Source organism: Salmonella sp. SAL04196, from assembly GCF_046550835.1.
GTDB lineage: Bacteria > Pseudomonadota > Gammaproteobacteria > Enterobacterales > Enterobacteriaceae > Salmonella > Salmonella enterica.
On sequence record NZ_JBGDXE010000001.1, the window covers coordinates 454,731 to 512,008 of the forward strand.

A 57,278-nucleotide genomic window follows, 5' to 3' on the forward strand; every position below is an offset into this window, starting at 1 on the left:
CGGATTCCCGCGGCGTCTACCGTCTTTCTGATGCTTTATGGCTCGATAAAGTCCTGAAAAAACGCCAGGGTAGCGCGGTATCGTTGGGCGCTATTTTATTATGGATAGCAAACCGTCTTGATTTGCCGTTGGTGCCCGTTATCTTCCCAACGCAGTTGATTTTGCGTATTGAATCGCTGGAAGGGGCAATGTGGCTGATTAACCCGTTCAACGGTGAAACGCTTGATGAACATACTCTGGAAGTCTGGTTAAAAGGCAATATTAGTCCGGTCGCCGAGTTGTTTAACGAAGATTTGGACGAGGCGGATAACGCCGAAGTGATTCGTAAGCTACTGGATACGCTGAAATCCTCGCTGATGGAGGAACGGCAAATGGAGCTGGCGCTGCGCGTTAGCGAAGCATTGTTGCAATTTAACCCGGAAGATCCTTACGAAATCCGTGACCGCGGGTTGATCTACGCGCAGCTTGAGTGTGAACACGTTGCGCTGACTGATTTAAGCTACTTCGTTGAACAGTGTCCGGAAGACCCGATCAGCGAAATGATTCGTGCGCAGATCAACACCATTGCGCACAAGCAAATTGTTCTACATTAATTAACCGACATTTTACCTATAAGTGTAAGGCGATCCTATGAAACAAAAAGTGGTTAACATTGGCGACATTAAGGTGGCAAATGACCTGCCGTTTGTGCTGTTTGGCGGTATGAACGTGCTGGAGTCACGCGATCTGGCAATGCGCATTTGTGAGCACTACGTAACCGTTACCCAGAAGCTGGGTATTCCTTACGTGTTCAAGGCCTCTTTTGATAAAGCCAACCGTTCCTCTATTCACTCTTACCGTGGGCCGGGTCTGGAAGAAGGGATGAAAATCTTCCAGGAGCTCAAACAGACATTTGGCGTAAAAGTGATCACTGACGTCCATGAAGCCAGCCAGGCGCAGCCTGTTGCTGATGTGGTTGACGTGATTCAGCTCCCAGCGTTTCTGGCGCGCCAGACCGACCTGGTGGAAGCGATGGCGAAAACCGGCGCTGTGATTAACGTGAAAAAGCCGCAGTTCGTAAGCCCGGGTCAGATGGGCAATATCGTGGATAAGTTCCATGAGGGCGGTAACGATAAGGTGATTCTGTGCGACCGCGGCGCGAACTTCGGTTATGACAACCTGGTGGTAGATATGCTGGGCTTTAGCGTGATGAAAAAGGTCTCCGGCAACTCGCCGGTGATTTTCGACGTTACCCACGCGCTGCAATGCCGCGACCCATTTGGCGCCGCCTCTGGCGGTCGTCGTGGTCAGGTGACCGAGCTGGCGCGCGCCGGTATGGCTGTCGGTCTGGCGGGCCTGTTCCTGGAGTCGCATCCGGACCCGGCTAACGCGAAGTGCGACGGTCCTTCCGCGCTGCCGCTGGCGAAACTGGAGCAGTTCCTGACCCAGATAAAAGCGATTGATGATTTGGTGAAAAGCTTCGACGAGCTGGATACCGAGAACTGATTGCGGTTTTTAGCTTGTGTAGGCCGGATAAGATACTATCCGGCTTTTTTATATCAGGCAAAAATCGTCATCAGATAGGCGGCAAATAAAGCCAGATGCGCCGCGCCGTTTAGCACGTTGGTGCGTCCGGTAGAGAACGAAATATGGCACAGCACTAACGAGGCTACCATCACTACCATTTCCGGCGCGCCTAAACCAAACACCAGATCATTACCTGTCGCCCAGGCGATGAGCGTGACGACCGGCACGGTTAATGAAATCGTCGCCAACACCGATCCGAAGAACAGATTCATTGCCCGTTGAACCTGATTATTCAGTACCGCCTTCAGCGCGCCCAGTCCTTCCGGCGAGAGAATTAACAGCGCGACCAGGAAACCGGTAAAGGCGACCGGCGCGTTCATGCTGGTCAGCAACGCCTCCAGCGGGCTGGCATTCATTTTGGTAACGGCAATGACCGCAATTAAATGAATGAGTAACCAGACCGTATGCCAGCCGCTACTGTGCGCGGAGGGTTTACCGTGGTGTGGATTGTCATCATCGCCTTCATCTTCATGTTCATAGATAAATAAGCTCTGGTGCGTTTTGGTTTGAATCAACAAAAATACGCCGTACATCGCGGCAGAAATTAACGCGACCAATAATGCCTGACCGGTAGAGAAATTGGCTTGCGGCAATGCCATGGGAAAAACCAGCACAATAATCGCCAGCGGAAACAGCGCGATAAGATACTGCTTAATCCCGAATAAATTCATATATTGCGTTGCGAATTTACGCCCGCCCAACAACAACGAGAAACCGACCAGTCCCCCGGTGACAATCATAATAATAGAGTAGAGCGTATCACGCATAAGCGTTGGCGCAGCATCGCCGGTGGCCATCAGCGCTGAAATTAAACTCACCTCAAGAATAACGACGGACAGGCTTAAAATAAGCGATCCGTAGGGTTCGCCGAGTCGGTGCGCTAATACATCGGCATGACGGACCACGCTAAATGCGCTGCTTAAAATACCAATAAGTGCAAGGATATTGATGCCAATAACCACTGGTAGTGACTGGCTGCTTCCCCAAAGGAACAGCACTACCAGCGCAAGAACCGGGAAAATAAGCGAAGTCTCCTTATGGCGGGTTTTCACCGCCTCACAGGCATGTGTCATGAGGGTCTCCCTTGTGCAGGTGTTAATATTTTGGAAAGAGTAAAGAAGGTAAAAATAGCAGAAATTTGTATTTTTTTAGTGGTTTTTTACGTAGTTTTACGGCGTAGACGATTTTTTTCTTTCAAGGTCAGTAAAACAAGCATCTTGTTTTAACAGTGTTTAAATAACAAAAAGTTAATTTCCGTAAAAAGCAAAAATCCTCCTCGACTGGCGTAATAACGCATTGTTTACCACACTTAATGTTTTCCCTGAAGACGGAGGTGCGGATGCCGTATAAAGCCAAAAGTGATTTACCCGATAATGTGCGGAATGTTCTTCCAGCCCATGCCCAGGACATTTACAAAGAAGCGTTTAATAGCGCCTGGGAGCAATATAAAGATAAAGCCGATCGTCGTGATGACGCCAGTCGCGAGGAAACCGCACACAAAGTCGCCTGGGCGGCGGTTAAAAACGATTATGAAAAAGGCGAGGATGATAAATGGCATAAGAAAAAATAAACGCGGTATTACTCACGTGTTAGCCTGATTTTCTTGCCGGAAGTCTATCCTGACGCGGGAGCTTTTCCCGCGTACAGATTCAAAATGTCAGCACTTTGTCCGCTGCCAGCGTCCATTGCGCCAGCTCGACCAGCGTTCCGATTTCCACACCGTCAATCAGCGGCAGGGGAGTGATACCACGTCCGTCCGCACAGGTTTTGCATAATTTTACCGGTACGTTTTGCGCGGTCAGAATTTCCAGCATTTGCTGAATATTGTAGCCCTCGGCTGGTTTTTGACCGCGTAACCCTGCGGTTACGGCATCTGACATCAAAAACAGGCGTAAATTGAGATGGCTTTCCTGCTCGCGCAGCGCAATGGCCAGACGCAGGCTATTAAATAATGATTCGCTGCCGTAGGCGGCGCCGTTAGCGATAATGACGATATTTTGCATGGATAACCCTTCTCCTTGAGAAATTTTGTCGGCAATGGCGTTATGTTACCTCGGGAACCGGGTACCGCCAAATGCGTGGAGAAAATCCCGGGACGCTCTGCGGAAAAAATAAGGATATTCCTGGAAGCACGAGAAAAGGCTGCAAAACCTGTCCGGACACGTTATGGTTTACTCTGATGCCATTCCTCTTATCTTTTGTTGTAGAAGTTGCCGACACGTTGAGCCGTATTGTTTTTCGTTCATTCTCACTCTCGCTTCTCTTGCTGGCTGCCAGCGGTACGATCCGTGCGCAGGCGCAAGATCCTTTCACGCAAAACCGTCTGCCGGATTTAGGCATGATGCCGGAATCTCACGAAGGGGAAAAGCATTTTGCCGAGATGGCCAAAGCGTTTGGCGAAGCCAGCATGAAAAATAACGATCTGGATACCGGTGAACAGGCGCGGCAATTTGCTTTCGGACAGGTACGCGATGTGGTCAGCGAGCAGGTTAACCAGCAGCTTGAAAGCTGGCTATCAGCCTGGGGCAGCGCCAGCGTGGATATTAACGTCGATAACGAAGGTCATTTTAACGGCAGTCGCGGAAGCTGGTTTATCCCTTTACAGGATAAACAGCGCTATCTGACCTGGAGCCAGCTTGGTCTTACGCAACAGACTGATGGACTGGTAAGCAACATTGGCGTAGGACAGCGCTGGGCGCAGGATGGCTGGCTTCTTGGCTATAATACCTTTTACGATAATCTGCTGGATGAAAATTTGCAGCGCGCCGGCTTTGGCGCGGAGGCGTGGGGAGAATATTTACGTTTATCCGCCAACTATTATCAGCCTTTTGCCGACTGGCAGACGCATACGGCGACCTTAGAACAGCGAATGGCGCGCGGATATGATATCAACGCGCAAATGCGGCTGCCGTTTTACCAGCATATCAATACCAGCGTTAGTCTGGAGCAGTACTTTGGCGATAGCGTGGATCTGTTTGACTCCGGAACGGGGTATCACAATCCTGTCGCGTTAAAACTGGGTCTCAACTATACGCCAGTACCTTTGCTTACCGTGACCGCCCAGCACAAACAGGGCGAGAGCGGGGTCAGTCAGAATAACCTGGGACTGACGCTTAACTACCGCTTCGGCATGTCGCTCAAAAAGCAGCTTGCCGCCAGTGAAGTGGCGCAAAGCCAGTCATTACGCGGTAGCCGCTATGATACGCCGCAACGTAACTCGCTGCCGACAATGGAGTATCGGCAGCGTAAAACGCTAACGGTTTTTCTGGCGACGCCGCCCTGGGATCTTACGCCTGGTGAGACGGTTGCGTTAAAATTGCAGGTGCGCAGCGTGCACGGTATTCGTCATTTGAGCTGGCAGGGCGATACACAGGCATTAAGTTTGACGGCAGGAACGGACACCCGCAGTACCGAGGGCTGGACAATCATTATGCCGGCCTGGGATCACCGCGAAGGCGCGGCAAATCGCTGGCGTTTATCGGTGGTGGTTGAGGATGAAAAAGGTCAGCGTGTCTCTTCCAATGAGATCACGCTCGCGCTGACTGAACCGTTTATCACGATGCCGGACGATAATCCGCATTGGCAACCGTTCCAGGAGCAATAATTAAAAGATGCGTTCCTGATGCACCCAGACGGCGGCCTCCACGCGCGATTTCAGCTTCATTTTCTTGAGCATATGTTTCACGTGCACTTTGACCGTACTTTCGGTGATATCCAGACGCCGGGCAATCATCTTATTTGGCAATCCCTGCGCGATGAGCTTCAGAATATCGCGCTCACGCGGGGTGAGTTGCGTTACATCGCGATCGGTGGTAGCGCGGTTGGCCCGCAGGCTGGCCGCCAGTACCGGCGTTAACGCTTCACTTAATACCATTTCGCCGGCGGCGGCCTGTTGTAACGCTTTGAGCAAGTCCTCAGGCTCCATGTCTTTCAACAGATAACCATCCGCGCCGCGCTTTAGTGCCGTGACGACATCTTCTTCATGGTTGGATACGCTGAAAACGACAATACGTCCTGACAGCGCTTTTTCGCGTAATTTATCCAGCGTTTCGAGACCATTCATTCCCGGCATATTCAAATCAAGGAGGATCAGATCGGGATCGAGCGATTCCGCCAGGTCAATACCCTGCTCACCGTTGCTGGCTTCTCCGACCACGCTGATATCGGGCGCCATACTCACAAGCTGCTTTACACCCGTGCGTAGCATCGGATGGTCGTCAATTAACAGGATGGTTGCCGGTTCCTGATTATTCATGGGTATCTCCCTGGGTTTCTGTGAAGTTTGTTTCTGGAATAAAAGTAACAGTGACCTCTGTTCCGCCAGTCTCGCGTCGGCGTACCTGGCAATCGCCGCGCAAACTTTGCGCCCGATCGCGCATGATGATCATGCCGTAGTGATTACTGCGTTCGGCGTTTTCCGGGACGCCGCAGCCATTATCCTGCACTTTTAGTTTGACCTGTTTGCCACATTGCGTCACTGTCACCACCACATCGTCGGCATGAGAGTGTTTAAGGGCGTTGCTGAGGGCTTCCCTGGCAATTTGCAACAGGTGTATCGCCTGGTATGAAGGCACCAGGCGGGGGGGAAGCTGATAATCCAGTTTTACCGTAAAGCCAAACCGGGCGCTGAACTCCTGGCAGCTTGCTTCCAGCGCCGGACGTAGCCCGGGTTCCGTCAACTGTAACCGGAAAGTGGTTAACAGTTCGCGCAGTTGCGCCCAGGAGCAGTTTAGCTCATTGCGAATTTGGCTGAGTAACTCACGGCTGCTTTCCGGTAACACGTCGCCCTGCATTTGCAGGCAGCTCACCTGCATCTTCATACAAGAGAGCGACTGGGCAATAGAATCATGCAGTTCGCGGGCAATGGTGGCACGCTCTTCCATGACAATCAACTGCTGCTGGCGCTCCTGATGCCTGTCGAGCGCCAGAGTCGCGGTAAGCTGTTCAACCAGCGTGTCCACCAACTGTTGCTGATCGTGGCTGAAATGGCGTCCATAGGGCAGCGTCGCCAGCAAAATACCGTATTGGGTGTGAGAGTCGGTGAGCCGCCATTTTAAGGTGGTGCCGCCGTTAATCATCGGCAGGGCGCTACGTGGGCAAAGGTGGCAGCCTTTATCATCGCAACTGATGTCCGACTGACAGGTAAATTCCTGGTGATTATCTTCATCTTCCAGGTCATAGACCCGCAGCTCAATATCATGCAACTGGGTTAAATTTTGCAGGCCATTCAGTACCGGTGAAAGACGCTCACATAGCGGAGCCTGTGAATGCAGTCGGCGGTTGGCTTGCCACAAAAACGAGAGAATCTGGTTTTTATGTTCCAGACCGGCTGTTTTTTCCTGTACGCGCTGTTCCAGTACCGCATAACTTTCGGCCAGTTCTTCAGACATATTATTGAGCGCAGAACCCAACGCGGCCATCTCATTGCGTCCACTGATATTGGCACGTTGGGTAAAGTCGCGCTGACTGACGGCGCGCGCCATTGATAATAACTGTTTCCAGGGCTGCAAAAGGCGAACACGTAGCCAGATAATCGTAAATACCAGCAATAGCGCCATAAAGATCGCCATTACCCGGTGAACTAATACCACGCGTTCGATACGCAATTCAGTAGTATGGTCGAACGACGTCACCAGGCGATCCAGGCCCGCCACAAAGCGCGTGACATCTTCTGCGACCGCGTGCGCGTTTTGCGCGTGCTGTAGTCCTGGCGAGAGTTCGTTATGCCAGTAATCCTGCAACGCTTTAAGCTGCTTTTGCTGCCCGTCTCGCTCAGCGGCGCGGGTCAGTTCCGGGCTGAATGCCGTTTGCTCCATCTCATCCAGCAGCTTTTGATCTTTAGCATCCAGCGGGACAGCGGCCAGTAGTCGATAGCTTTGCATACGCAATGAGCCCGCTTTATTAATCGCATGAGCGCTACCCTGCACGCCCTGAACCAGCCAGCCGGAAACCGCCATCCCCGCCACGCCGATAGCGGTAGAGAGCATGACAATCAGCGCCAGTTGGTTAACCAGCGTAAGAGGAGAGAAACACCGTTTAAACATGTTACCTTCTTTCTTCGGGGTAATGTCGCCGAAAAAACGTAGCAAAAAAGAGGGGCGTCAATCGGCTGTGCCGCTATTCTCAACGATACAGCGGAGTATACCCATACCTATAACGAGTTACTCCTTAATTGCCGCCGTAGAGAGGTATCTGCGACGGGAAGGAGTAGACAGACACAGCATGGTGAAAAACCACAGCTTTTTTACCAAAATAGCCTACTCATTAAGGGTAATAACTATTTTTAGTCGCCGGTGATGACGACTTTTCCTTTGATTTATATCAACTTACCTTCGGCAGTAAACCCTAATGTGGCAGACATCAAATCAAGAATCAGAGGTGTCTATGAGTCACTCATCCGCCCCGGAAAGGGCAACTGGCGCTGTTATCACGGAATGGCGTCCGGAAGATCCGGCATTCTGGCAGCAGCGCGGCCATCGTGTCGCCAGCCGTAATCTGTGGATTTCTGTGCCGTGTTTACTGCTGGCGTTTTGCGTCTGGATGCTATTCAGCGCAGTGGCGGTGAACCTGCCGAAAGTGGGATTTAATTTTACGACCGATCAGCTCTTTATGTTGACTGCGCTGCCATCTGTTTCCGGCGCGCTGCTACGGGTGCCTTACTCCTTTATGGTGCCGCTATTTGGCGGACGTCGCTGGACAGCGTTCAGTACCGGTATCCTCATCGTGCCTTGCGTATGGTTAGGCTTTGCCGTTCAGGATACCAGTACGCCATTTAGCACTTTCATTATTATTTCCTTGCTGTGTGGTTTTGCCGGCGCGAACTTTGCCTCCAGTATGGCGAACATCAGCTTTTTCTTTCCTAAACAAAAGCAGGGCGGCGCGCTGGGTCTGAACGGCGGTCTGGGCAATATGGGCGTGAGCGTGATGCAGCTGGTTGCGCCGCTGGTGGTTTCGCTCTCTATCTTTGCCGCCTTTGGCAGCCACGGTGTAGAGCAGCCGGACGGTTCTCAGCTCTATCTGGCGAACGCGGCCTGGATTTGGGTGCCTTTCCTGGCCATTTTTACGCTGGCGGCGTGGTTCGGCATGAACGAACTGGCGACGTCTAAGGCCTCGCTAAAAGAGCAACTGCCGGTGCTCAAACGTGGTCATCTGTGGATCATGAGTCTGCTGTATCTGGCGACCTTCGGATCGTTTATCGGTTTCTCCGCGGGGTTCGCTATGCTGTCTAAAACGCAATTCCCGGATGTGCAGATCCTGCATTATGCGTTTTTCGGTCCGTTTATCGGCGCGCTGGCGCGTTCGGCAGGCGGCGCAATTTCTGACCGTCTGGGGGGGACTCGCGTCACGCTTATCAACTTTGTCCTGATGGCGATTTTCAGCGGTCTGCTGTTCCTGACATTACCTACTGGCGGCGTTGGCGGTAGCTTTATCGCATTCTACGGGGTATTTCTGGCGCTGTTCCTGACGGCGGGGTTGGGGAGTGGTTCTACCTTCCAGATGATCTCCGTTATCTTCCGTAAACTGACGATGGACCGGGTAAAAGCGGAAGGCGGGTCGGAAGAAAAAGCCATGCGTGAAGCGGCGACCGATACGGCGGCGGCGCTGGGCTTTATTTCCGCGATTGGCGCGATTGGCGGCTTTTTTATTCCGAAAGCATTTGGTTCATCTTTAGCATTAACCGGTTCGCCAGTCGGCGCGATGAAAGTCTTTCTTATTTTCTATATCGCCTGCGTCGTTATTACCTGGGCGGTATATGGACGTCATTCTAAAAATAAAAAATAACTTTTGATTATCCTTTGCGCGGCGTTAGACCGCGCTTTTTTTTACCCGCATTTAGTTACAACATACTTATAGTCAAGAAGAGAGGCGCGACAGGGCTAACCACGCACATTTTTATCGGTCATCCAGGGGGATACCCCTTAATACCCACTTGTTGAAAATTTAACATTCATGTCGTGCGTAAATTTAATTTTATGTAATTAAATCAGTAAGATATATAAATAAAACTCCTCCTCCAAAAGGAGTATGCAGGAGGTTTGCGCGCCATTTGCATCCCTGTCCGCCTTGATCGTTATCAATTCTCACGCCCATTCAGCGCGTTACCTTCGCCCTTAGTTAAGCAATGTCGATTTATCAGAGAGCCGTAAGGTTCCACACAGGAGAAACCCGATGAGTAAATTCCTGGACCGGTTTCGCTACTTCAAGCAGAAGGGCGAAACCTTTGCCGATGGGCACGGCCAGCTTCTCGAAACAAACCGGGACTGGGAGGACGGATACCGCCAACGTTGGCAGCATGACAAAATTGTGCGCTCAACCCATGGGGTGAACTGCACCGGTTCTTGTAGCTGGAAAATTTATGTCAAAAATGGTCTGGTGACCTGGGAAACACAGCAAACCGATTACCCGCGCACCCGTCCTGATATGCCAAACCATGAACCTCGCGGCTGCCCGCGCGGGGCAAGTTACTCCTGGTATCTCTACAGCGCTAACCGACTGAAATATCCGCTGATGCGCAAACGTCTGATGAAGATGTGGCGCGAGGCGAAAAAACTGCATCGCGATCCGGTAGAGGCATGGGCCTCCATCATTGAAGATGCCGATAAAGCCAAAAGCTTCAAACAGGCGCGTGGTCGTGGCGGCTTTGTTCGCTCCTCATGGCAGGAAGTGAACGAGCTGATCGCCGCTTCCAACGTATACACCGTGAAAACCTATGGTCCTGACCGCGTCGCGGGCTTCTCACCCATTCCGGCGATGTCGATGGTCTCCTACGCTTCCGGCGCACGTTATCTTTCGCTGATTGGCGGTACCTGCCTGAGCTTTTACGACTGGTACTGCGACCTGCCGCCAGCCTCCCCGCAAACCTGGGGGGAGCAGACCGACGTGCCGGAATCCGCTGACTGGTACAACTCCAGCTATATTATCGCCTGGGGCTCTAACGTGCCGCAAACCCGTACGCCGGATGCCCACTTCTTTACCGAAGTACGTTACAAAGGCACTAAAACCGTCGCGGTGACGCCGGACTATGCCGAAATCGCCAAACTGTGCGATCTGTGGCTGGCGCCGAAGCAGGGGACCGATGCGGCGATGGCGCTGGCGATGGGCCACGTCATGCTGCGCGAATTCCACCTCGACAACCCGCGCCAGTACTTCACCGATTATGTCCGTCGCTATACCGACATGCCAATGCTGGTGATGCTTGAAGAGCGTGATGGTTATTATGCCGCAGGTCGTATGCTGCGCGCTGCCGATCTCGTTGATTCGCTGGGGCAGGAAAATAACCCGGAATGGAAAACCGTCGCTATCAACAGCAACGGTGAAATGGTGGCGCCAAACGGTTCAATTGGTTTCCGCTGGGGTGAAAAAGGCAAATGGAACCTCGAACAGCGCGACGGGACTACCGGTGCAGAAACTGAATTGCAGCTCAGCTTGCTGGGCAGCCAGGATGAGATTGCTGACGTGGGCTTCCCATATTTCGGCGGCGAAGGTTCAGAGTACTTTAATCATGTGGCGCTGGATAACGTCCTGCTGCATAAACTGCCGGCAAAACGTCTGCAACTGGCCGATGGTTCTACCGCGCTGGTGACCACCGTTTACGATCTGACCATGGCGAACTATGGTCTGGAACGCGGCCTGAACGATGAAAACTGTGCCGCCAGTTATGACGATACCAAAGCGTATACGCCAGCATGGGCCGAGCAGATCACTGGCGTGCCGCGGGCGCAGATCATCCGTATCGCACGGGAGTTCGCCGATAACGCGGACAAAACGCACGGGCGTTCAATGATTATCGTTGGCGCCGGTCTGAACCACTGGTATCACCTCGATATGAACTATCGCGGGCTGATTAATATGTTGGTGTTCTGTGGTTGCGTTGGTCAGAGCGGCGGCGGCTGGGCGCACTACGTCGGCCAGGAAAAACTGCGTCCGCAGACCGGCTGGCAGCCGCTGGCGTTTGCCCTTGACTGGCAGCGTCCGGCGCGTCACATGAACAGCACCTCTTACTTCTATAACCACTCCAGCCAGTGGCGCTACGAGACGGTGACCGCCGAGGAATTACTGTCGCCGATGGCGGACAAATCCCGCTATAGCGGCCATCTGATTGACTTCAATGTGCGCGCCGAGCGTATGGGCTGGTTGCCGTCGGCACCGCAGTTAGGCACTAACCCGCTGTATATTGCGCGTGAAGCGGAAAAAGCCGGTATGACGCCGGTAGACTATACCGTCAAATCCCTGAAAGAGGGTTCGATTCGCTTTGCCGCCGAGCAGCCGGAAAACGGTAAAAACCACCCGCGTAACCTGTTCATCTGGCGTTCTAACCTGCTTGGGTCTTCCGGTAAAGGTCACGAGTATATGCTGAAATATCTGCTGGGTACTGAGCATGGTATTCAGGGGCTGGATCTGGGTAAACAGGGCGGTGTGAAGCCGGAAGAAGTGGAGTGGCGTGACAATGGCCTGGACGGCAAACTGGATCTGGTGGTGACGCTGGACTTCCGCCTGTCGAGCACCTGCCTGTACTCCGATATCGTACTGCCGACCGCCACCTGGTATGAAAAAGACGATATGAATACCTCGGATATGCATCCGTTTATTCATCCGCTGTCTGCCGCCGTAGATCCGGCCTGGGAATCGAAAAGCGACTGGGAAATCTACAAAGGCATTGCGAAGAAATTCTCCGAAGTCTGTGTAGGCCACCTGGGTAAAGAGACTGACGTCGTGACGCTGCCGATCCAGCACGATTCTGCCGCTGAACTGGCGCAGCCGCTGGACGTGAAAGACTGGAAAAAAGGCGAATGCGACCTGATTCCAGGGAAAACCGCGCCGCACATCATGACCGTTGAGCGTGATTATCCGGCCACCTATGAGCGATTTACCTCTATCGGCCCGCTGATGGAGAAAATCGGCAACGGCGGGAAAGGGATTGCCTGGAACACGCAGAGCGAAATGGACTTGCTGCGTAAGCTCAATTACACCAAAGCGGACGGTCCGGCGAAAGGCCAGCCGATGCTCAACACGGCGATTGACGCGGCAGAGATGATCCTGACGTTAGCGCCGGAAACCAACGGTCAGGTGGCGGTGAAAGCCTGGGCGGCGCTGAGCGAGTTTACCGGTCGCGACCATACGCATCTGGCAACCAATAAAGAAGAAGAGAAAATCCGCTTCCGCGATATTCAGGCCCAGCCGCGCAAAATTATCTCCAGCCCGACCTGGTCTGGTCTGGAAGATGAGCACGTTTCTTATAACGCCGGTTATACCAACGTTCACGAGTTGATTCCATGGCGTACGCTGTCCGGCCGCCAACAGTTGTATCAGGATCACCAGTGGATGCGCGACTTCGGCGAAAGTTTGCTGGTGTATCGTCCACCGATCGACACCCGCTCGGTGAAAGCGGTGATGGGGCGTAAATCCAACGGTAATCCGGAGAAGGCGCTCAACTTCCTGACGCCGCACCAGAAATGGGGTATCCACTCGACCTACAGCGATAACCTGTTGATGCTGACCTTGTCGCGTGGCGGCCCGATTGTATGGATGAGCGAAACCGACGCCAAAGAGCTGGGCATTGAAGATAACGACTGGATCGAAGTCTTCAACAGCAACGGCGCATTGACCGCACGCGCAGTGGTCAGCCAGCGTGTACCGGCGGGCATGACCATGATGTACCACGCGCAGGAACGTATCGTAAACCTGCCGGGGTCGGAAATTACCCAGCAGCGCGGCGGTATTCATAACTCGGTGACGCGCATTACGCCGAAACCGACCCATATGATCGGCGGCTATGCGCAGTTAGCCTACGGCTTTAACTACTACGGTACCGTCGGCTCCAACCGCGATGAGTTTGTGGTGGTACGTAAGATGAAGAACATTAACTGGTTGGATGGCGAAGGCAATGACCAGGTACAGGAGAGCGTAAAATGAAAATTCGTTCACAAGTCGGCATGGTGCTGAATCTCGATAAGTGCATCGGCTGTCATACCTGTTCAGTGACCTGTAAAAACGTCTGGACCAGTCGCGAAGGTATGGAATACGCGTGGTTCAACAACGTAGAAAGTAAGCCTGGCGTTGGTTTTCCGAATGACTGGGAAAATCAGGAAAAATGGAAAGGCGGCTGGATCCGCAAAATCAACGGCAAACTACAGCCGCGCATGGGCAACCGGGCGCTGCTGCTGGGTAAAATCTTCGCTAACCCGCATCTGCCGGGCATCGACGACTACTACGAGCCGTTTGATTACGACTACCAGAACCTGCATACCGCGCCGGAAAGCAAACATCAGCCGATCGCGCGTCCGCGCTCGCTGATTACCGGCCAGCGGATGGACAAAATTACCAGCGGGCCAAACTGGGAAGAGATTCTGGGCGGCGAGTTCGAAAAACGCGCCAAAGATCAGAATTTCGAAAACATGCAGAAGGCGATGTACGGCCAGTTCGAAAACACCTTCATGATGTACCTGCCGCGCCTGTGCGAGCACTGCCTCAATCCGGCGTGCGTGGCGACCTGCCCGAGCGGTGCTATCTACAAGCGTGAAGAAGATGGCATCGTGCTGATCGACCAGGACAAGTGCCGCGGCTGGCGGATGTGTATCACCGGTTGCCCGTACAAGAAAATTTACTTCAACTGGAAGAGCGGCAAGTCCGAGAAGTGCATCTTCTGCTACCCGCGTATCGAAGCCGGTCAGCCGACCGTTTGCTCGGAAACTTGCGTGGGGCGTATCCGCTACCTTGGCGTACTGTTGTATGACGCAGATGCCATTGAAAGCGCCGCCAGTACGGAAAACGAAAAAGATCTGTACCAGCGTCAACTGGACGTGTTCCTCGATCCGAACGATCCGGCTGTCATTGAACAGGCGCTGAAGGACGGCGTGCCGCAGAGCGTGATCGATGCGGCGCAGCAATCGCCAGTGTACAAAATGGCGATGGACTGGAAGCTGGCGCTGCCGCTGCATCCGGAATACCGCACGCTGCCGATGGTCTGGTACGTGCCGCCGCTGTCGCCGATTCAGTCTGCCGCCGACGCGGGTGAACTGGGCAGCAACGGTATTCTGCCGGATGTAGACAGTCTGCGTATCCCGGTGCAGTACCTGGCGAACCTGTTGACCGCTGGCGACACTCAGCCGGTACTGTTGGCGCTGAAACGGATGCTGGCGATGCGTCACTACAAACGTGCGGAAACCGTAGACGGTAAAGTGGATACCCGCGCGCTGGAAGAGGTGGGTTTAAGCGAAGCCCAGGCGCAGGAAATGTATCGTTACCTGGCAATTGCTAATTATGAAGATCGCTTTGTGGTGCCGAGCAGCCATCGTGAACTGGCGCGTGACGCATTCCCGGAGAAAAACGGTTGTGGCTTTACCTTCGGCGATGGTTGCCACGGGTCTGATACCAAATTCAATCTGTTCAACAGCCGCCGCATCGACGCTGTTGATGTGACCAGCAAAACGGAGCCGCACGCATGATTGAACTCGTCATTGTTTCGCGTCTGCTCGAGTACCCGGATGCTGCCCTGTGGCAGCATCAGCAGGAGTTGTTCGATGCGCTCGCGTCATCTGAGAACCTGGATAAAGAGGATGCCCAGACTCTGGGCGTTTTCCTGCGCGATTTAACCGCGCAGGATATGCTGGATGTACAGGCCGCCTACAGTGAACTGTTTGACCGTGGTCGCGCCACATCGCTGCTGCTGTTTGAACATGTACACGGGGAATCCCGCGATCGCGGTCAGGCGATGGTTGACCTGATGGCACAGTATGAACAGCACGGTTTGCAGCTCGACAGCCGCGAACTTCCCGATCATCTGCCGCTGTATCTGGAATACCTTGCGCAATTGCCGAAAAGCGAAGCGTTAGGGGGATTACAGGATATCGCGCCGATTCTGGCGCTGCTAAGCGCACGTTTGCAACAGCGTGACAGCCGTTATGCGGTGCTGTTCGATCTGCTGTTAAAACTGGCGAATACCGTTATCGACAGCGATAAAGTGGCTGAAAAAATTGCGAATGAAGCACGTGATGATACCCCACAGGCTCTGGATGCGGTCTGGGAAGAAGAGCAGGTGAAATTCTTCGCCGATCAGGGGTGTGGCGAGTCGGAGATCTCCGCTCACCAGCGTCGTTTTGCCGGTGCCGTGGCGCCGCAATATCTGAATATCACCACCGGAGGACAGCACTAATGCACTTCCTGAATATGTTCTTCTTTGATATCTACCCGTACATTGCCGGATCGGTATTTCTGATCGGTAGCTGGTTACGTTACGACTACGGCCAGTACACCTGGCGGGCGGCCTCCAGCCAGATGCTGGATCGCAAAGGAATGAACCTGGCGTCAAACCTGTTCCACATTGGGATTTTGGGTATTTTCGCCGGTCACTTCCTGGGCATGTTAACGCCGCACTGGATGTATGAAGCTTTTCTGCCGGTCGAGGTGAAACAGAAGATGGCGATGATTGCCGGCGGCGCCTGCGGCGTGCTGACTCTGGTTGGCGGTGTTTTACTGCTCAAGCGGCGTCTGTTTAGCCCACGTGTCCGCGCCACCACTACCGGCGCAGATATTTTGATTCTCTCGCTGCTGGTGATTCAGTGCGCGCTGGGCCTGCTGACCATTCCGTTTTCCGCCCAGCATATGGACGGGAGTGAAATGATGAAGCTGGTCGGGTGGGCGCAGTCAGTTGTGACCTTCCACGGTGGCGCATCCGCACATCTGGACGGTGTAGCCTTTATCTTCCGTATGCACCTGGTACTGGGGATGACGCTGTTCCTGTTATTCCCATTCTCGCGCCTGGTGCATATCTGGAGCGTGCCGGTCGAGTACCTGACCCGCAAATACCAGATTGTTCGTGCACGTCACTGATTTTCTCTCGATGCCCTAAACTCCGCTTCGGCGGAGTTTTTTTATGGCTGTTTGCCGGATGGCGGCATAAATGCCTTATCCGGCCTACGCAGGCGTCAACTCTCCTGTAGGCCTGATAAGCGCAGCGCATCAGGCATATTGCGGGCAAGTATTGAGGGCAGAATATAGGACATTAAGGTTTGATCTTGCTGAAGTGCGACTGGGAAGTGATGGTGGTGGGGGAAGGTTGACTCAGCGCTGCGCGCTTCGCCCTTCGGGTCGTTGCCTGCGGCAACGCTTTCTCGCTTTCGCTCGAATCGAACCTTAGTCGAAGCTTCTCATCCTTCCCCGTACGGAGAGATATGAGGCACTGTGCTTAACGGGGATAAGATACGCGACGAGAGTGATGGTGGTGGGGGAAGGATTCGAACCTTCGAAGTCGATGACGGCAGATTTACAGTCTGCTCCCTTTGGCCGCTCGGGAACCCCACCAGGGGTAATTCAAATTGTAGGTAAAGCTTGAAGATGGTGGTGGGGGAAGGATTATTCGTCGCTTCGCTCCTCACCCTACGGGCCGTTGCCGTTGGCAACGTTCTCTCGCTTTCGCTCAAGTCGAACCTTAATCGAAGGTTCTCACCCTTCCCCGACAAGTGCAAACTTCTGCATTGCTCATCAAGTTAACTACATCGCTGTAGTGAATAATGGTGGTGGGGGAAGGATTCGAACCTTCGAAGTCGATGACGGCAGATTTACAGTCTGCTCCCTTTGGCCGCTCGGGAACCCCACCACGGGGTAATGCTTAATACTGGCCTGCTTCCTTTCGGGAAGCGGGGCGCATCATATCAAATGACACGCCGCTGTAAAGCATTCCTTTGCCTGAAATGAACTGTTTGCGTACTTTTCATCCGTAACGGATTAAAGCTAATCAATTCATATTACTGACGATTAAAGAATAATCGTCCGATTGCCGTAAACAAAGACCCGCTGCGCCAGAACCTGATACAGCGCGCGGCTTAATACGTTTTTCTCAACGTCGCGCCCGGCACGCATCATATCTTCTGCGGTGTAAGTGTGATCGACGTGAATCACGTCTTGCATAATGATTGGGCCTTCATCCAGATTATCATTCACATAGTGCGCGGTAGCGCCGATGATTTTCACGCCGCGCTCATAGGCCTGATGATAAGGGCGCGCGCCGATAAATGCCGGCAGGAATGAGTGGTGGATATTGATAATTTTGTTCGGAAAGCGCGCCACAAAACCTGGCGTCAAAACACGCATATACTTGGCCAGCACCACATAGTCCGGTTGATGAGCATCAATGGCGTCCGCCATCTTCGTGTCATGCTCTTCACGCGTTAATCCCTCATGGCTGACCAGTTCGAAAGGAATCTCAAAACGTTCAACCAGCGAGCGTAACGTTTCATGGTTGCCAATGACCGCAGCGATTTCAACATCCAGCCCGCCATAGTTGGCTTTCATCAGCAGGTCGCCCAGACAATGCGCCTCTTTGGTAACCAGAATCACTACCCGACGGCGTCCGGCGGGATTGAGTTCACGAACAGAGCCTTCCGGTAAGGCGCTGTCCAGATCGGCCAGAAGAGTGGAATCATTGAAGATGCCTTCCAGCTCGGTCCGCATAAAAAAGCGTCCGGTGCGATGGTCCACAAATTCATTGTTTTGCACAATATTAAGCTCGTGCTTATAGCAAATGTTGGTAATCCGCGCGATAAGGCCTTTTTGATCGGGACAAATAGTACGCAGAACTTTACGTTGTAGTGATTGCATTGCCGGAAAAATCCTGTTGAGAGTGTTTGTTGTATCGATACTGTCAGGCATCACTGGCCGCAGCACTTTTTAAATTTTTTGCCTGAACCGCACGGGCAGGGATCATTTCGACCCAACTGCGGGCGGGTACCGTCAATATAATACCACTGACCGTTTTCTTTGATAAAACGAGAGCGTTCGATAATCGCCCCGGTTTTCCCTTGTTCGGAAAAGCGCGCGATAAAACTAACATACCCTGTATTTTCTGCTTCTGACCAGGTATGTTCAAAAATAGTCAGGCCGAGCCACCTGGTATTGGCAAATCCGGCGATGATATCATCACGAAACGCGGCCGCATTGCAGGTTGGATGCCAGCTCTTAATTAAGTAATCTGCGTCTTTCATCACAAAAGCGCAGTAACGAGAGCGCATGAGATGTGACGGATCGGGTGCTACTCGTTCTCCGGACACAATACGACCACAACATAGGCTATACTCGTCAGCGCTACCACAGGGACAAGGCTGAGACACAATAATCTCCCTGAATATAAAAAACGGCGTTGAACGCCAGGGTGGCATTATGTTAACTGAGCAGTGGCGATGTTGCTACGTCTTGAAGCCAGGGGAAGTCGTTAAGTACGATGAGAAAAATGAAAATAGGGCTGGCGCTGGGATCTGGCGCAGCGAGAGGATGGTCTCATATTGGGGTCATCAAAGCCCTCAAGCAAACAGGCATTGATATTGATATCGTTGCGGGATGCTCAATAGGTTCACTGGTCGGCGCCGCGTATGCCTGTAATAAATTATCGGCGCTTGAACAGTGGGTATGTTCATTCCGCTACTGGGATGTTTTACGCCTGATGGATGTATCCTGGGGCAGAGGAGGGTTGCTTCGCGGCGAACGCGTATTTAATCACTATCGGGATATTATGCCCGTCACGGATTTTGACCACTGTTCAAGACGTTTTGGCGCGGTCGCGACGAATCTTAGCACGGGACGAGAGCTATGGTTTACTGAAGGCGATCTACACCTTGCCGTACGCGCGTCGTGCAGTATGCCAGGGCTGATGTCTCCGGTTGAACATAACGGTTACTGGCTGGTAGATGGCGCAGTCGTTAATCCGGTACCTGTTTCGTTAACCAGGGCGCTGGGGGCTGATATCGTTATTGCGGTAGATCTGCAACATGATGCCCACCTCATGCAGCAAGATTTGCTCTCTGTAAATGTCGGGAATATAAATGAAGAGAGCGATGATGCGCTGCCCTGGCATAAGCGTTTAAAAGAACGTTTCAGTAGCCTGACTTCACGCCGTGGCGTGAGTTCGCCTGGGGCAATGGAAATCATGACAACCTCCATTCAGGTGTTGGAAAATCGTCTTAAACGTAACCGTATGGCTGGCGATCCGCCTGATATTCTCATTCAACCATTCTGTCCGCAAATCTCTACGCTGGATTTTCATCGCGCCCATGCCGCTATTGCGGCGGGTCAGTTAGCCGTAGAGAAAAAGATGGACGAACTTATACCCTTGGTGCGTACCGACGTTTAATGTACCTTTTACGATCACTTAAGCAAATTCTGACAGGCGCAAGCGGCAATACCATGCCACTATTGATTAAAGCCAGTCAGGGGAGAGAACATGACGCAGCCATTGGTCGGAAAACAGATTCTTATTGTTGAAGACGAGCCTGTATTTCGCTCGCTTCTGGATTCGTGGTTTTCCTCTTTGGGAGCGACAACGGCATTGGCAGGCGACGGGGTGGATGCCCTGGAGTTGATGGGGCGTTTTACCCCTGATCTCATGATATGTGATATCGCTATGCCGAGAATGAACGGTCTCAAACTGGTAGAAAACTTACGTAATCGCGGAGACCAGACGCCTATTCTGGTTATTTCCGCAACAGAAAATATGGCGGATATCGCCAAAGCGTTACGCCTTGGGGTTGAAGATGTCTTGCTGAAGCCGGTAAAAGATCTCAACCGCTTGCGGGAAACCGTATTCGCTTGCTTATACCCTAATATGTTTAACTCGCGGGTTGAAGAAGAAGAACGCCTGTTTCGTGACTGGGATGCAATGGTGAGTAATCCGACCGCCGCAGCGCAATTGTTGCAGGAATTGCAGCCCCCGGTACAGCAGGTGATTTCTCATTGCCGCATTAATTACCGGCAGCTCGTCTCCGCCGATCAGCCTGGACTGGTGCTGGATATTGCGCCGCTATCTGATAACGAACTGGCATTTTATTGCCTGGATGTCACCCGGGCGGGTGATAACGGCGTGTTAGCCGCATTGTTGCTGCGAGCGCTATTTAACGGCTTATTGCAGGATCAGCTCGGCCAACAAAAGCACCGTTTACCGGAGTTAGGCGCGCTATTAAAACAGGTAAATCATCTGCTCAGACAAGCCAATTTACCTGGGCAATTCCCACTATTTGTCGGCTACTATCACAGTGAGCTCAAAAATTTGATTCTCGTCTCCGCCGGATTGAACGCCACCTTAAATACGGGCGCTCATCAGGTTCAAATTAGCAGCGGCGTGCCGCTAGGAACATTGGGTAACGCCTACCTTAACCAATTAAGCCAGCGTTGCGACTCATGGCAGTGTCAAATATGGGGCGCAGGAGGGCGTCTGCGATTGATGTTGTCTGCGGAATGACCAAACGGAAGAGTGAGCGGAAATTGCTTTACCGGCCTTTCCCGACGAGTGTTACTATCTGCGGCAGATTTATAAGTATTTGTCTTAATTATACCAATATAAGTCCTTTTTGGACCTGAGGCTTGTTCTGGTACTGATATACTGGAACACGATACAGATTAATGAACACGTTCAATACATGAACAGTCCAGGAGAATTTTAAATGGCTGCCCTTAATTCGAAAGTCAAAAAAGCCGTTATCCCGGTCGCGGGATTGGGAACCAGGATGCTGCCAGCGACCAAAGCTATCCCGAAAGAGATGCTGCCGCTGGTTGATAAGCCATTAATTCAGTACGTCGTGAACGAATGTATCGCTGCTGGCATTACTGAAATCGTGCTTGTGACGCACTCGTCTAAAAACTCTATTGAAAACCACTTTGATACCAGTTTTGAGCTGGAAGCGATGCTGGAAAAACGCGTTAAGCGTCAGCTTCTGGAAGAGGTCCAGTCTATTTGCCCTCCGCATGTCACTATTATGCAGGTACGTCAAGGGCTGGCAAAAGGCCTGGGCCATGCCGTATTGTGCGCGCATCCCGTTGTCGGAAACGAACCTGTCGCTGTTATTCTGCCAGACGTTATTCTTGACGAATATGAGTCCGACCTGTCTCAGGATAACCTGGCTGAAATGATCCGCCGTTTCGACGAAACCGGCAATAGCCAGATTATGGTTGAGCCAGTAGAAGATGTGACTGCATACGGCGTGGTCGATTGTAAAGGCGTTGAGCTGGCACCGGGCGAAAGTGTGCCGATGGTTGGCGTGGTTGAAAAACCAAAAGCGGATGTCGCGCCGTCTAACCTTGCGATTGTCGGGCGTTATGTGTTGAGCGCGGATATCTGGGCGTTGCTGGCGAAAACCCCTCCGGGCGCCGGGGATGAAATTCAGTTGACCGATGCTATCGATATGCTGATCGAAAAAGAAACGGTTGAAGCCTACCACATGAAGGGTAAAAGCCATGACTGTGGTAATAAGTTAGGATATATGCAGGCATTCGTTGAATATGGCATCCGTCATAATTCGCTGGGTGCTGAATTTAAAGCCTGGCTTGAAGAAGAAATGGGTATTAAGAAGTAACGATACGTTATAAATTTTTTAACAGAAGCGCTGGTAAATCCGGCGCTTTTTTTATGCCTGGGGTTGTCAGCGGAGAACTCAGGCAAAAAAATCCCGCCAGCGGCGGGATTTTAAGCATCCAGGAAGTAAATTATTCCTTGATCAGGAAATCTTCCAGTTGCTTACCTTGTTCTTCCATTGCTTTTTTGATTACAGCCGGTGTACGACCCTGGCCAGTCCAGGTTTTAGTTTCACCGTTTTCGTCAACATAGCTATATTTAGCCGGACGAGCTGCGCGTTTAGCTTTGGTGCCGGATTTAGCGGCAGCCATGCTATTCAGCAGTTCATTCGGGTCAATGCCGTCGGCAATTAACATTTCACGATACTGTTGCAGTTTACGAGTGCGTTCTTCCACTTCAGCAGCAGCAGCGCTTTCTTCTTCACGACGCTCATTAACGACAACTTCTAATTTTTCCAGCATTTCTTCAAGCGTTTCCAGAGTACATTCTCTTGCCTGCGCACGAAGAGTACGGATGTTGTTCAGAATTTTAAGTGCTTCGCTCATTGTAGTAATCTCAAACTTATATTGGGGTGGTTTGTTGAGCTAATAATAGAGCGATAAATTCAGTTGTGCAATAGCCAGGAATGTAAGGAATTCAAAATTACGCTTTATTAAGCACACGTTTTAATTATCTCAACTTAAATTTTCCTTGAGGCGCCGCACAAAAAAGAGCTTATTGGCAGGGGGGATACTCACCGTTTGTCGCTAAAAATTTAGGAGTCAGGTCACATTTTATCATGATGAAATACGATCTCATTGCTGAGATATCAATCTCTTGTATTAGCTTTCCTTACAAGAAAACCCTATTACTTTGCACCGGGTATGAGTAACGGTAACAATAAGTACAAGGTTTTCATATTGGCGGGTGATGATAAGCATTGTTGATGAATTTTAACGGCATAATTTGTGAAGGAATGTGTATATACCCTTCATACTTCAAGTTGCTTATGTGTTGGCTACGCTCGCTCACCCCAGTCACATAGTTATCTATGCTCCTGGGGACTCACTCCCTTGCCGCCTTTAAGCAACTCGAATTATTTTGGGTATAGTGAGCGATGTTTGTACAATTCTTAATACTCACCGGAGCGCGAGCCGCGCCGTCGCGTCGGTAAATTATGGTACAATCCCGCCAATCTTTATTTCACTCAGGTGAGGTCCTGCGACCAATGGCACAGCTATATTTCTACTATTCGGCAATGAATGCGGGTAAGTCGACAGCACTGCTGCAATCTTCATACAATTATCAGGAACGCGGGATGCGTACCGTCGTATATACGGCGGAAATCGACGATCGTTTCGGCGCAGGCAAAGTCAGCTCTCGTATCGGTTTGTCGTCGCCGGCAAAATTGTTTAACCAAAATACATCCTTGTATGAAGAGATTCGTGCCGAGAGCGCGCGGCAGACAATACATTGCGTGTTAGTCGACGAAAGCCAGTTTTTGACTCGCCAGCAGGTTTATCAATTATCCGAGGTTGTCGACAAATTAGATATTCCCGTACTTTGCTATGGGCTACGAACAGACTTTCGTGGGGAGCTCTTTGTCGGCAGCCAATACTTGCTGGCATGGTCAGATAAGCTGGTGGAATTAAAAACTATCTGTTTCTGCGGTCGTAAAGCCAGTATGGTTCTGCGACTTGATCAGGACGGCAGGCCTTATAACGAAGGCGAACAGGTGGTTATTGGCGGGAATGAACGCTACGTTTCAGTTTGCCGTAAGCATTATAAGGACGCGTTGGAGGAGGGCTCACTGACGGCGATTCAGGAGCGTCATCGGCACATATGATACCCGAGGTAGCGATGGCTTATAAAACGCCCTGTAGCGCTTTGGACGTCATTATTCAGGCCTCCTGACGAAGGGCGTGCCGTGAGCGCGTAGGCCAGATGATAAGCATAGCGCCTTCAGGCATCAGATAAACCGGTAAAACAAAAAACGGCCTCAATTGAGGCCGTTATTGTCATGCTAAAGCAGATAACGAATTAAGCGGATTTTTTCGCTTTCTTCTCTGCTTTCGGTGCTGCAACGACGTCTTTCTTCGCTGCAACTTCACCTTCGGTGAAATCACGACCGTAGTAGGTATCCAGCAGAATCTGTTTCAGTTCGGAGATCAGCGGATAACGCGGGTTAGCGCCGGTGCACTGGTCATCAAAGGCATCTTCAGACAGTTTGTCAACGTGTGCCAGGAAGTCAGCTTCCTGTACGCCTGCTTCACGGATAGACTTAGGAATACCCAGCTCAGCTTTAATGCTTTCCAGCCATGCCAGCAGTTTTTCAATCTTAGCGGCGGTACGGTCGCCCGGCGCGCTCAGGCCCAGGTGGTCAGCAATTTCAGCGTAACGGCGGCGTGCCTGCGGACGATCGTACTGGCTGAAAGCGGTCTGCTTGGTCGGGTTGTCATTCGCGTTGTAGCGGATAACGTTACAAATCAGCAGGGCGTTCGCCAGACCGTGCGGAATGTGGAACTGAGAGCCCAGTTTGTGCGCCATGGAGTGACATACACCGAGGAAGGCGTTGGCAAACGCGATACCGGCGATAGTCGCTGCACTGTGAACACGTTCACGCGCAACCGGGTTTTTAGACCCTTCGTGGTAAGACGCCGGCAGGTTTTCTTTCAGCAGTTTCAGAGCCTGCAGAGCCTGACCGTCAGAGAACTCAGAAGCCAGTACGGAAACGTAAGCTTCCAGGGCGTGAGTCACCGCATCCAGACCACCGAACGCACACAGGGACTTCGGCATATCCATCACCAGGTTGGCGTCGACAATCGCCATATCCGGGGTCAGGGCATAGTCAGCCAGCGGATATTTCTGACCGGTTGCATCGTCGGTCACAACCGCAAACGGTGTGACTTCAGAACCGGTACCGGAAGTGGTGGTGACGGCGATCATTTTCGCTTTCACGCCCATTTTCGGGAACTTGTAGATACGTTTACGGATGTCCATAAAGCGCAGCGCCAGTTCTTCGAAGTGAGTTTCCGGATGTTCGTACATGACCCACATGATTTTCGCGGCGTCCATCGGGGAACCGCCGCCCAGCGCGATGATCACGTCTGGTTTGAAGGAGTTAGCCAGCTCAGCGCCTTTGCGAACAACGGAAAGCGTCGGGTCGGCTTCAACTTCGAAGAAGACTTCGGTTTCAACGCCAGCCGCTTTCAGCACAGAGGTGATCTGGTCTGCATAGCCGTTGTTGAACAGGAAGCGGTCAGTCACGATGAGCGCACGTTTGTGGCCATCAGTAATCACTTCATCCAGCGCGATGGGCAGAGAGCCACGGCGGAAGTAGATAGATTTCGGAAGTTTGTGCCACAACATGTTTTCAGCTCGCTTAGCAACGGTTTTCTTGTTGATCAGGTGTTTCGGACCAACGTTTTCAGAGATGGAGTTACCACCCCAGGAACCACAACCCAACGTCAGGGAAGGTGCGAGTTTGAAGTTGTACAGATCACCTATACCACCCTGAGAGGCCGGGGTGTTGATCAGGATACGCGCAGTTTTCATCATCTGACCGAAGTAAGCAACGCGTTCTGGCTGGTTATCCTGGTCAGTGTACAGGCAGGAGGTGTGACCGATACCGCCCATAGCGACCAGTTTTTCTGCTTTTTCTACCGCTTCTTCGAAATCTTTCGCACGATACATCGCCAGAGTCGGAGACAGTTTTTCGTGTGCGAACGGTTCGCTTTCATCAACGACCGTAACTTCACCGATCAGAATCTTGGTGGTTTCTGGTACGGAGAAGCCTGCCAGTTCAGCGATTTTGTAGGCTGGCTGACCAACGATAGCGGCGTTCAGAGCGCCATTTTTCAGGATAACGTTTTGAACCGCTTTCAGCTCCTGGCCCTGCAGCATGTAGCCGCCGTGGCTGGCGAAACGTTCGCGAACGGCATCATAGACGGAATCAACAACGACAACAGACTGTTCAGAAGCACAGATTACGCCGTTATCGAAGGTTTTAGACATCAGAACAGACGCCACAGCGCGTTTGATATCAGCGGTTTCATCAATGACAACCGGGGTGTTGCCTGCGCCTACGCCGATAGCAGGTTTACCGGAGCTGTATGCTGCTTTAACCATGCCTGGACCGCCCGTCGCAAGGATCAGGTTAATATCCGGGTGGTGCATCAGCGCATTAGACAGTTCTACGGAAGGTTGATCGATCCAGCCAATCAGATCTTTCGGCGCGCCGGCAGCGATAGCCGCTTGCAGAACGATGTCTGCCGCTTTGTTGGTTGCTTCTTTAGCGCGCGGATGCGGAGAAAAGATGATGGCGTTACGGGTCTTCAGGCTAATCAGCGATTTGAAGATCGCGGTAGAGGTCGGGTTAGTGGTTGGAACGATACCGCAAATAATGCCGATAGGTTCAGCAATGGTGATGGTCCCGAAGGTGTCGTCTTCAGACAGCACGCCGCAGGTTTTTTCATCTTTATAAGCGTTGTAAATATATTCAGAAGCGAAGTGGTTTTTAATCACTTTGTCTTCCACGATACCCATACCGGATTCGGCGACGGCCATTTTGGCCAGCGGAATGCGGGCATCAGCGGCTGCCAGAGCGGCGGCGCGGAAGATTTTGTCGACCTGTTCTTGAGTGAAACTGGCATATTCACGCTGGGCTTTTTTTACACGCTCTACGAGTGCGTTAAGTTCAGCGACATTAGTAACAGCCATAATGCTCTCCTGATAATGTTAAACTTTTTTAGTAAATCATCTGCGCGATACGTGAGTATAGACAGATCGACGATACTTTGTATAAATGCCTGAAATTCAGGTGGTTACTTAACGTCCGTTTCGCTCTGATTTACTAAAAGAGCTTCTGCGTTAGTATCATTTAACTCTAACGCGTTACGTCCAGGTGGCGTAAGCAAGATTACTCACTTCTGAGTAGCGATTGTGTGATCTAAATCAAGATTACGCAAAGCTGACACCTTTCAGCAGGCCATTTTAGCCTTTTATGTAAATTGTTAAGAAATCGTTGTCATGAAGAGTAAGTGGATTAGCATAACGAGTACATATAAATAACAGCGATGAATGGATGAAATTAGGTGTAGATAAGAGGTGAACTATGCGAATAAAAGGCGTATCTTCTGCGCGTTTTGATCATTAACGAACATTGACTTCATCCGGCTAACGCTTCGGAGCTAACCGTGATTCAACCGCTTTTTGATTTTCCTGTTTACTTTAAGTTCTTTATCGGGCTCTTTGCGCTGGTTAACCCGGTGGGGATTATCCCCGTTTTCATCAGCATGACCAGCTACCAGACGGCCACGGCGCGTAATAAAACTAACCTCACCGCGAATCTGTCGGTCGCGATTATCTTGTGGAGTTCCTTATTCCTCGGCGATGGCATCCTGCAGCTGTTTGGTATTTCTATTGACTCGTTCAGAATTGCGGGCGGTATCCTGGTTGTCACCATTGCAATGTCGATGATCTGCGGGAAGCTGGGGGAAGATAAACAAAACAAGCAAGAAAAGTCAGAGACGGCCATACGCGAGAGCATTGGCGTTGTGCCGTTAGCGCTGCCGTTAATGGCGGGGCCAGGGGCGATTAGCTCCACTATCGTCTGGGGGACGCGTTATCACAGTATCGCGCATTTGCTTGGTTTTTCAGTTGCCATTGCGCTTTTTGCGCTTTGCTGCTGGGGCGTGTTCCGTATGGCGCCGTGGCTGGTTCGTTTGCTGGGGCAAACCGGTATCAACGTTATTACCCGAATCATGGGGTTGTTGTTAATGGCGCTCGGCATCGAATTTATTGTCACAGGAATAAAAGGCATTTTCCCCGGCTTGCTCAACTAAACTCCCACCTGTTGATTTACAGGCGGCGCCCTAAGGGGCCGCCTTGTGACATTCCCACGTAACACTTCTTACTTTGATAAGCATTCAGCGTTTTAATGATAAAAAATACTAATATAATCTAACGCTATTTATTTTTATTAATCAATCTATTATGAACATTACTGAGACCGTGAGAAGCGGTAGGTCTGTTATTTTATTCACACCATACTCTGGGGCTTGATGAAGGATTATTGAAATGTTATTAGTTGTTTCAGCTCCATCGTAGATGAATGTGCTAAATAATGAGCATTTGTTAAATTTGTGTGTGTTTTCTGGCGCAGGTATATCCTACGCTGTGACAGCGAGATGATTTTCTTTCAAGTTATTGATTATAAAGCATAAATTAAAGCTTTTTAACATTCTTTAACTGTTTTTCTGGGCAGGAAATTTTCCATAAAAGAGAATTGGTTAACAAAATTGTAAAATGAATTGGCGGTTCAGAAACGCATTTGATACTTTTCGGCCAAACATTTTGCAGAAGATTTCACATTGTTGATAACTATTTTCATTTACATGGTTGTCAGAAATAACGTGCGACGTGGGCAGGTACGTCGTATACCGAATCGACGAAAGGCGATCGAACGAATCGTCAGAATAAATAAAGTCGGTGATAGCAAAAGCAGTGACAGACCTGGCAGTACACCACCAGTGCTGTACAGGAGCCCTGACGGGATTAAACAGGCTGGTAAAAACCAGTAATTATAATGAGTGGAGTACAAACACAATGTCTAACATCACGAAAAAAAGTTTGATTGCAGCGGGAATACTCACTGCGCTCATCGCCGCCAGCGCCGCGACTGCGGCAGACGTGCCCGCCGGTGTTCAGTTAGCCGACAAGCAAACGTTGGTACGTAATAATGGATCAGAAGTGCAGTCTCTCGACCCGCATAAAATTGAAGGCGTGCCGGAATCGAACGTCAGCCGTGATCTCTTTGAAGGCTTATTAATTAGTGATGTCGAGGGGCATCCTTCACCGGGCGTCGCGGAAAAATGGGAAAATAAAGATTTTAAAGTCTGGACATTCCATCTACGTGAAAATGCGAAATGGTCAGATGGTACGCCTGTCACCGCCCATGATTTCGTTTATAGCTGGCAACGCCTGGCCGATCCTAATACGGCATCGCCGTACGCCAGCTATCTGCAATACGGTCATATCGCTAATATCGATGACATTATCGCCGGTAAAAAACCCGCCACCGATCTGGGGGTAAAAGCGCTTGATGATCACACCTTTGAAGTGACCTTAAGTGAGCCGGTGCCTTATTTCTACAAATTGTTGGTCCACCCTTCAGTGTCTCCTGTACCGAAATCAGCGGTCGAAAAATTTGGCGATAAATGGACGCAACCGGCCAATATTGTCACTAACGGCGCTTATAAGTTAAAAAACTGGGTGGTGAACGAACGTATCGTGCTGGAGCGTAACCCGCAATACTGGGATAACGCCAAAACCGTCATCAATCAGGTGACTTATTTGCCTATCTCTTCGGAGGTGACGGATGTCAACCGCTACCGCAGCGGCGAGATCGATATGACTTATAACAATATGCCGATCGAATTATTCCAGAAACTGAAAAAAGAGATCCCGAATGAAGTCCGCGTAGACCCTTATTTGTGTACCTATTATTACGAAATTAATAATCAAAAAGCGCCGTTTAACGATGTCCGCGTGCGTACCGCGCTGAAACTGGCGTTAGATCGCGACATTATTGTTAATAAGGTTAAAAATCAGGGCGATTTACCCGCTTATAGCTACACGCCGCCGTATACCGATGGCGCAAAACTGGTAGAGCCTGAGTGGTTCAAATGGTCCCAGCAAAAGCGTAATGAAGAAGCGAAGAAATTGTTGGCTGAAGCCGGCTTTACGGCGGATAAGCCCTTAACATTCGACCTGCTGTATAACACCTCCGATCTGCATAAAAAACTGGCCATTGCCGTGGCGTCTATCTGGAAGAAAAATCTGGGTGTCAATGTGAATCTGGAGAATCAGGAATGGAAAACCTTCCTGGATACCCGTCATCAGGGCACCTTTGATGTCGCCAGAGCCGGGTGGTGCGCAGATTATAATGAACCGACCTCGTTCCTGAATACCATGTTGTCCGACAGTTCAAATAACACCGCGCATTATAAGAGCCCGGCGTTTGATAAGCTGATTGCCGACACGCTGAAAGTGGCGGACGATACGCAGCGCAGCGAACTCTACGCTAAAGCGGAGCAGCAGTTAGATAAAGACTCGGCTATTGTGCCGGTGTATTACTACGTTAACGCGCGCCTGGTGAAACCCTGGGTGGGCGGGTATACCGGTAAAGACCCGCTGGATAATATTTATGTGAAAAACTTATATATTATCAAACATTAATGGCAAGACATGGGACAACTGCGGTTGTCCCATGGTGTCTTTTTTCATCGCACTATAACTTTCCCTGGCGGATCTGTTTGTCACGTCCGGGAAGTAAAGGCACAGGCCAGAAGGTACGGGCAATGTTGAAATTTATTTTACGTCGCTGTCTGGAAGCGATTCCGACGCTGTTTATTCTTATTACCATCTCTTTCTTTATGATGCGCCTCGCGCCGGGGAGTCCTTTTACCGGCGAGCGCGCATTGCCGCCGGAAGTGCTGGCCAATATTGAAGCAAAATATCATCTGAACGATCCTATCATGACGCAGTACTTCAGCTACCTGAAGCAGCTGGCGCATGGCGATTTTGGACCATCGTTTAAATACAAAGATTACACGGTCAACGATCTGGTTGCCGCCAGCTTCCCCGTTTCGGCGAAACTTGGCGCCGCCGCTTTTTTACTGGCGGTCATTATTGGTGTCAGCGCTGGCGTGATTGCCGCGCTAAAGCAAAATACGCGATGGGATTATACGGTGATGGGATTTGCCATGACCGGCGTCGTTATCCCCAGTTTTGTGGTAGCGCCGCTACTGGTGATGGTCTTTGCGATAACCTTGCAATGGCTGCCTGGCGGCGGCTGGAACGGCGGGGCGTTAAAATTTATGATCCTGCCGATGGTCGCGCTTTCACTGGCCTATATTGCCAGCATCGCTCGTATTACGCGCGGCTCAATGATTGAAGTTCTGCATTCGAACTTTATTCGTACCGCGCGGGCAAAAGGATTACCGATGCGCAGAATCATCTTCCGCCATGCGTTAAAACCTGCGCTGCTGCCGGTTTTATCCTATATGGGGCCAGCCTTTGTCGGCATTATTACCGGCTCAATGGTGATTGAAACTATTTATGGCTTACCGGGCATTGGGCAGCTTTTCGTTAATGGCGCGCTCAACCGCGATTACTCGCTGGTGTTAAGTTTGACCATTTTAGTCGGGGCTCTGACCATATTGTTTAACGCCATTGTCGATGTGCTCTATGCCGTTATCGACCCGAAAATTCGCTATTGATACTGGAGCTCGCGATGATGTTAAGTAAGAAAAACAGCGAGACGCTGGAAAATTTCAGTGAAAAGCTGGAGGTGGAAGGTCGCAGCCTTTGGCAAGATGCCCGTCGGCGCTTTATGCATAACCGTGCGGCGGTGGCCAGTCTTATTGTCCTGTTTCTGATAGCCTTATTCGTGACAGTGGCTCCTATGCTGTCGCAATTTACCTATTTCGATACCGACTGGGGCATGATGTCCAGCGCGCCGGATATGGCGTCCGGTCACTATTTCGGCACTGACTCTTCCGGGCGCGATCTGTTGGTGCGCGTTGCCATCGGCGGGCGTATCTCATTGATGGTCGGGATTGCCGCCGCGCTGGTGGCGGTCATTGTTGGAACGCTGTATGGCTCGCTGTCCGGCTATCTGGGCGGCAAAATTGATTCTGTGATGATGCGGTTGTTGGAGATCCTCAACTCGTTCCCGTTTATGTTCTTTGTGATTTTGCTGGTGACGTTTTTTGGGCAGAACATTCTGTTGATTTTCGTCGCCATCGGCATGGTCTCCTGGCTTGATATGGCGCGTATCGTGCGTGGCCAAACCCTAAGTCTTAAACGTAAAGAGTTCATCGAAGCCGCGCAGGTGGGTGGTGTGTCGACCGCCAGCATTGTGATCCGCCATATTGTGCCTAACGTCCTGGGCGTAGTGGTAGTGTATGCATCGTTGCTGGTGCCCAGCATGATTCTGTTTGAGTCTTTCCTCAGTTTCCTGGGGCTTGGGACGCAGGAACCGTTAAGCAGTTGGGGAGCGTTGTTGAGCGATGGCGCAAATTCAATGGAAGTCTCACCGTGGCTGCTGCTGTTTCCGGCTGGCTTTCTCGTGGTGACGTTATTCTGTTTTAACTTTATTGGCGATGGCCTGCGTGATGCCCTCGACCCGAAAGATCGTTAAGGAGTACAGCCATGAGCTTATCAGAAACCGCAACTCAGGCGCCGCAATCGGCGAATGTACTGCTGGAGGTAAACGATCTTCGTGTTACGTTCGCTACGCCTGATGGTGATGTGACGGCGGTCAACGATCTGAACTTTACGCTTCGCGCTGGAGAAACGTTAGGTATTGTTGGCGAGTCTGGATCGGGGAAATCGCAAACGGCGTTCGCATTAATGGGACTGCTGGCGACGAATGGTCGAATCGGCGGTTCCGCGACCTTTAACGGACGTGAAATTCTTAATCTACCTGAGCGCGAACTGAATACGCTGCGCGCAGAACAGATTTCGATGATTTTTCAGGACCCGATGACCTCGCTAAATCCTTATATGCGCGTTGGGGAGCAGTTAATGGAAGTCCTGATGCTGCATAAAGGGATGAGCAAAGCGGAAGCTTTTGAAGAGTCCGTCAGAATGCTGGATGCCGTAAAAATGCCGGAAGCGCGCAAACGGATGAAAATGTACCCGCACGAATTTTCCGGCGGAATGCGTCAACGTGTGATGATTGCGATGGCGCTGTTGTGCAGGCCGAAACTGCTTATTGCCGATGAGCCTACCACCGCGCTTGATGTTACCGTGCAGGCGCAGATTATGACCTTGCTTAATGAGCTAAAGCGCGAATTTAATACCGCCATTATCATGATTACCCACGATCTGGGTGTGGTCGCGGGTATTTGCGATAAGGTCCTGGTAATGTATGCCGGGCGTACCATGGAATACGGTAAGGCGCGCGATGTCTTTTATCAGCCCGTTCATCCGTATTCGATAGGCCTGCTTAATGCGGTGCCGCGTCTGGATAGCGAGGGGGCGGAAATGCTGACGATTCCGGGCAATCCTCCCAATTTATTGCGTTTGCCTAAAGGTTGTCCGTTCCAGCCGCGTTGTCCTCATGCGATGGAGATCTGCAATAATGCGCCGCCACTTGAAGCGTTCAGTCCTGGTCGCTTGCGCGCCTGTTTTAAACCGGTGGAGGAACTGCTATGAATGCTGTGATTGAACAACGTAAAGTTCTCCTCGAAATCGCCGATCTGAAAGTACATTTTGATATCAAAGAAGGGAAGCAGTGGTTCTGGCAACCGCCGAAAACTCTGAAAGCGGTGGACGGCGTTACGCTACGCCTGTATGAAGGCGAAACGCTGGGCGTGGTGGGGGAATCCGGCTGCGGCAAGTCGACGTTTGCGCGCGCCATTATTGGTCTGGTGAAGGCGACGGACGGTAAAGTCGCCTGGCTGGGAAAAGATCTGCTGGGCATGAAAGCGGATGAGTGGCGCGAAGTGCGCAGCGATATCCAGATGATTTTCCAGGACCCACTGGCGTCACTCAACCCGCGAATGACGATTGGCGAAATTATCGCTGAACCGCTGCGCACTTATCATCCTAAACTTTCGCGCCAGGACGTGCGTGACCGCGTGAAAGCCATGATGCTGAAAGTGGGGCTGCTGCCGAATCTCATTAACCGTTATCCCCATGAATTTTCCGGGGGGCAGTGCCAGCGCATCGGTATCGCCCGGGCGTTGATCCTGGAACCTAAGCTTATTATTTGCGATGAGCCGGTGTCGGCGCTGGACGTTTCTATTCAGGCGCAGGTGGTGAATTTGCTCCAGCAGTTACAGCGAGAGATGGGGCTGTCGTTGATTTTTATTGCGCACGATCTGGCGGTCGTAAAGCACATATCCGATCGTGTCCTGGTGATGTATCTCGGTCATGCGGTAGAATTGGGCACCTATGATGAGGTGTACCATAACCCACTGCATCCTTATACCAAAGCGCTGATGTCGGCGGTACCGATTCCCGATCCCGATCTGGAGCGAAATAAGAAGATACAATTGCTGGAGGGCGAATTACCTTCGCCCATTAACCCACCTTCCGGCTGCGTGTTCCGTACACGCTGTCCGCTAGCCGGGCCAGAATGCGCGCTAACGCGACCGGTGCTGGAAGGGAGTTTTCGCCATGCCGTTTCCTGCCTTAAAGTAGACCCGTTATAATCGCAAGGGCTGACAATTCGTCAGCCCTTCTTGTAGGTGAGGTTACCGTGTCACTTTCTTTGTCGTCGGTTCGCCGTCGTCTTTATCATAATCTGTTCGATTTGACTACGCGCTCAGGTCGCCGTTTTGAAGGGTTATGCGCGCTGTTTGCGCTGCTTAGTGTACTGGTCATTTTTGTTGAATCAGGCGTAGGAACGGAATATCACCTGACATTTGATGAATGGCATATTTTTGTCTGGCTGGAGCTCTGCGTTACCCTGATATTTACCGGTGAATACTTGCTCAGACTGTTTAGCTGGCCCGAACCGGCAAAATACGTTTTTAGTTTCTGGGGATTTATTGATCTGGTGACGATTTTGCCGCTGTACGTCATGTGGCTGTGGCCGGAAATTAGCCTGAACTATATGTTTGCCTGGCGTGCTATGCGAGCGATTCGCGTGCTGCGTATTCTTAAACTGCTACGCTTTATGCCATCTCTGCGCGTATTCTGGAGCGCCATTATTAGCGCGCGTCATCAGCTTATTCTGTTCTATTCATTTATTGCGATCGTGATGATTATTTTCGGTGCCCTGATGTATCTTATTGAAGGACCGAAATATGGCTTCACGACGCTTAATGCCTCGGTGTATTGGGCGATAGTGACAGTCACAACCGTGGGGTACGGTGATATTACGCCGCATACGCCGCTGGGACGTATTGTCGCGTCGGTGCTTATTTTGATTGGTTATTCGGTGATTGCGATTCCTACAGGACTGATTACCACGCACATGAGCAGCGCGTTTCAAAAACGTCACTGGCAGCGAAAATGTCCGCAGTGCCAGCAAAGCCAGCATGAACATAGCGCGCAATATTGTAACCGATGCGGCAGTAAGCTACCGGATTAAACAGGCTTGCCGGAGGGCGCAATCAAACGCCATCCGGCCTGAACCGCTTATTCGCGCCAGAGAATATGGCACAGCTTGTGGTCCTTTTCCCGGCACAGCAGAACGCGGGCGAAAATGTCGTTAATTTCGCCGTCTTCGGTATCCGCCAGGCCAATCACCACCTCGGCAAAAAAGTCTGGATTCAGGTCAAAATCGACGTGCTCTTGCCAGTCTTCAGCGGGATCAAACAACTCCGCGCCGCCGCGCTCCTCGAATTGCAAATTGAACAGAATGATATCAGCCGGATCAAGATTATCCGCCGCCAGCTCAAGAAAAATATCGTAAGCCTGCTCAAGCGTTTCGTCTTCAGTCAGGCGATTGTTCAGATCCATTTCCATAGTGACTACCTGTTTACTCATGTTGGTCACGTTTTACAGCAATGGACTAAAGAAGTAAAACAATCGCTCGGTAATACGCTGCCATAACGGACGTTTTACCCACAAACGCGCATCTAACAGGCGGGAGCGCGAAATATAATCGTCCTGTACCGCAGCCAGATCGGCGCCGAAACCCGTATCATCAATGACCAGCGTAATCTCGAAATTAAGCCACAGGCTACGCATGTCGAGATTCACGGTACCGACCAGGCTCAGTTCGCCATCGACCAGTACGCTTTTGGTATGCAACAGCCCGCCTTCGAACTGATAGATTTTCACGCCCGCCGCCAGTAACTCGCTGAAAAAGGCGCGACTGGCCCAGCCGACGAGCAGTGAATCATTTTTACGGGGCAGGATAATACTGACATCCACGCCGCGCTGCGCAGCGGTACAAATGGCGTGCAGCAGATCGTCGCTGGGGACGAAATATGGCGTGGTCATAATTAAATATTCGCGCGCAGCATAGGTGGCGGTTAATAGTGCCTGGTGAATGAGATCCTCCGGAAAACCAGGACCGGAAGCAATGGTATGAATGGTATGCCCGCTGGCCTGCTCAAACGGCATAATATTCACATCCGGCGGGGGAGGCAGAATGCGTTTACCCGTCTCAATTTCCCAATCGCAGGAGTAAACAATCCCCATTGCTGTCGCCACGGGGCCCTCCATCCGCGCCATTAAATCGACCCATTGCCCAACGCCGGCATCCTGTTTGAAAAAACGCGGGTCCACCATATTCATACTGCCGGTATAGGCGATGTAATTGTCAATCATCACCATTTTACGGTGCTGGCGAAGATCCATACGGCGTAAAAAGACGCGCATCAGATTCACCTTCAGCGCCTCTACGACTTCAATGCCAGCGTTACGCATCATGGCCGCCCAGGGGCTGCGGAAGAAAGCGACGCTACCCGCGGAATCCAGCATAAGCCGGCAGTGGATGCCGCGGCGGGCGGCGGCCATTAACGATTCAGCGACCTGATCCGCCATGCCGCCTGGCTGCCAGATGTAAAATACCATTTCGATATTATGCCGCGCCAGTTGGATATCGCGAATAAGCGCCTGCATGACATCATCGGAGTCGGTAAGCAATTGCAACTGGTTGCCTTTGACGCCCGCAATCCCCTGACGTCGTTCGCACAGCTTAAACAAGGACGATGCGACGCTACTGTTTTCTTGCGCGAAAATGTGTTTGCAGGCTTTGAGGTCATTCAACCATTTGGCGGTAGACGGCCACATGGCGCGGGCACGCTCGGCGCGACGTTTGCCTAAATGCAATTCGCCCACGGACAAATAGGCGATGATCCCGACCAGCGGAAGGATATAGATGATTAATAACCAGGCCATTGCGGAGGGAACTGCGCGCCGTTTCATTAGAATACGTAATGTGACGCCGGCAATGAGAACCCAGTATCCCAAAATGACCAGCCAACTCACCACGGTGTAGAAGGTTGTCATAACTTTAAAAATCCTTTAGAAAGCGTGTTGTTAAGAGTTTACGCGTCAGGATTCACATGGCAAATAAAAACACGGGAAAAGCGCTGGTCTGCATCCGGCGAGGGGGTATAATGGCGCTTCTGTTACAGTGAGAGTCGTAAACATGAAGCGTAGTAGAACGGAAGTGGGGCGCTGGCGAATGCTACGTCAGGCGAGCCGCCGTAAAGCGCGTTGGCTTGAAGGGCAATCACGCCGTAATATGCGTATCCATACCATCAGGAAATGCATCTTTAATCGTCAGCGTAATTCATTACTCTTTGCGATTCACGGTGTGTGAGCCAGAAAGGGCACCGTATGCGGTGCCCAACAGGCCATCCTTTTCAAAAGATCTTCTTATATGGTTTGACCGAAACCTGCGCATAGACGCCCGCTGCGACGTAGGGGTCCGCATCAGCCCAGGATTGCGCCGCTTCTAAAGATTCAAATTCAGCAATCACCGTTGACCCGGTAAATCCGGCTACCCCAGGATCGTTACTGTCCACTGCGGGCATCGGCCCGGCAGTTAATAATCGCCCTTCATCATGTAGAAGTTGCAGGCGCGCCAGATGCGCGGGCCGTACCGAGAGGCGTTTTTCAAGCGAGTTGGCATTATCCTGAGCGTAAATAACATACAGCACGGGTAGAGCTCCTTAATCGGTAAAAGTTGCTGATTACGTTATTGGAAAGGGCATTTAACTGCAATGTAAAGATACCGACTTTGTTAAACATGCACATTTTGTGTGGTGTTTTTGTGCAATATCATCTTTTAAATGCCGCTATCGGCAATGCCTTATTGAATATGATTGCTATTTGCATTTAAAATTCAGCTCTGGTTTTTCAACTGAAACGATTATGACTTCAATGACCCTTGATTTACCTCGTCGCTTTCCCTGGCCGACACTCCTTTCCGTAGGCATTCATGGTGCTGTAGTGGCAGGTTTGCTCTATACCTCGGTACATCAGGTTATTGAATTGCCTGCGCCAGCGCAGCCTATCACGGTGACAATGGTTTCACCCGCTGACCTGGAGCCGCCCCAGGCGGTTCAGCCGCCGCCGGAGCCGGTGGTTGAACCCGAACCGGAGCCAGAGCCGATCCCTGAACCGCCTAAAGAAGCGCCCGTGGTGATTGAGAAACCCAAACCTAAGCCAAAACCCAAGCCGAAGCCGAAACCGGTGAAAAAGGTTGAAGAGCAGCCGAAGCGTGAAGTCAAACCAACCGCGCCGCGTCCTGCCTCACCGTTTGAAAATAGCGCCCCGGCGCGGCCAACAAGCAGCACCGCGTCGGCGACCAGCAAGCCGGTGGTGAGCGTGCCCACTGGACCTCGCGCTCTGAGCCGTAACCAGCCGCAGTATCCGGCGCGAGCACAGGCGTTACGTATTGAAGGCCGCGTAAAGGTGAAGTTTGACGTGACCTCTGCTGGGCGAGTGGAAAATGTACAGATTCTGTCCGCGCAGCCGGCCAATATGTTTGAGCGTGAAGTTAAGAATGCGATGCGCAAATGGCGCTATGAAGCAGGCAAGCCGGGTTCCGGGCTGGTGGTCAATATTATCTTCCGTCTGAACGGTACGGCGCAGATTGAGTAACTCTGGCGCCGCCAGTAGGAATATACCATCACCTGCTGGCGGCGTAAGTATGTTACCTGACGGGCATACTTAACCCTGAACCGGGAGCGGGCGGGGTTTACCGTCCGGATCGACGGCAACATAAATAAACAGCGCCTCGGTGGCCTTGTAGCGCTGTCCAATCGGTTCTGACGCGACTTTTTTCACCCAGACTTCAATATTGATGCTAATAGACGTCGTACCGCGTTTAACGCAGCGCGCGTAGCAGCATACGACATCGCCAACCGCGACGGGGCGCAGAAATGTCATTCCTTCCACGCGTACGGTTACAACCCGACCGTGCGCGATCTCTTTGGCCAGTATCGCGCCGCCAATATCCATTTGCGACATCAGCCAGCCGCCAAAAATATCGCCGTTCGCATTGGTATCGGCAGGCATGGCCAATGTACGTAAAACCAGCTCGCCCTGAGGAGTATTATCCATTGTTGTCATTGTAAAACCGACTATCAGAAAAAATTACAGCCGCGATGCTACTATGAATTTTGTGTGGAGAATAGAGGGAATAAAGGTACTGACGGGAAAGCGCAGGGCGTAAAGGTGGAGAAAATATCGCCAGGCGTTCGCAGTCTGGCGATGATAAGTCACGGGAGGGTTATGATTTATCTTCCTGTGGCAGATGCCGGTAGATATAGACGCCGCTCAGCAGGGTAAAAATGAGCGTCAGCGCCGTGAGTCCGAAGACCTTAAAGTTAACCCAGATATTTTGCGGCAACCAGAAGGCGATATAAATGTTAGCCAGACCGCACGCAATAAAAAACAGCGCCCACGCCAGGTTCAGCTTTGACCAGACCTGCTGCGGCAACGCCAGTTCTTTACCTAACATACGTTGGATTAACGGTTTTTTCATCACCCACTGGCTTATTAACAGCGCGCCGGCGAACAGCGCATAAATAACCGTCACCTTCCATTTAATAAATTCATCGTTATGGAAGAAGAGCGTCAGACCGCCGAAGACGGCAACCAGAACAAAGGTAATCAGCGCCATCTTCTCTATTTTCCGATAGCGCACCCAGCTATAAATCAGCACGATTGCCGTCGCGACAATCAGTGCGGAGGTCGCCGCATAGATGTCATAAAGTTTATAAAACGCAAAAAAGACAACCAGCGGTAAAAAATCCAGAAACTGCTTCATTCTTCGATTCCATCATCAACGAGCGTCGAATGCGCCGCGTAACGGCGCATTGCGGATTATTGGCGAATCAACATATACAGGCGGAATAAGTAGATAAGCAATACTGCGGAAATCAGATTGCTCAACGTATTCGCCAGTACAGCGCCTACATTTGGGGTCAGTACAGCGAAGCTGGGCGCGAACAGCAATAGCAATGTTTTAGCCAGTAACCAGCCTATCACCGCGGGCGCGACCAGTCTCATGTTAGCCCAGGCTAAACGCATACTGCTGCGCATTGCGGCAAACACGCCCATTTTCTCTTCAACCAACATCACTGGCGCAAGCGCCAGCACAATGGCCATAATAATCCCCGGAACGACAATCAGCATTATACCGATTTGCACTAACAGGGTAGTCAGAAAAATAAGAATAAACAGTTTAGGCAATGCAGGGGCGCTGGCGCCGATAGCGCGCAGCGCGCTAACCCGATGTCCCGCTGAAACTAATTGAATCATCAGGATGATACCGCCGGCCAGAATAGCGTTGCCGATAAGCCCGGAAAACGTCGAGGCGGCAGAGGCGCGCAACAGGATCTGCTGCTGCTCCGGCGTCATATTTTGTACCAGCTCAAACAGGCCAGCGCTGCCTGCCAGATGTTCTCCTTCACTGAGTTGCGCGATTTGCGCATCGCTGGGTGAAAAGGCATGACCTAAGACCACCGTGATAAATGCGCACAGCAACGAAACCAGCAAGATAGTAATAAATTGATTTCGGAAAAAATTTCCGGCGTCACGGTAAACGGACTTCGCCGTGATAGACATGCACTCTCCTTGAGTTTTGCAGGTGTTAATTTGCGGGCAATTGTACCCTGGATAACTCTACAGTGGCAGCATCAGCAGTTGTATGGAAAAGCATATCTTTGTAAAGCGGCGGTAATCCGTATCGCGCGCGGGCGCGATTGCACGCCTCATTCACTTCGCCTCCTTCGCCCGATATCGAAAATTCGCGACAGGTTGAAGGGCGGTTTTCATAAATAGCGCAACTGACGTTTTCACCCGGCGTGCCAATTAGCGCTTTACAGTGCGGCTGTTTTTGGTTGGTACCGGCCATACAACGTAAAAAAGGGGTAACGGGCTCGGTTAATGACGCCGGAACGCGTCCGCTGGCATCGTCGCCTTCAGCCCAATAAAAGGAGACACGAAAATAGGCACAACAGGCACCGCATGTCATGCATGGGTTAAGAACGCTCATGATTCACCTGCAAAAAACTCACGTATCAATAGATTACAACGGAAATTAATCTGTCCCGCAGTGTTCGCGAATCTTAACGCCACGCGCCATTGCGGGACATTGATTACCTTAGCCAGCCTTTATCGCCAGGGCAACAGAGCAGACAAATATTTGCATAGCGTGAATATGTCAAAATTGATCTGAATTCCTATAACCAGGATTTTCAATACAAGTTCTAAATTAATCTGGATCAATAAATGTTAAATTATAAGAACAAATGTGATCTGTGTTAGATCACTTATTACTTCATTGTGGGTATATTCATCACGCTTTTATAACCATAACGATGGAGCGGGTATGAAAAAATTTACAGTGGCGGCACTGGCGTTAACAACTCTTCTCTCAGGCAGCGCGTTCGCGCACGAAGCCGGAGAATTCTTTATGCGTGCAGGTCCGGCAACCGTCAGACCTACAGAAGGGGCGGGTGGTACGCTGGGGCATTTAAACGGGTTTGATGTGAGTAATAACACGCAACTCGGCCTGACATTCACTTACATGGCGACGGACAATATCGGGGTTGAATTGCTGGCGGCCACGCCGTTCCGCCATAAGGTGGGTACGGGCGCGACGGGCGATATCGCCACGGTTCACCTGTTACCGCCAACGTTAATGGCGCAGTGGTACTTCGGCGATTCCAGCAGCAAAGTGCGTCCTTATGTCGGCGTGGGGGTGAACTACACCACCTTCTTCGATAACGACTTTAACGATAATGGTAAAAATGCCGGGCTGTCCGATCTGAGCTTTAAGGATTCCTGGGGCGCGGCAGGGCAAGTTGGGGTAGATTACCTGATTAACCGCGACTGGTTAATTGGCGCCTCTGTCTGGTACATGGATATTGATACTACCGCCAATTATAAAATGGGCGGCGTTCAGCATCATGACAGCGTGCGTCTGGACCCATGGGTATTTATGTTCTCGGCAGGCTATCGTTTCTAATCGCGTGATGTTGTGACGAAAAAAGACCCCGCCAGGCGGGGTCAAAAAAGGACATGACACACGGATTTTACTTGTCGGAACTCACTTGTCTTCTTTCGGTTCGCCGCAGCCTAGTTCTGCGCCAGTGAGAGGATCAACGGTGGGGTCCGATTTCGTTCTTTCTGCCATCGCTTTGAGCAGCGCCAGCTGCTCGCGCGGCAATTTCACTGTCGCCAGGCCATCGCCGCCATCAACAGCAGGCATCGGTTCTGCGACATAGTTGAAGTTCTCATCGCTATTCCAGCTACCTCGCGGATCGTCGCCTTGCGACATGTTGTAGTACACGTCGGTATACTGTTCTACCGGCGGTAATTTACCCGGCGGGAAGTTGTTACGAATCGAATACAGCGCCTTTTCAAAAGAGAGCTGGTGCGCGACTTCACGGGTCATTAAGAAACTGAGCGTGTCTTTTACGCCAGGATCGTCGGTCAGATTAATCAGGCGTTCATAAATGATCTTCGCTCGCGCCTCTGCCGCGATGTTTGAGCGTAGATCGGCTGTGACTTCGCCGATAGTATCAATATAAGCCGCGGTCCACGGTACGCCGCCGGAGTTTGTCAACGCAGGGCCGCCGCCATACAGCAGAGAGGTGATATGGCTGTCATTACCATTCTGCGTAAGCGAGCGATAAAGTTCCGCTTCGTTTTCGGTGCCTTCCGCCAGCTCGCCTTTAGCGCCTTTATTAAGCATTCCTACCAGTGAGCCGATAATTTCCAGATGACTCAGCTCCTCGGTGGCGATGTCCATTAACATCTCTCTACGACCGGCATCATCATCGCTTAAACCTTGCGTGAAGTAGCGGCAGGCAGCCGCCAGTTCGCCCTGCGGGCCGCCAAACTGTTCCAGCAGCAGGTTCGCTAATCCAGGATTAGGTTCGCTCACTCGCACAGTATATTGAAGTTGTTTTACGTGTCGAAACATATTGCCTCCTGCTTATTATTTATTTTTTGGCTTCAACGCCATCTGCTTCAGATCGCAGTAAAAATTGTTCCGTTGTCTGCGGAATATGTTTGATAAGCCAGTCAGCCATTTGCATTTCTTCTTTCAGAATGGCTTCAATCGTCGGAATTGAGGCAGTGTCACCAGCTTTTTTTGCCGCCGCCAGCAGGGAGGTATAACAAGCAATTTCGAACTGCTCGAAAACATAACCGCTAATTGAGCCTTTGACAATTTCATCGGAAGGGAACATGCCACCGATAGATTGCCCCATTGCTGCCATTTTACTCATGGAGTCTTTCAACACCGAACGAGAAATGCCATTACGGTCCAATACTTCTTCGAGCATGGTAATTTGATGTTTGGTTTCACTAATATGTTGTTCAATTCTGGCTTTTATATCAGGATAATTTTCAATACGGCTGGCCATAGATTCAAGCATCGATTCTGCCTGTTTTTCCATGGCATGGGCGTCACGAAGCCAGTCATGATAATGTTCAGTATAATTCATTTTACATTCCTCAATGCGTGATAATCTGCTCCGATAATAAAATCGGAATCATGCAAGCTGATAATTAAAAATATTATTTCGATTTGCGTTCAGCACTTTTATTAACATTGCTGACTGCTAAATCGGTAAGTTTTAAATCAGTTTGTTTTTCCTCGTCGAGGGTTTCTTTGAGCAGTTTTAATGCTTTGCTATAGCCAAGCTGCTCGGCCAGGGTGGCAAGCGTGCCGTAGCTGGCGATTTCGTAATGCTCGACTTTTTGCGCCGCGGCGATAAGCGCTGCATCGCGTACTTCGTTTTTCTCCGTACTTTCGATGACTTCATTGGCTTCTTCAATCAGCCCTTCCATAGCGACGCATTTCATTCTTTTCAGTTTAATGCCAGATTCAGATTCGACGATCTGATCAATACGTTCAATCTGACCCTGGGTTTCTTCAAGATGAGATTGAAAGGCCTGGCTTAATTTTTCATTGGACGTGGCTCTGGCTAGTTTAGAAAGAGCCTTGGTTAATTGTTTTTCTGCACTATAGGTATCTGAAAGTAGATGGATAAAAAGGTCTTCAACGGTTTTAATATTCATAAATCTAATTCTCCTGGGCAAAATACTGCGAGCCAGAAGACTCGCAGATTGCTTGATAAAAGCATGTGTTATATTTACATTACAGTAAATCAGGAATTATCGGATTTACGTCCGCCGTGACTATTCTGACCACCTTTTTTACCGGCTTCAGAAGCTCGTTGCGGATCGTTTTTGAAATTCCCGCCGCTATGCTGACCGCCTTTGCGGCCCGCTTCAGATGCTTTTTCACGATTCTCGGCGAAATTTCCTGAACCACCACGATGTTCGGCCATATTATTTCTCCTGTCTCGTTGCTTGCTGAAAAAATCGGTTTTAACCGTGTCGACACCCTATTAAAATTAGTTGGTTAAACCGATTAGTCAAATTGACGGAAATAGTTGTGATTTACCGCGTAAATAACGCACAAAAAATGGTTTAGAGATAATATATTCTATATTTTCTTTTAGAATAAGCGATTTAACAGAAAATGCTTTTCATTGTTATTAATAACAAGCGTGACTATCTGCGGCAATAGAAACGTTAATGCATTGTTTGTTGACATTTCTTTACATAAAGGCAGGGGAAATTGACGTGAAAACGCTAAATTTTTCGGCGTGATTAGGAGTTTTCTTAACAAAAATTGACTTCAGACTTTTTGAAAGCTGGACAGGGAATAACACCAAAAAGATTGATGATGTACGTCTGAATCGTGATTCTGGTTCGGCGCCAACCTCTCATTAAGCCGCCAGCGTTATGCTGACGGCTTAACCCGTTATGCGCGGCTGGCGGCTTTCATCGCTGAGACAAAGGACCTGAGCTCCGCCAACATCTGTTCGGGAGACGCGTGGTTTTTCTCGATAATGTTGACAATGGCTGAGCCGGAGATAGCGCCAGCCGCCCCGGCACGCACGGCCGCAGACACCTGTTCCGGCGAGGAGATACCGAAGCCCTGTAACGCAGGCGCGGCGTGGTACTCTTTAAGCTTCTCAATGAGATGATGCAACGGCAATGCGCCACGGTTTTCCGCGCCGGTGACGCCCGAACGCGAAAGCAGGTAGGTGTAACCGCGGCCGTAAGATGCGACCTGGCGCAGAAGATCGTCATCCGCATTTGGCGGGCAGATGAAGATCGGCGCGATGTTATGCCGTAACGCCGCCTGGCGGAAGGGGGCCGACTCTTCAACCGGGACATCTGCGACCAGCACGGAATCTACGCCGACCTGTTCACAACGGGCATAGAACGCATCTATGCCGTTATTGAATACCAGATTCGCGTACATTAGCAGGCCAATCGGAATGGTCGGGTGTTTTTCACGAATCAGCGCCAGCATTTCAAAACACTGAGCCGGCGTGACGCCAGCGGCGAAGGCGCGTAAGTTCGCATTCTGGATGGTAGGGCCATCGGCCAGCGGATCGGAGAAGGGAACCCCCAGCTCCAGAGCGTCGGCGCCAGCGTCAATCAGTGTGTCGATAATTTTCAGTGACTGTTCAATGCCAGGGTCGCCCAGAGTCACGAAGGGGACAAAAGCGCCTTCCCGGCGATCGTTGAGCTGTGCAAATAAATTTTCGTAGCGTTCCATCAGATTTCCCCTCGCGCTTTCAGGATATCGTGTACGGTAAAAATGTCTTTATCTCCGCGGCCAGAGAGATTGACCACCAGCAGTTGCTCTTTTTCCGGCTGCTCGCGCATCATTTTCAGAGCGTGCGCCAACGCGTGGGAGGATTCCAGCGCCGGGATAATTCCCTCATGGCGGCACAACGTTTTGAAGGCTTCCAGCGCCTCATCATCGGTAATGGAGACATAATCCGCGCGTCCGATGCTGTTCAGGTACGCATGTTGCGGCCCAACGGACGGAAAATCGAGCCCGGCGGAAATGGAATAGGACTCTTCAATTTGCCCGTCCGCTGTTTGCATCATCGGCGCTTTCATCCCGAAATAGATGCCAACGCGACCATGTTTAAGCGGCGCGCCATGCTCGCCGGTTTCAATACCGTGACCGCCAGGTTCAACGCCTATTAGCCCGACGCTGGTATCATTAATAAAATCCGCAAACATCCCGATAGCGTTTGAGCCGCCACCGACGCAAGCGATAACGGCATCTGGCAGACGGCCCTCTTTGTCGAGGATTTGCGCTTTCGTCTCTTCGCCAATCATGCGTTGGAACTCGCGAACGATGGTGGGATAGGGATGCGGTCCTGCCGCCGTGCCGAGCATATAGTGCGCGGTTTCGTAACTACCGGACCAGTCGCGCAGCGCCTCGTTACAGGCATCTTTTAGCGTAGCGGAGCCGCTATGAACCGGGATAACCTCAGCGCCCATCAGACGCATACGGAAGACGTTCGGCGACTGGCGCTCAACGTCTTTGGCGCCCATATAGATACGGCATTTCAGACCCAGCAGGGCGCTGGCGAGCGCAGAGGCGACGCCGTGCTGACCGGCGCCGGTTTCAGCGATAATCTCGCTTTTCCCCATCCGTTTGGCCAGCAGCGCCTGACCCAGTACCTGATTAGTTTTGTGCGCGCCGCCGTGCAGTAAATCTTCGCGCTTTAAATACAACGTGGTACGCGTACCGGCGGTAATGTTCTGGCATTTCGTCAGCGCGGTGGGGCGTCCCGCGTAGTTTTTTAGCAGATCGGCGAATTGCGCCTGAAATTCAGGATCTTTTTGCGCGCTGACGAAGGCCTCTTCAAGCTGGTTCAGCGCAGGCATCAGGATCTGCGGCACATACATGCCGCCGAATTCACCAAAGTAGGGATTGAGAAGTGTTGTCATGTTTTTTCCTTAATATGCGCGCAATGTCTGAAAAACCGAGGCCAGAAGACGAGCATCTTTGATGCCCGGCTGTGACTCCACACCTGAATTAAAATCGAGACCGGCACAGCCGACTTGCGCCGCCTGGACGCAATTATCGGCCGCCAGCCCGCCCGCCAGTAACACATTATCCAGCGGTTGCCCCTGTAGCAGTGACCAGTCGAAGCGCTGCCCGCTACCGCCTTGCCCATTGTCGAAAATGTATTTATCGACATGGTGGTAATCGCGTGCGGGAAGGGCATCGCTAACGCTCAGCGCCTTCCAGATTTGCACATTGCGCGGCAACGCCTCGCGCAGCGCGTTGACATACGCCTGGTCTTCGCTGCCATGTAGCTGTACGGCAGAAAGCGACAGGACGGCGGCTTTCTGGCAAACATCGGCGATATCAGCGTTCTGGAAAACGCCGACATACTGCAATGGCGCGCCGCTTATCACTTCTCGCGCCTGCTCAACGCTCACCGCGCGTGGAGATGAGGGCACAAAAATCAACCCGCCATATATTGCGCCAGCGTCACAGGCCGCTTTAGCGTCCTGGGCGCGGGTCAGGCCGCAGACTTTATTTTCGCCAAGCAGCACGCGACGGACGGCGGCGTTAAGATCGTCATGTGCCATTAACGCCGAGCCAATTAAAAAACCGTTGGCGAAGTGGCTCAGTTCGCGTACCTGACCATAGGTGTTAATCCCGGACTCGCTGATGACAGTCACGCCGTGGCCCAGTTTTGGCGCCAGCTGGCGGGTGCGATTCAAATCAATCGACAGATCGCGCAGATCGCGATTGTTGATACCTACCACTTTTGCGCCTAACGCTATCGCGCGCTCCCGTTCTTCGTCATTACTGACCTCCGTGAGCACGCCCATTTTCAGACTGTGCGCGACGGCGGAGAGCTGGCGATACTGTTCGTCATCCAGAACCGAGAGCATCAGTAAACAGGCATCGGCCTGATAGTAACGGGCAAGGTAGATCTGATAGGGATCGATAATAAAATCCTTACACAGAATCGGTTGCGGCGCGCTTTGGCTAACGACCGGCAGAAAATCGAAGCTCCCCTGAAAATATTTTTCGTCGGTGAGCACCGAGATTGCCGAGGCGTAATGTTGATAAATACTGGCAATACGCGCCGGATCGAAATCATCGCGAATCACGCCTTTTGATGGCGATGCTTTCTTACACTCCAGAATAAAGGCGGTACGCGCGCCCTGGAGCGCATCATAAAAATGGCGTGTACTTGGCTGGATCTCATTTTGAAAACTGGCCAGCGGCTGTTGCTGTTTGCGGGCTTCTACCCAAATCGCCTTGTCTGCGACGATTTTCGCTAAAACGGTTTGCATTATTTACCCTCTTGCCGCCAGTGCGGTGACTCTGTCATATGCGGTGCCGTTGCGCAGAACATCAAGCACGGCTTGCGCGTTGGCTTTGAGATCTTCCTGACCATGCAGACGCATTAGCATCGCCACGTTGGCGGCGACGGCGGCCTCATGCGCGGCATCGCCTTTACCTTGTAATAACCGCGTCAGAATGTCACGGTTTTCTTCCGGCGTGCCGCCAGCCAACTGATCCTGATGGTAAGGCGTCAGGCCAAAATCCTCCGCCGTAAGTTGATAGCTTTTAATTTCGCCGTCATGTAGCTCCGCGACAATCGTCGGCGCATGGAGCGAAACCTCATCCATGCCGCCGCTATGTACTACCGCCGCGCGCTGATAGCCCAGTACCCTTAAGGTTTCCGCAATCGGCAGCACCAGTTCCGGGCTATAGACGCCAATCAATGCCAGCGGCGGATGCGCCGGGTTGATCAGCGGGCCGAGTACGTTGAACAGGGTTCGCGTTTTTAACTGTTGGCGAACCGGCATCGCGTGACGGAATCCGGTGTGATATTTCGGCGCGAACAGGAAACAGACGCCCAGTTCATCTAACGCCTGACGTGATTTATCGGCGTTCATATCCAGATTAATACCGAACGCCGCCAGCAGATCGGATGACCCCGATTTGCTGGACACGCTGCGGTTGCCGTGTTTCGCCACTTTCAGTCCACAGGCCGCCGCGACAAAGGCGCTGGCGGTAGAGATATTGATACTGTTACTGCCATCGCCGCCGGTACCAACGATATCCGCAAACAGATACTCCGGGCGCGGGAACGGGGCGGCATTTTCCAGCAACGCAGTGGCGGCACCGGCAATTTCATTGGGATGCTCGCCGCGAATTTTCATGCTCACCAGCGCGGCGGCGAGCTGTTCAGGCTTAAGTTCGCCGTGGACGACCGCCGAAAACAACTGATGGCTCTCTTGTTGCGTCAGAGTTTGCGCCTGATAGAGTTTCTCCAGAATCGGCTGTAGGGTGTTGGTCGGCTCCAGCTTTTGCTGCGCCCAGGCTAATGTTTGCTCCAGTAGACGCGCGCCCTGTGTCGTCAGGATGGACTCAGGATGAAATTGAAAACCGCAAACGCGATCCGCATCATGACGTACCGCCATCACCATGCCGTTGAAATGGGCGTTAATGGTTAGCCCGGCAGGAACATTACTGCCGACCAGCGAATGATAACGCGCGACCGGTAGCGGATTCGCCAGCCCGGCGAACATCGCCTGACCGTCATGCTCAATGCTGGAGGCTTTGCCATGCAGGATTTCTCCCGCCTGACCGACATAACCGCCGTAAGCTTCGACAATCGCCTGATGCCCCAGACAAATGCCGATGATCGGTAACTTGCCGCGTAGTCGGGTCAGCAGCTCCGGCATACAGCCTGCCTCGCTGGGAACGCCCGGACCGGGGGAGAGCATTAGCACCGGATTTTTCATTGTCGCCAGGCGATCGATAAGCGTCTGCGCCGGAATATGGTTACGGTAAATCACCACGTTATGACCGTTGGTCCGTAGCTGATCTGCCAGGTTCCAGGTAAACGAGTCGATGTTATCGAGCAGCAGAATATCAGCCATCAGAAGGTCTCCTGTGCATGATGCGCGGTGGCGATAGCACGCAATACGGCGCGCGCTTTATTACGGGTTTCATCGGCTTCAGACTGCGGAACAGAGTCCAGCACAATTCCGGCGCCCGCCTGTACGGTGGCGATACCGTTCTCCACCAGCGCGGAGCGGATAACAATACAGGTGTCCAGATCGCCGTGGGCGGTGAAGTAACCGACAGCGCCGCCATAGCTGCCGCGGCGCTGTCCTTCCGCATCGGCAATCAACTGCATGGCGCGTACTTTTGGCGCGCCGCTCAGGGTGCCCATGTTCATGCAGGCGCGATAGGCGTGCAGCGCGTCGAGATCGTGACGCAGTTCGCCCACTACCCGGGAAACCAGATGCATCACGTACGAATAGCGGTCAACTTTTGTCAGATCGGCAACGTAGCGACTGCCCGGCGTACAGATGCGCGCCAGGTCATTGCGCGCCAGATCGACCAGCATCAGATGTTCGGAAAGCTCTTTATGGTCGGTACGCATGTCCAGCTCAATACGGCTGTCGAGATCTCTGTCCAGCGTACCATCGGCGCGGCGACCGCGTGGACGGGTACCCGCGATGGGGTAAATTTCAATCTGACGGCTGGTGGCGTTATATTTCAGCGAGCTTTCCGGCGACGCGCCGAAAAGCGTGAAATCATCATCCTGCATAAAGAACATATACGGGCTGGGGTTGCTCTTTTTCAGCACGTAGTAGGCAGCCAACGGCGACGGGCAGGGCAATGAAAAGCGGCGCGACGGCACCACCTGAAATATCTCGCCCGCGCGGATGGCTTTTTGCAACTGGCGTACCACCGCGCCGAACGCGTCATCGCTCTGATTGCATTCGCAGCGCATGTCCGGCACCGGCGTCACCGGCAACGGCGGCGCAGGCTGGGTTAACTGTTGGCTAAGGTAGGCCAGGCGAGCGTTCAGACGCTGTTTTTCCCGGTCGCTGGCGGTGAACAGACTGGCCTGAATACGGGTGCTTTTTTTCTGATGGTCTATCACCATCAGCGTTTCCGCTAAATAAAAGCAGTAGTCCGGGCAGTTATTGCCAGCCTCAAGGTGTGGCAGCGCTTCAAAGCCAGCGACCAGGTCGTAGGCAAACAGACCGCCGAAAAACATAGCCTCCCGCTCTTGCGTCGGTATGTTCACCACTCCCTGTAACAGGCGGAACGCATCAAATACCGACAGAGAGCATAAACGGGCGTCTTCATCTAATAATGGGCTGACGGGCGGAAAGCGTAGAATGCGACCGGCAGGCAGGACTTCGTTCTCCACGCCAGCGGGGAGGGCGGTATCCAGTAGCGGTAATAACGAGGCGCCATTATCAGATAACGCCTGAATAGTGACAGTGTCACCTAGAGCGGTAATGCGCAGCGCACTATCTACCAGCAGCAGGCTTTTTAAATCGTCTTTACTGTCGATATCTGCGGACTCCAGCAGCAGCGTGGCCGGGCGATCGCCGCAGACCTGGTGAAAAAGCGCCGTTGGGTTTTCCCGGTAGGCGGCATCGCAGGTCAACAGTTCGAGCGTGGGTTTTAGTGTTTGCATGGTTATTCTCATTATTTTGTTCAAAAAAAAGCCCGCTTAACAGGCGGGCCGGGTATCGTTTGGCTGATTACAGCTGTTCATACACCGCCCGCTATCAGGAAGTGCGCCACCAACCGTGTAATGCAAATGTCGCTGCCATTTTAGATACCCTCTTCATGTGAACTTTCGTACTAGTTAACTAGTTCGATGGAATAATGTCAACACCTATTTCAGTATATTTGCCGGAACCGTTATGATGTACATGACATACCTTTATCTCTATGGGAGCCGCCTTGAGCGACACGAATTACGCAGTGATTTACGATCTGCACAGTCATACCACGGCGTCCGATGGACTGTTGACGCCAGAAACATTAGTACACCGTGCGGTAGAGATGCGAGTCGGCACGCTGGCGATTACCGATCATGACACCACAGCCGCGATTCCTGCGGCAAGAGAAGAAATTTCACGTTCCGGGCTGGCCCTGAATCTTATTCCCGGCGTGGAGATTTCAACGGTCTGGGAGAATCATGAGATTCACATTGTGGGTCTGAATATTGATATTGCGCACCCGGCAATGCGCGATTTTCTGGCGCAGCAGACACATCGGCGTCAGGCGCGTGGTCGACTCATTGCGGAGCGTCTGGAAAAAGCCCATATCCCCGGCGCGTGGGAAGGGGCATTGAGACTGGCCAATGGCGGCGCGGTGACGCGCGGCCACTTCGCCCGCTTTCTGGTGGAGTGCGGCAAAGCCGCGACCATGGCGGATGTTTTTAAAAAATATCTCGCGCGTGGGAAAACCGGTTACGTTCCGCCGCAGTGGTGTACAATAGAACAAGCTATTGATGTCATTCATCATTCTGGCGGTAAGGCGGTGTTGGCCCACCCGGGACGCTACGACCTTAGCGCTAAGTGGCTGAAAAGATTAGTGGCGCATTTTGCCGACCATCACGGCGACGCGATGGAAGTGGCGCAGTGCCAACAATCGCCCAATGAACGCACCCAACTGGCGACGCTTGCGCGTCAGCATCATTTATGGGCATCGCTTGGATCTGATTTCCATCAGCCCTGCCCGTGGATTGAGTTGGGGCGTAAACTCTGGCTGCCCGCTGGCGTTGAAGGCGTATGGCAGACATGGGAACAGCCGCAAATATCACAGTGAGGGAAGTATGAGCCAGTTTTTTTATATCCATCCGGATAACCCACAGCAACGGCTGATTAATCAGGCCGTCGACATTGTGCGTAAAGGCGGTGTTATTGTTTATCCAACCGATTCCGGCTATGCCCTGGGTTGTAAAATTGAAGACAAAGGCGCAATGGAGCGCATTTGCCGCATCCGTCATCTGCCGGACGGCCACAACTTCACGCTGATGTGCCGCGATTTGTCCGAGTTGTCGACCTACTCCTACGTCGACAACGTGGCATTTCGTCTGATGAAAAACAATACGCCGGGTAATTACACCTTTATCCTGAAGGGGACAAAAGAGGTGCCGCGCCGTCTGTTGCAGGAAAAGCGTAAAACTATCGGCCTGCGCGTACCGTCAAACCCGATTGCGCTGGCGTTATTGGATACGCTGGGCGAACCGATGCTCTCGACGTCGTTGATGCTGCCTGGCAGCGATTTTACCGAGTCGGACCCGGAGGAGATTAAAGATCGGCTGGAGAAGCAGGTGGATCTGATCATCCACGGCGGTTACCTCGGTCAACAGCCTACCACGGTAATCGATTTGACCAATGACTCCCCGGTGGTGCTGCGCGAAGGCGTCGGCGACGTTACACCTTTCTTATAAGGGTGTAAGCCTGTATACTACGCGGCCTTAAAATGGCGCGGCAACGCGCCGTTCATTCTCCTGTTCGACGCCTGTGAAGGCGACACCTGAAGGAAGCTCTATGAGCGAAAAGTTACAAAAAGTGCTGGCGCGCGCTGGCCACGGCTCTCGCCGTGAAATCGAATCCATTATTGAAGCGGGACGTGTCAGCGTTGACGGTAAAATCGCCACGCTTGGCGATCGTGTTGAAGTCACTCCCGGTTTGAAAATCCGTATCGACGGTCACCTGATTTCGGTGAAAGAGTCGGCGGAACAAATTTGCCGCGTTCTGGCCTATTACAAACCAGAAGGTGAACTGTGTACCCGCAATGACCCTGAAGGGCGGCCAACCGTTTTTGATCGCTTACCGAAACTGCGCGGCGCGCGGTGGATTGCGGTAGGACGTCTGGATGTCAACACCTGCGGGCTATTGTTGTTTACCACCGACGGTGAACTGGCGAACCGCCTGATGCACCCTAGTCGTGAAGTTGAACGTGAATATGCCGTGCGCGTGTTCGGTCAGGTGGATGAATCGAAACTGCGTGATTTAAGCCGTGGCGTACAGTTGGAAGATGGTCCGGCGGCATTTAAGACCATTAAATTCAGCGGCGGCGAAGGCATTAACCAGTGGTATAACGTAACGCTGACGGAAGGGCGCAACCGCGAAGTTCGCCGACTGTGGGAAGCGGTAGGTGTTCAGGTCAGCCGTCTGATCCGCGTTCGTTACGGCGATATCCCGCTGCCGAAAGGCCTGCCGCGCGGCGGCTGGACTGAGCTCGACCTCGCGCAAACGAACTATCTGCGTGGTCTGGTAGAGCTCCCGCCGGAAACCTCGTCGAAGGTTGCCGTCGAAAAAGACCGTCGTCGTATGAAAGCGAACCAGATCCGTCGGGCGGTAAAACGCCACAGCCAGATAGCTGGCGGACGCCGCTCCGGTGGGCGTAATAACAACGGGTAATCTCTACCGCGGTCTATAGGCCGAGAATCATCAGACAAGAGGGTTTGTGCCGGATGGCGGCGCAAACGCCTTAATCCGGCCTACGGTTAATAATCAATTCCCATCTGGGCTTTTACGCCCGCGTCGAAAGCATGTTTAACCGGACGCAGTTCGCTGACGGTATCCGCAAGATCAAGAATATCCCGGTGACAGCCGCGACCTGTAATAATCACCGTCTGGTGACCAGGGCGCGCGTTTAGCGCGCTTATGACCTCTTCCAGCGGCAAATAGTCATACGCCACCATATAGGTCAGCTCATCCAGTACCACCATATCAAGCAGCGGGTCGGCCAGCATCCTTTTCCCATGCTGCCAAACGGCCATACATGCTGCGGTGTCTGCCTCGCGATTTTGCGTCTCCCAGGTAAATCCCGTTGCCATCACCTGAAATTCGACGCCATGCGGTTCCAGCAGATTACGCTCGCCGTTGGGCCAGGTGCCCTTAATAAATTGCACCACGCCTACGCTTTTACCGTGTCCTACGGCGCGGGCGGCAGTCCCGAAAGCCGCCGTGGTTTTGCCCTTACCATTGCCAGTAAACACGATAATAATACCGCGCTCTTCCTGTGCCTGGGCGACGCGGGCGTCAACCCGATCTTTTACCTTCTGCTGGCGCTGCTGATAACGTTCATCACTCATTGGGCGATTCCTGGTTTACGGCCCGGTTGGGCGTCAAAGGTCATACCGGTTTTACGGCGACTGTCGTCGCCCATAAGCCACAGGTAAAGCGGCATAATATCGGCAGGCGTTTTTAATTTCTGTGGATCTTCCGTCGGAAAGGCGCTGGCGCGCATACTGGTGCGCGTGCCGCCCGGGTTAATGCAGTTAACACGCAGAGAACGGTTCTGGTATTCGTCCGCCAGCACCTGCATCATTCCTTCAGTAGCAAACTTCGAGGTGGCATAGGCGCCCCAGTTGGCGCGCCCCTGACGGCCAACGCTTGATGACGTAAAGACCAGCGAGCCGGCATCGGACTTCAATAATAACGGTAACAGCGCCTGGGTGAGCATAAAGGTGGCGTTAACGTTTACCTGCATGACATCCTGCCAGATCTGCGGATCTTGTTCGCTCATTGGACCGATTTCCCCCAGTAACCCGGCATTGTGCAGGACGCCATCCAGGCGGGGATAGTGCGCGGCGATGCGATCGGCCACTTGCCGGCACTCTTCAGCGGTGCAGGTCAGTAGATCAAGCGTAAACCACTGTGGTTGAACATGTTGCTCGTCAGCAATGTGCTGCGCGACCCGACGCAGTTTCTCTTCGTTACGTCCCAGCAGAATCACCGTTGCGCCGTAACGCGCATACGTGAGCGCGGCTTCCCGCCCAATGCCATCGCTGGCGCCAGTGACCAGAATAATGCGGTTTTGCAATAGATCTTGTTTCGGTTGGTAATGCATGGCTACTCCTCAACGGCGTGGTACACCGTCCTGCCAGGTTGTCTTATCTTCGCGTTAACTTTTCGGGTTTATGCCTGAAAGCGCCTTTTTTTTCAATCAGACAGGGGCGATAACGCCGTAAAATGAACGTCTTGTCATACTTTTTCTTCCTCAACAGGCATACGGATGAAGAGAGACTGGCTTCGATGCCTGTTGTACACTGAGCGCAAGTCGCGTTATTTAATCAAGGTGGGAGTCGTGGAATTGTTGTCTGAATATGGCTTATTTTTGGCAAAAATCGTCACCGTTGTGGTGGCCATTGCCGTCATTGTGTTGCTGATCGTGAATGCTACGCAACGCAAACGTCAGCGCGGCGAGCTGCGCGTGACCAATTTGAGCGAGCAGTATCAGGAGATGAAGGATGACCTTGCTGCGGCGTTGATGGATGGCCATCAGCAAAAACTGTGGCATAAAGCGCAGAAAAAAAAGCATAAGCAGGAGGCGAAAGCCGCCAAAGCGAAAGCGAAGCTGGGGGACATTGCGACATCGGACAAACCGCGCGTATGGGTGATAGATTTCAAAGGCAGTATGGACGCTCACGAAGTTAATGCGTTACGCGAAGAGGTCACGGCGGTGCTGGCAGTGGCGAAACCCGGCGATCGGGCGGTTGTGCGTCTGGAAAGCCCCGGCGGCGTTGTGCATGGCTATGGCCTGGCGGCATCGCAATTGCAGCGCCTGCGCGATAAAAATATTCCGCTGACCGTGACGGTGGATAAAGTCGCGGCAAGCGGAGGCTACATGATGGCCTGCGTGGCGGAAAAAATTATCGCAGCGCCGTTCGCTATTGTGGGGTCAATTGGTGTTGTCGCGCAAATTCCGAACTTTAACCGCTTTCTCAAAAGTAAAGACATTGATATTGAACTGCATACCGCAGGGCAGTACAAACGTACCCTGACCTTGTTAGGCGAGAATACGGAAGAAGGGCGGCAGAAGTTTCGTGAAGATCTCAACGAAACGTACCATCTGTTCAAAGAGTTTGTGCAACGGATGCGTCCGGCTCTGGACATTGAACAGGTCGCCACGGGCGAACACTGGTACGGTCAGCAGGCGCTGGAGAAAGGACTGGTTGATGAGATTAACACCAGCGATGAGGTTATTCTCGGCCTGATGGAAGGGCGCGAGGTGCTGAATGTGCGCTATATGCAGCGTAAAAAACTGATCGATCGTGTTACCGGCAGCGCGGCGGAAAGCGCGGATCGGCTGCTGCTGCGCTGGTGGCAGCGTGGACAAAAGCCGTTGATGTAAACCGCTATTGCCGGATGGCATTCAGCGCCATCCGGCATGGATTAATCAACCAGGTGATACTTCTCAGACAGCACATGCGCCAGGTGTTTAAACATGTTAAACACCGCGGTGCTTTTAGGGGTCGGTAACCCTTGCTCGTCTAAAAAGTAATCGCCGCTGAAAACCAGCACGCCATTTCTCTGCGTTACGCCGGTGGCGACAATACCTGCCATCGTGTCTTCATGTTCCCGAATAATTTTGTTGGCTTCAAGCAACAGTGTTTCGCGATCGATAGGTTGCGTCTCTTTATGCATTTTTTACTCCTTAAACAAGGAGATTAGTCTACGCTGAGCACTTCTGATGGGCAAATATTCTCACAGGAAATTGATGGATTTGTCATGTTGCGTTCACTGGCAAGATTTGTTTTTGCATGCTAATAAAGTTGCGTATCGAATTTTATCAGGTACAGTGTGACGCTTTCGTCAATCTGGCAACAGAATTGCTTGACATTCGACCAAAATTCCGTCGTGCTATAGCGCGTGTGTGCAAAAAAGCCTGTTAACTCAGTCACCTGAGGGTTACATTTCGTACACAAAGCCAGTACAAGGGGTTGATATCCGCAGACGCAGAGACCATATATCGTTGTCTCGTCGC

Annotated in this window: 55 protein-coding genes, 2 tRNA genes, 2 other RNA genes and 1 other annotated feature (1 of these 60 only partly in view); of the genes, 27 read left to right on the forward strand and 32 right to left on the reverse strand. The window is 51.9% G+C overall.

The window, feature by feature from the left end; genetic code table 11:
• On the forward strand, positions 1-593 hold the 3' portion of the coding sequence (sirB1, locus tag ACLJPE_RS02375) for an invasion regulator SirB1 (protein ID WP_023232890.1). It extends 217 nt beyond the left edge of the window; only the last 593 of its 810 coding nucleotides appear in the window; its start codon lies beyond the left edge, outside the window; its stop codon occupies positions 591-593.
• Positions 594-630: 37 nt separating this feature from the next.
• Complete coding sequence (kdsA, locus tag ACLJPE_RS02380) at positions 631-1,485, forward strand: 3-deoxy-8-phosphooctulonate synthase (RefSeq protein ID WP_000811046.1); 855 nt, start codon at positions 631-633, stop codon at positions 1,483-1,485.
• A gap of 53 nt (positions 1,486-1,538) precedes the next feature.
• Here the strand turns inward: kdsA and chaA are convergent, their stop codons facing one another.
• On the reverse strand, positions 1,539-2,639 hold the full coding sequence (gene chaA, locus ACLJPE_RS02385; RefSeq protein ID WP_000148418.1) for a sodium-potassium/proton antiporter ChaA: 1,101 nt from the start codon (positions 2,637-2,639) through the stop codon (positions 1,539-1,541).
• Positions 2,640-2,905: 266 nt separating this feature from the next.
• On the opposite strand from chaA, the gene chaB reads away from it, so the two are divergent.
• Positions 2,906-3,136, forward strand: a complete 231-nt coding sequence (gene chaB, locus ACLJPE_RS02390) for a putative cation transport regulator ChaB (protein WP_001146392.1) — start codon at positions 2,906-2,908, stop codon at positions 3,134-3,136.
• 79 nt (positions 3,137-3,215) lie between these two features.
• Here chaB and ACLJPE_RS02395 read toward each other — a convergent pair whose 3' ends face one another.
• Positions 3,216-3,569 carry a DsrE/DsrF/TusD sulfur relay family protein gene (locus tag ACLJPE_RS02395; RefSeq protein WP_001179795.1) on the reverse strand — a complete coding sequence of 118 codons (354 nt, stop codon included), beginning with the start codon at positions 3,567-3,569 and terminating at the stop codon, positions 3,216-3,218.
• A 176-nt stretch (positions 3,570-3,745) separates the two neighbouring features.
• On the opposite strand from ACLJPE_RS02395, the gene ACLJPE_RS02400 reads away from it, so the two are divergent.
• Positions 3,746-5,170 (forward strand): YchO/YchP family invasin, encoded by a 1,425-nt coding sequence (locus tag ACLJPE_RS02400; protein ID WP_024148541.1) that lies wholly within the window; start codon positions 3,746-3,748, stop codon positions 5,168-5,170.
• Here the strand turns inward: ACLJPE_RS02400 and narL are convergent, their stop codons facing one another.
• On the reverse strand, positions 5,171-5,821 hold the full coding sequence (narL, locus tag ACLJPE_RS02405; RefSeq protein ID WP_001064598.1) for a two-component system response regulator NarL: 651 nt from the start codon (positions 5,819-5,821) through the stop codon (positions 5,171-5,173). It lies immediately after the preceding gene.
• Positions 5,814-7,610 (reverse strand): nitrate/nitrite two-component system sensor histidine kinase NarX, encoded by a 1,797-nt coding sequence (narX, locus tag ACLJPE_RS02410; protein ID WP_023232888.1) that lies wholly within the window; start codon positions 7,608-7,610, stop codon positions 5,814-5,816. Before narX ends, narL begins: the two co-directional genes overlap by 8 nt.
• 340 nt (positions 7,611-7,950) lie before the next feature.
• Here narX and narK point away from each other — a divergent pair, with 340 nt between their 5' ends.
• From narK to narI, 5 genes are all read left to right on the forward strand, one after another.
• Positions 7,951-9,348: a nitrate transporter NarK gene (gene narK, locus ACLJPE_RS02415; RefSeq protein ID WP_000019849.1), complete on the forward strand. Its 1,398-nt coding sequence runs from the start codon at positions 7,951-7,953 to the stop codon at positions 9,346-9,348.
• 387 nt (positions 9,349-9,735) lie between these two features.
• The gene (locus ACLJPE_RS02420) at positions 9,736-13,479 is read left to right on the forward strand and encodes a nitrate reductase subunit alpha (RefSeq protein ID WP_023205875.1); all 3,744 of its coding nucleotides are present in this window, start codon (positions 9,736-9,738) and stop codon (positions 13,477-13,479) included.
• Positions 13,476-15,011, forward strand: a complete 1,536-nt coding sequence (gene narH / locus ACLJPE_RS02425) for a nitrate reductase subunit beta (RefSeq protein WP_000702628.1) — start codon at positions 13,476-13,478, stop codon at positions 15,009-15,011. Before ACLJPE_RS02420 ends, narH begins: the two co-directional genes overlap by 4 nt.
• Positions 15,008-15,718 carry a nitrate reductase molybdenum cofactor assembly chaperone gene (narJ, locus tag ACLJPE_RS02430; RefSeq protein WP_000571668.1) on the forward strand — a complete coding sequence of 237 codons (711 nt, stop codon included), beginning with the start codon at positions 15,008-15,010 and terminating at the stop codon, positions 15,716-15,718. The genes narH and narJ overlap by 4 nt, the downstream gene beginning before the upstream one ends.
• On the forward strand, positions 15,718-16,395 hold the full coding sequence (narI, locus tag ACLJPE_RS02435; protein ID WP_039514074.1) for a respiratory nitrate reductase subunit gamma: 678 nt from the start codon (positions 15,718-15,720) through the stop codon (positions 16,393-16,395). Before narJ ends, narI begins: the two co-directional genes overlap by 1 nt.
• A gap of 210 nt (positions 16,396-16,605) precedes the next feature.
• On the opposite strand, the gene ACLJPE_RS02440 is transcribed toward narI, so the two are convergent.
• The 6 genes from ACLJPE_RS02440 to ACLJPE_RS02465 form a co-directional block, all read right to left on the reverse strand.
• A non-coding RNA gene (locus ACLJPE_RS02440) (RtT sRNA) lies at positions 16,606-16,737 on the reverse strand.
• Between the two features lie 44 nt (positions 16,738-16,781).
• Positions 16,782-16,866: transfer RNA gene (locus ACLJPE_RS02445), tRNA-Tyr, on the reverse strand.
• 34 nt (positions 16,867-16,900) lie between these two features.
• Positions 16,901-17,032: non-coding RNA, RtT sRNA (locus ACLJPE_RS02450), on the reverse strand.
• Between the two features lie 44 nt (positions 17,033-17,076).
• Positions 17,077-17,161, reverse strand: a tRNA-Tyr gene (locus ACLJPE_RS02455).
• 158 nt (positions 17,162-17,319) lie between these two features.
• A complete protein-coding gene (gene purU, locus ACLJPE_RS02460) occupies positions 17,320-18,162 on the reverse strand; it encodes a formyltetrahydrofolate deformylase (protein ID WP_001191156.1) in 843 nt (280 codons plus the stop codon).
• Positions 18,163-18,212: 50 nt separating this feature from the next.
• Positions 18,213-18,671 carry a YchJ family protein gene (locus tag ACLJPE_RS02465; RefSeq protein ID WP_001540172.1) on the reverse strand — a complete coding sequence of 153 codons (459 nt, stop codon included), beginning with the start codon at positions 18,669-18,671 and terminating at the stop codon, positions 18,213-18,215.
• 110 nt (positions 18,672-18,781) lie between these two features.
• Between ACLJPE_RS02465 and rssA the strand changes: the two genes are divergently transcribed.
• The 3 genes from rssA (at position 18,782) to galU (ending at position 21,902) form a co-directional block, all read left to right on the forward strand.
• On the forward strand, positions 18,782-19,687 hold the full coding sequence (gene rssA, locus ACLJPE_RS02470) for a patatin-like phospholipase RssA (protein ID WP_001230575.1): 906 nt from the start codon (positions 18,782-18,784) through the stop codon (positions 19,685-19,687).
• A gap of 90 nt (positions 19,688-19,777) precedes the next feature.
• A complete protein-coding gene (rssB, locus tag ACLJPE_RS02475; RefSeq protein WP_000193432.1) occupies positions 19,778-20,791 on the forward strand; it encodes a two-component system response regulator RssB in 1,014 nt (337 codons plus the stop codon).
• Positions 20,792-20,993: 202 nt separating this feature from the next.
• A complete protein-coding gene (gene galU, locus ACLJPE_RS02480; protein ID WP_000729450.1) occupies positions 20,994-21,902 on the forward strand; it encodes a UTP--glucose-1-phosphate uridylyltransferase GalU in 909 nt (302 codons plus the stop codon).
• 130 nt (positions 21,903-22,032) lie between these two features.
• Here the strand turns inward: galU and hns are convergent, their stop codons facing one another.
• Positions 22,033-22,446 (reverse strand): histone-like nucleoid-structuring protein H-NS, encoded by a 414-nt coding sequence (hns, locus tag ACLJPE_RS02485; RefSeq protein ID WP_001287383.1) that lies wholly within the window; start codon positions 22,444-22,446, stop codon positions 22,033-22,035.
• 662 nt (positions 22,447-23,108) lie between these two features.
• Between hns and tdk the strand changes: the two genes are divergently transcribed.
• Positions 23,109-23,726 (forward strand): thymidine kinase, encoded by a 618-nt coding sequence (tdk, locus tag ACLJPE_RS02490; RefSeq protein WP_023232887.1) that lies wholly within the window; start codon positions 23,109-23,111, stop codon positions 23,724-23,726.
• Positions 23,727-23,920: 194 nt separating this feature from the next.
• On the opposite strand, the gene adhE is transcribed toward tdk, so the two are convergent.
• Positions 23,921-26,599, reverse strand: a complete 2,679-nt coding sequence (gene adhE, locus ACLJPE_RS02495) for a bifunctional acetaldehyde-CoA/alcohol dehydrogenase (RefSeq protein WP_000301678.1) — start codon at positions 26,597-26,599, stop codon at positions 23,921-23,923.
• Between the two features lie 476 nt (positions 26,600-27,075).
• On the opposite strand from adhE, the gene ACLJPE_RS02500 reads away from it, so the two are divergent.
• The 7 genes from ACLJPE_RS02500 to ACLJPE_RS02530 all read left to right on the forward strand — a co-directional run bounded on the left by ACLJPE_RS02500 (position 27,076) and on the right by ACLJPE_RS02530 (position 34,988).
• Positions 27,076-27,723, forward strand: coding sequence for a YchE family NAAT transporter (locus ACLJPE_RS02500; RefSeq protein ID WP_052893991.1), 648 nt, complete (start codon positions 27,076-27,078; stop codon positions 27,721-27,723).
• Between the two features lie 763 nt (positions 27,724-28,486).
• On the forward strand, positions 28,487-30,118 hold the full coding sequence (gene oppA, locus ACLJPE_RS02505) for an oligopeptide ABC transporter substrate-binding protein OppA (protein WP_001521098.1): 1,632 nt from the start codon (positions 28,487-28,489) through the stop codon (positions 30,116-30,118).
• Positions 30,119-30,240: 122 nt separating this feature from the next.
• On the forward strand, positions 30,241-31,161 hold the full coding sequence (oppB, locus tag ACLJPE_RS02510; protein ID WP_000911097.1) for an oligopeptide ABC transporter permease OppB: 921 nt from the start codon (positions 30,241-30,243) through the stop codon (positions 31,159-31,161).
• 14 nt (positions 31,162-31,175) lie between these two features.
• On the forward strand, positions 31,176-32,084 hold the full coding sequence (gene oppC / locus ACLJPE_RS02515) for an oligopeptide ABC transporter permease OppC (RefSeq protein ID WP_000979653.1): 909 nt from the start codon (positions 31,176-31,178) through the stop codon (positions 32,082-32,084).
• An 11-nt stretch (positions 32,085-32,095) separates the two neighbouring features.
• Positions 32,096-33,103 (forward strand): ABC transporter ATP-binding protein, encoded by a 1,008-nt coding sequence (locus tag ACLJPE_RS02520; protein ID WP_000058861.1) that lies wholly within the window; start codon positions 32,096-32,098, stop codon positions 33,101-33,103.
• Positions 33,100-34,104 (forward strand): murein tripeptide/oligopeptide ABC transporter ATP-binding protein OppF, encoded by a 1,005-nt coding sequence (gene oppF, locus ACLJPE_RS02525; RefSeq protein ID WP_000994697.1) that lies wholly within the window; start codon positions 33,100-33,102, stop codon positions 34,102-34,104. The genes ACLJPE_RS02520 and oppF overlap by 4 nt, the downstream gene beginning before the upstream one ends.
• Before the next feature lie 47 nt (positions 34,105-34,151).
• Positions 34,152-34,988, forward strand: coding sequence for an ion transporter (locus ACLJPE_RS02530; RefSeq protein WP_000059074.1), 837 nt, complete (start codon positions 34,152-34,154; stop codon positions 34,986-34,988).
• Positions 34,989-35,035: 47 nt separating this feature from the next.
• Here ACLJPE_RS02530 and ACLJPE_RS02535 read toward each other — a convergent pair whose 3' ends face one another.
• Positions 35,036-35,365, reverse strand: coding sequence for an HI1450 family dsDNA-mimic protein (locus tag ACLJPE_RS02535; protein WP_000425070.1), 330 nt, complete (start codon positions 35,363-35,365; stop codon positions 35,036-35,038).
• A gap of 33 nt (positions 35,366-35,398) precedes the next feature.
• Positions 35,399-36,859, reverse strand: a complete 1,461-nt coding sequence (cls, locus tag ACLJPE_RS02540) for a cardiolipin synthase (protein ID WP_000206886.1) — start codon at positions 36,857-36,859, stop codon at positions 35,399-35,401.
• A gap of 142 nt (positions 36,860-37,001) precedes the next feature.
• Here cls and ACLJPE_RS02545 point away from each other — a divergent pair, with 142 nt between their 5' ends.
• Positions 37,002-37,175, forward strand: a complete 174-nt coding sequence (locus tag ACLJPE_RS02545; protein WP_001531561.1) for a YciY family protein — start codon at positions 37,002-37,004, stop codon at positions 37,173-37,175.
• Between the two features lie 43 nt (positions 37,176-37,218).
• Here the strand turns inward: ACLJPE_RS02545 and ACLJPE_RS02550 are convergent, their stop codons facing one another.
• Positions 37,219-37,515 (reverse strand): YciI family protein, encoded by a 297-nt coding sequence (locus ACLJPE_RS02550; RefSeq protein WP_000967605.1) that lies wholly within the window; start codon positions 37,513-37,515, stop codon positions 37,219-37,221.
• Positions 37,516-37,738: 223 nt separating this feature from the next.
• Between ACLJPE_RS02550 and tonB the strand changes: the two genes are divergently transcribed.
• On the forward strand, positions 37,739-38,461 hold the full coding sequence (gene tonB / locus ACLJPE_RS02555) for a TonB system transport protein TonB (protein ID WP_001662465.1): 723 nt from the start codon (positions 37,739-37,741) through the stop codon (positions 38,459-38,461).
• A 69-nt stretch (positions 38,462-38,530) separates the two neighbouring features.
• Here the strand turns inward: tonB and yciA are convergent, their stop codons facing one another.
• The 4 genes from yciA to ACLJPE_RS02575 all read right to left on the reverse strand — a co-directional run bounded on the left by yciA (position 38,531) and on the right by ACLJPE_RS02575 (position 40,862).
• On the reverse strand, positions 38,531-38,932 hold the full coding sequence (gene yciA, locus ACLJPE_RS02560) for an acyl-CoA thioester hydrolase YciA (protein ID WP_000210317.1): 402 nt from the start codon (positions 38,930-38,932) through the stop codon (positions 38,531-38,533).
• A 160-nt stretch (positions 38,933-39,092) separates the two neighbouring features.
• Entirely contained in the window at positions 39,093-39,632 is a 540-nt protein-coding gene (locus tag ACLJPE_RS02565) for a septation protein A (protein ID WP_000808682.1), read from the reverse strand.
• Between the two features lie 56 nt (positions 39,633-39,688).
• The gene (locus ACLJPE_RS02570; protein ID WP_000028507.1) at positions 39,689-40,432 is read right to left on the reverse strand and encodes a YciC family protein; all 744 of its coding nucleotides are present in this window, start codon (positions 40,430-40,432) and stop codon (positions 39,689-39,691) included.
• 25 nt (positions 40,433-40,457) lie between these two features.
• Positions 40,458-40,862: a YkgJ family cysteine cluster protein gene (locus tag ACLJPE_RS02575; RefSeq protein WP_000114955.1), complete on the reverse strand. Its 405-nt coding sequence runs from the start codon at positions 40,860-40,862 to the stop codon at positions 40,458-40,460.
• Positions 40,863-41,198: 336 nt separating this feature from the next.
• Between ACLJPE_RS02575 and ompW the strand changes: the two genes are divergently transcribed.
• Positions 41,199-41,837 (forward strand): outer membrane protein OmpW, encoded by a 639-nt coding sequence (gene ompW / locus ACLJPE_RS02580; RefSeq protein ID WP_000714799.1) that lies wholly within the window; start codon positions 41,199-41,201, stop codon positions 41,835-41,837.
• Between the two features lie 81 nt (positions 41,838-41,918).
• Here ompW and ACLJPE_RS02585 read toward each other — a convergent pair whose 3' ends face one another.
• The 10 genes from ACLJPE_RS02585 to trpL all read right to left on the reverse strand — a co-directional run bounded on the left by ACLJPE_RS02585 (position 41,919) and on the right by trpL (position 51,319).
• The gene (locus ACLJPE_RS02585) at positions 41,919-42,797 is read right to left on the reverse strand and encodes a manganese catalase family protein (protein WP_000488348.1); all 879 of its coding nucleotides are present in this window, start codon (positions 42,795-42,797) and stop codon (positions 41,919-41,921) included.
• A 19-nt stretch (positions 42,798-42,816) separates the two neighbouring features.
• Positions 42,817-43,323, reverse strand: coding sequence for a ferritin-like domain-containing protein (locus ACLJPE_RS02590; protein ID WP_001109977.1), 507 nt, complete (start codon positions 43,321-43,323; stop codon positions 42,817-42,819).
• Between the two features lie 73 nt (positions 43,324-43,396).
• A complete protein-coding gene (locus ACLJPE_RS02595; RefSeq protein ID WP_001022826.1) occupies positions 43,397-43,900 on the reverse strand; it encodes a ferritin-like domain-containing protein in 504 nt (167 codons plus the stop codon).
• A gap of 89 nt (positions 43,901-43,989) precedes the next feature.
• Entirely contained in the window at positions 43,990-44,172 is a 183-nt protein-coding gene (locus ACLJPE_RS02600) for a general stress protein (protein ID WP_000807657.1), read from the reverse strand.
• A 479-nt stretch (positions 44,173-44,651) separates the two neighbouring features.
• Positions 44,652-45,458: a tryptophan synthase subunit alpha gene (gene trpA, locus ACLJPE_RS02605; protein ID WP_000443031.1), complete on the reverse strand. Its 807-nt coding sequence runs from the start codon at positions 45,456-45,458 to the stop codon at positions 44,652-44,654.
• Positions 45,458-46,651: a tryptophan synthase subunit beta gene (gene trpB / locus ACLJPE_RS02610; protein ID WP_000209485.1), complete on the reverse strand. Its 1,194-nt coding sequence runs from the start codon at positions 46,649-46,651 to the stop codon at positions 45,458-45,460. Before trpB ends, trpA begins: the two co-directional genes overlap by 1 nt.
• Before the next feature lie 9 nt (positions 46,652-46,660).
• Positions 46,661-48,019, reverse strand: a complete 1,359-nt coding sequence (gene trpCF / locus ACLJPE_RS02615; RefSeq protein WP_001195300.1) for a bifunctional indole-3-glycerol-phosphate synthase TrpC/phosphoribosylanthranilate isomerase TrpF — start codon at positions 48,017-48,019, stop codon at positions 46,661-46,663.
• Between the two features lie 3 nt (positions 48,020-48,022).
• A complete protein-coding gene (trpD, locus tag ACLJPE_RS02620; protein WP_023207746.1) occupies positions 48,023-49,618 on the reverse strand; it encodes a bifunctional anthranilate synthase glutamate amidotransferase component TrpG/anthranilate phosphoribosyltransferase TrpD in 1,596 nt (531 codons plus the stop codon).
• A complete protein-coding gene (trpE, locus tag ACLJPE_RS02625; protein WP_039514078.1) occupies positions 49,618-51,180 on the reverse strand; it encodes an anthranilate synthase component I in 1,563 nt (520 codons plus the stop codon). Before trpE ends, trpD begins: the two co-directional genes overlap by 1 nt.
• Before the next feature lie 22 nt (positions 51,181-51,202).
• Positions 51,203-51,298: a sequence feature (Trp leader region), on the reverse strand.
• A complete protein-coding gene (trpL, locus tag ACLJPE_RS02630; protein ID WP_010989026.1) occupies positions 51,275-51,319 on the reverse strand; it encodes a trp operon leader peptide in 45 nt (14 codons plus the stop codon). (Overlaps the previous feature by 24 nt.)
• A gap of 121 nt (positions 51,320-51,440) precedes the next feature.
• On the opposite strand from trpL, the gene rnm reads away from it, so the two are divergent.
• The 3 genes from rnm (at position 51,441) to rluB (ending at position 53,926) form a co-directional block, all read left to right on the forward strand.
• Complete coding sequence (rnm, locus tag ACLJPE_RS02635; RefSeq protein ID WP_000500444.1) at positions 51,441-52,322, forward strand: RNase RNM; 882 nt, start codon at positions 51,441-51,443, stop codon at positions 52,320-52,322.
• A 7-nt stretch (positions 52,323-52,329) separates the two neighbouring features.
• Positions 52,330-52,950, forward strand: coding sequence for an L-threonylcarbamoyladenylate synthase (locus ACLJPE_RS02640; protein ID WP_000077250.1), 621 nt, complete (start codon positions 52,330-52,332; stop codon positions 52,948-52,950).
• Between the two features lie 100 nt (positions 52,951-53,050).
• Positions 53,051-53,926: a 23S rRNA pseudouridine(2605) synthase RluB gene (rluB, locus tag ACLJPE_RS02645; protein ID WP_001291233.1), complete on the forward strand. Its 876-nt coding sequence runs from the start codon at positions 53,051-53,053 to the stop codon at positions 53,924-53,926.
• A gap of 86 nt (positions 53,927-54,012) precedes the next feature.
• On the opposite strand, the gene cobO is transcribed toward rluB, so the two are convergent.
• Positions 54,013-54,603: a cob(I)yrinic acid a,c-diamide adenosyltransferase gene (gene cobO, locus ACLJPE_RS02650; RefSeq protein WP_001278865.1), complete on the reverse strand. Its 591-nt coding sequence runs from the start codon at positions 54,601-54,603 to the stop codon at positions 54,013-54,015.
• Positions 54,600-55,361, reverse strand: coding sequence for a YciK family oxidoreductase (locus ACLJPE_RS02655; RefSeq protein ID WP_000559310.1), 762 nt, complete (start codon positions 55,359-55,361; stop codon positions 54,600-54,602). Before ACLJPE_RS02655 ends, cobO begins: the two co-directional genes overlap by 4 nt.
• 237 nt (positions 55,362-55,598) lie before the next feature.
• Between ACLJPE_RS02655 and sohB the strand changes: the two genes are divergently transcribed.
• Positions 55,599-56,645, forward strand: a complete 1,047-nt coding sequence (gene sohB / locus ACLJPE_RS02660; RefSeq protein ID WP_039514082.1) for a protease SohB — start codon at positions 55,599-55,601, stop codon at positions 56,643-56,645.
• A gap of 41 nt (positions 56,646-56,686) precedes the next feature.
• On the opposite strand, the gene ACLJPE_RS02665 is transcribed toward sohB, so the two are convergent.
• Positions 56,687-56,938 (reverse strand): YciN family protein, encoded by a 252-nt coding sequence (locus ACLJPE_RS02665; protein ID WP_000548616.1) that lies wholly within the window; start codon positions 56,936-56,938, stop codon positions 56,687-56,689.
• Between the last annotated feature and the right edge of the window lie 340 nt (positions 56,939-57,278).

Bases quoted from the DNA above. Each gene is read 5' to 3' on its own strand.
- kdsA (WP_000811046.1), top strand. From the start codon at position 631: ATGAAACAAAAAGTGGTTAACATTGGCGACATTAAGGTGGCAAATGAC.
- chaA (WP_000148418.1), bottom strand. From the start codon at position 2,639: ATGACACATGCCTGTGAGGCGGTGAAAACCCGCCATAAGGAGACTTCG.
- chaB (WP_001146392.1), top strand. From the start codon at position 2,906: ATGCCGTATAAAGCCAAAAGTGATTTACCCGATAATGTGCGGAATGTT.
- ACLJPE_RS02395 (WP_001179795.1), bottom strand. From the start codon at position 3,569: ATGCAAAATATCGTCATTATCGCTAACGGCGCCGCCTACGGCAGCGAA.
- ACLJPE_RS02400 (WP_024148541.1), top strand. From the start codon at position 3,746: ATGCCATTCCTCTTATCTTTTGTTGTAGAAGTTGCCGACACGTTGAGC.
- narL (WP_001064598.1), bottom strand. From the start codon at position 5,821: ATGAATAATCAGGAACCGGCAACCATCCTGTTAATTGACGACCATCCG.
- narX (WP_023232888.1), bottom strand. From the start codon at position 7,610: ATGTTTAAACGGTGTTTCTCTCCTCTTACGCTGGTTAACCAACTGGCG.
- narK (WP_000019849.1), top strand. From the start codon at position 7,951: ATGAGTCACTCATCCGCCCCGGAAAGGGCAACTGGCGCTGTTATCACG.
- ACLJPE_RS02420 (WP_023205875.1), top strand. From the start codon at position 9,736: ATGAGTAAATTCCTGGACCGGTTTCGCTACTTCAAGCAGAAGGGCGAA.
- narH (WP_000702628.1), top strand. From the start codon at position 13,476: ATGAAAATTCGTTCACAAGTCGGCATGGTGCTGAATCTCGATAAGTGC.
- narJ (WP_000571668.1), top strand. From the start codon at position 15,008: ATGATTGAACTCGTCATTGTTTCGCGTCTGCTCGAGTACCCGGATGCT.
- narI (WP_039514074.1), top strand. From the start codon at position 15,718: ATGCACTTCCTGAATATGTTCTTCTTTGATATCTACCCGTACATTGCC.
- purU (WP_001191156.1), bottom strand. From the start codon at position 18,162: ATGCAATCACTACAACGTAAAGTTCTGCGTACTATTTGTCCCGATCAA.
- rssA (WP_001230575.1), top strand. From the start codon at position 18,782: ATGAGAAAAATGAAAATAGGGCTGGCGCTGGGATCTGGCGCAGCGAGA.
- rssB (WP_000193432.1), top strand. From the start codon at position 19,778: ATGACGCAGCCATTGGTCGGAAAACAGATTCTTATTGTTGAAGACGAG.
- galU (WP_000729450.1), top strand. From the start codon at position 20,994: ATGGCTGCCCTTAATTCGAAAGTCAAAAAAGCCGTTATCCCGGTCGCG.
- hns (WP_001287383.1), bottom strand. From the start codon at position 22,446: ATGAGCGAAGCACTTAAAATTCTGAACAACATCCGTACTCTTCGTGCG.
- tdk (WP_023232887.1), top strand. From the start codon at position 23,109: ATGGCACAGCTATATTTCTACTATTCGGCAATGAATGCGGGTAAGTCG.
- adhE (WP_000301678.1), bottom strand. From the start codon at position 26,599: ATGGCTGTTACTAATGTCGCTGAACTTAACGCACTCGTAGAGCGTGTA.
- oppA (WP_001521098.1), top strand. From the start codon at position 28,487: ATGTCTAACATCACGAAAAAAAGTTTGATTGCAGCGGGAATACTCACT.
- oppB (WP_000911097.1), top strand. From the start codon at position 30,241: ATGTTGAAATTTATTTTACGTCGCTGTCTGGAAGCGATTCCGACGCTG.
- oppC (WP_000979653.1), top strand. From the start codon at position 31,176: ATGATGTTAAGTAAGAAAAACAGCGAGACGCTGGAAAATTTCAGTGAA.
- ACLJPE_RS02520 (WP_000058861.1), top strand. From the start codon at position 32,096: ATGAGCTTATCAGAAACCGCAACTCAGGCGCCGCAATCGGCGAATGTA.
- oppF (WP_000994697.1), top strand. From the start codon at position 33,100: ATGAATGCTGTGATTGAACAACGTAAAGTTCTCCTCGAAATCGCCGAT.
- ACLJPE_RS02535 (WP_000425070.1), bottom strand. From the start codon at position 35,365: ATGGAAATGGATCTGAACAATCGCCTGACTGAAGACGAAACGCTTGAG.
- cls (WP_000206886.1), bottom strand. From the start codon at position 36,859: ATGACAACCTTCTACACCGTGGTGAGTTGGCTGGTCATTTTGGGATAC.
- ACLJPE_RS02545 (WP_001531561.1), top strand. From the start codon at position 37,002: ATGAAGCGTAGTAGAACGGAAGTGGGGCGCTGGCGAATGCTACGTCAG.
- tonB (WP_001662465.1), top strand. From the start codon at position 37,739: ATGACCCTTGATTTACCTCGTCGCTTTCCCTGGCCGACACTCCTTTCC.
- yciA (WP_000210317.1), bottom strand. From the start codon at position 38,932: ATGACAACAATGGATAATACTCCTCAGGGCGAGCTGGTTTTACGTACA.
- ACLJPE_RS02565 (WP_000808682.1), bottom strand. From the start codon at position 39,632: ATGAAGCAGTTTCTGGATTTTTTACCGCTGGTTGTCTTTTTTGCGTTT.
- ACLJPE_RS02570 (WP_000028507.1), bottom strand. From the start codon at position 40,432: ATGTCTATCACGGCGAAGTCCGTTTACCGTGACGCCGGAAATTTTTTC.
- ACLJPE_RS02575 (WP_000114955.1), bottom strand. From the start codon at position 40,862: ATGAGCGTTCTTAACCCATGCATGACATGCGGTGCCTGTTGTGCCTAT.
- ompW (WP_000714799.1), top strand. From the start codon at position 41,199: ATGAAAAAATTTACAGTGGCGGCACTGGCGTTAACAACTCTTCTCTCA.
- ACLJPE_RS02585 (WP_000488348.1), bottom strand. From the start codon at position 42,797: ATGTTTCGACACGTAAAACAACTTCAATATACTGTGCGAGTGAGCGAA.
- ACLJPE_RS02590 (WP_001109977.1), bottom strand. From the start codon at position 43,323: ATGAATTATACTGAACATTATCATGACTGGCTTCGTGACGCCCATGCC.
- ACLJPE_RS02595 (WP_001022826.1), bottom strand. From the start codon at position 43,900: ATGAATATTAAAACCGTTGAAGACCTTTTTATCCATCTACTTTCAGAT.
- ACLJPE_RS02600 (WP_000807657.1), bottom strand. From the start codon at position 44,172: ATGGCCGAACATCGTGGTGGTTCAGGAAATTTCGCCGAGAATCGTGAA.
- trpA (WP_000443031.1), bottom strand. From the start codon at position 45,458: ATGGAACGCTACGAAAATTTATTTGCACAGCTCAACGATCGCCGGGAA.
- trpB (WP_000209485.1), bottom strand. From the start codon at position 46,651: ATGACAACACTTCTCAATCCCTACTTTGGTGAATTCGGCGGCATGTAT.
- trpCF (WP_001195300.1), bottom strand. From the start codon at position 48,019: ATGCAAACCGTTTTAGCGAAAATCGTCGCAGACAAGGCGATTTGGGTA.
- trpD (WP_023207746.1), bottom strand. From the start codon at position 49,618: ATGGCTGATATTCTGCTGCTCGATAACATCGACTCGTTTACCTGGAAC.
- trpE (WP_039514078.1), bottom strand. From the start codon at position 51,180: ATGCAAACACTAAAACCCACGCTCGAACTGTTGACCTGCGATGCCGCC.
- rnm (WP_000500444.1), top strand. From the start codon at position 51,441: ATGGGAGCCGCCTTGAGCGACACGAATTACGCAGTGATTTACGATCTG.
- ACLJPE_RS02640 (WP_000077250.1), top strand. From the start codon at position 52,330: ATGAGCCAGTTTTTTTATATCCATCCGGATAACCCACAGCAACGGCTG.
- rluB (WP_001291233.1), top strand. From the start codon at position 53,051: ATGAGCGAAAAGTTACAAAAAGTGCTGGCGCGCGCTGGCCACGGCTCT.
- cobO (WP_001278865.1), bottom strand. From the start codon at position 54,603: ATGAGTGATGAACGTTATCAGCAGCGCCAGCAGAAGGTAAAAGATCGG.
- ACLJPE_RS02655 (WP_000559310.1), bottom strand. From the start codon at position 55,361: ATGCATTACCAACCGAAACAAGATCTATTGCAAAACCGCATTATTCTG.
- ACLJPE_RS02665 (WP_000548616.1), bottom strand. From the start codon at position 56,938: ATGCATAAAGAGACGCAACCTATCGATCGCGAAACACTGTTGCTTGAA.